The following is a 57,671-nucleotide window of genomic DNA, read 5'->3' on the forward strand; positions in this document are numbered from 1 at the left end:
GGCGGCACGGATGTCCGTCATGGACGGTCTGGACCCGCGGACCCTGACCACGCGGCTCACCGCCCGCATGGGCGGACGGGCCTGGGGCGCCCCGGGAACCCCCGACGACGTACGAAGGATCCTCGACCTTCTGGAGGCCGAGCTGGAACTCGGCGCGCTCGGCATCGGAGTTCTCATCGGATACGCCCCGGACGCCTCCCACCGCGAGTACCTGGAGGTGGCACGGCTGGCGGCCCGGTACGGCGTCCCGACGTACACCCACGCCCGGCACAAGAACAACGCGGAGCCCGGCACGGCCCTCCAGGGCATCCAGGAGGTCGTCGCCGTCGGGCTCGGCACCGGCGCGCACATGCATCTGTGCCACATCAACAGCACGTCGCTCCAGCAGATCGACGTGGTGACCGAACTCGTCGGCAACGCCCGCGCGCACGGCGTCCAGGTGACCACCGAGGCGTATCCGTACGGCGCGTCGATGACCGCGATCGGCGCGCCCTTCCTGCATCCGGACAACCTTCCCCGGCTCGGCATCACGCCCTCCCACATCGTCCACACGCCGACGGGGGAGCGGCCGGGCACCGCGAGCCGGCTGATGCAGCTGCGCGCCCAGGACCCCGGCGCGCCGGCCATCATCCGGTACCTGGACGAGTCGCGCGCCGACGAACGGGACCTGCTGCACCGTGCCCTTCTCTTCGACGACACGATGATCGCCTCCGACGCCATGCCGCTCCAGGGCAGCGACGGGAAGCCGCTGACGGGAACGGAGTGGCCGCCGCCCGCTGACGCGGTCACCCATCCCCGCAGCACGGGCACCTTCGCCCGGACGCTGCGCGTCTATGTCCGCGAGACCGGCCTGCTCACCCTCCCGGAGGCCATCCGCCGCGCCACGCTGCTGCCCGCGCGGGTACTGGAGCGCGCGTGCCCCGACGCCCGCCGCAAGGGGAGGCTGCAGCCCGGCGCCGACGCGGACCTCGTCGTCTTCGATCCGCTCACCGTCCGCGACCGGTCCACGTACGAACACCCGACCCGCCCTTCTCAGGGGTTCCGGCACGTGCTGGTGGGCGGGGAGTTCGTGGTCCGCGACGGGGAGATCGACCTCGACGCGATGCCCGGCCGTCCGCTGCGCGGGGCCCGCGGATGACTCCCGCACGGAAAGTGGGCATCCTCGGGGGCATGGGCCCCGCCGCCACCGCCGACTTCTACACCAAGCTCATCCGCTCGACTCCGGCGGCCAGGGACCAGGACCATCTGCCCGTGGTCATCTGGGCCGATCCTACGATCCCGGACCGCACCGCCGCGCTGCTCGGCCAGGGCGCGGATCCCTCACCGTGGCTCAAACGGGGAGCACACTATGTGGCGTTGGCGGGCGCGAACCTCATCGCTGTTCCGTGCAACACCGCGCACGCCTTCCTGGAGGTGGTGCGGTCGGCCGCCGCCCCCGTGCCCGTACTCGACATGGTGGCCGAGACCGCCGACGAGGTCGCTCGCTCGCAGCCCGGCGCCACCGTCGGGATTCTGGCCACCACCGGTACCCTCACGGCCGAGCTGTACCAGAACGCCCTGACCCGCCGCGGTCTGAAACCCCTGATTCCCGGCTCCACGGCCCAACAGGCGGTGATGTCGGCCATCCGCCTGGTCAAGGCAGGGGGAGACCTGGCCCATGCCCGCCGGCTGATATCACCGGCCTTGCGGACGCTCGAACAGCTCGGCGCCACGGCCGTCGTGGCGGCGTGCACCGAGATCCCCTTGCTTCTCGAAGGCCGGAACTCAGGGCGCATGCGAGTCGTGGACGCCACCGCCGTCCTCGCCCGTGCCGTCGTCCGCCACGCCCTGCCCGCCCTTCCGCGCGACAGCTGAGAGGAACGCCATGTCACTGACCGGCCGGAGTGCCGCCGTTTTCGCCCTCGGCGGCACCATCGCCACCACCACGGATCCCCTGACCGGCGAGTTGTCCCCGGTCCTGGCCGCGGAGCAGCTCCTGCGATCCGTGAGTGGCTTGGACGCCTTGGGAGTCGAGCTGCGCGTCCATGACTTCCGCCGTCTGCCCAGCGCCTCGCTGTCGCTGGCCGATCTCGACGCGCTCCACGCGGCCATCAGGGCGGAGCTGGACTCCGGGCAGGTGGACGGCGTCGTGGTCGTCCAGGGAACGGACACCCTGGAGGAGACGGCCTTCTACCTCGACTTGTCGCACCAGGGCGAGGAGCCGATCGTCTTCACCGGCGCGATGCGCGACGCGACCAAGGCAGGCCCCGACGGACCGGCCAACCTCCACGCCGCCGTGGTCGCGGCAGCCGGACCGTGGCTGCGGGGGGCGGGCTGCGTCGTGGTCCTCGGCGACGAGGTGCACGCCGCACGTACGGTCCAGAAGGGCCACACCACCAGTCCCGCCGCCTTCACCTCCCCCGGCTCCGGCCCCCTCGGCCTGGTGGCCGAGTCACGGGTGAGGCTCCACCAGCGACTGCCCCAGCGGACCACCATCCCGGCCGAGGCTCAGGGCGCATCGGGCCCGCGCCCGGTGCGGGTCGCGCTGCACACCGTGGCCCTCGGGGACGACGGCACCCAACTGGACCTGCTGGACGGTCAGTGCGACGGGCTCGTCCTCGCGGCCCTCGGCGCCGGGCACGTTCCCGAATGGCTCGTCCCCCGGCTCCGCCGACTCGCGGACCAGATCCCCGTCATCCTCACCTCCCGCATCGGCAACGGCCCCGTACTCACCCGCACTTACGGCTACCCCGGCTCCGAGCAGGACCTCCTCGCCGCCGGACTGATCCCCGGCGGCGACCTCAGCCCCTACAAGGCCCGCCTGCTCCTCCACCGCCTCCTCGCCACCGGCTCCCACGACCGAACCCGCATCGCCCGAGCCTTCGCCGCCATCGCCGAGCGCGACGGGTAGGCGGACGGCCCGCCGGCGCGGGTCCGCCCGGGCCCGGAAACCGAACAATCGGTCTACGCCGGGCTATCCTCGCGGGTGAGGGATTGGTGAATCCCTCCACATAACTTTAATAAGGGGGGACATGAGGCGAAATGGGGGAAGATCCCGCGTTGCGCGGGCCATCGTATGTCTGGTGCCCGTCGGCTTCTTCGTAGCCTCGGTGGTGGCGACCGCCACCAACCGTGACGGGGCCCGTCACCTGGCCGTGGCGTCCGTTGTGCTGGCGGTGACCCTGGGCCTTCATCTGCTGCACTCCACCCGGGCCGCGGTGCGCCGCCGCAAGCCGTGGTGGCCCTGGTCGCTCGTCGCCCACGGGGTCATGACCTACGTGCCGTACTGCTTCTTCCAGGACACATGGGTCGGCATCCCGGGGTCCTTCGCCGCCGCGGTGCTGCTGACCACGCCCGTGCCGCACTCCTGGGCGGCGTTCGTCGCACTGTCCGCGCTCCAGGTCCCCCTCGTCGCAGCTCTGGGCGAGACGACGTGGCAGGGCCTCAACTCGGCGGTGTCGCATGTGGTGGGCGGCCTGGCGCTGTTCGGTGTGGTGCGCCTGGCGGACCTGGCCGAGGAACTGCACGCGGCCCGTACGGAACTGGCGCAGCAGGCCGTCGACCGTGAACGGTTGCGCTTCGCGCGGGACCTGCACGATCTGTGCGGATACTCGCTGACGGCGGTCGCGTTGCAGAGCGAGCAGATCCAGTGGCTCGTCCGCAGCGATCCCCAGCGGGCCGAGAAGGAGCTGGCGCGCACCCAGGCTCTGGCACGGCACGCGCTGTCGGAGGTACGGGCGGTGTCCGCCGGGTACCGCATGCTGACCCTGGAACGGGAGGCGCGGGCGGCAGCCGGTCTGCTGGAGTCCCTCGGGGTCGACGTCGACGTCGAACTGGCCGGGCGCCGGCTGCCGGGACCGGCCGACGAAATGCTGGCCATCGTGGTCCGGGAAGGTGTCACCAACGCGCTGCGGCACAGCAAGGCCCGGCGCTGCGCCATCCGCTTCACCGTGGACAGCGGGCAGGCGGGCGGCGGATGGGCGCGCCTGGAGGTGACCAACGACGGGGTCGCTCCGGGGAAGGCCGGAGAGGCCGGCAGGCGTCTGCCGGAGGGGGCTGGCGGCAGCGGTTTGCGCAACCTCCGGGAGAGGGTCGCGGAACGGGGTGGCCTGCTGACCGCCGAGGCGGACGGCGAGGACGGGTTCCGGCTTGAGGCGAACCTGCCCTGCGCCAGCCGCGACACGGCAGTGGACGAGGCCTTCGGCCGGGTATGAGACAGCGGGGCGCGGCGGGGGCGGTCAGGAGACGGCCTTCGCCAGGCCACCGGGCGTGGCCGCGGCGCTCCGCATGGCCAGGCGGCCGGCGACCGTGACCGTGGCGACGGCGACCAGGGGCGCGCCGACGGCCAGTGCGGTCAACGGCCCGCCGGCCAGGGCGGGGACCGCGGAACCGGTCACCGCGATGCTGAGCGGCACCAGCACCGACGCACAGACCAGAGCAGCCAGCAGCAGCGCGACCGCGCAGGTGAGCACGGCCTCCCAGGCCAGCATCCGCAGTATCTGCGCGGACTGTGCGCCGGCCAGGCGCAGCAGGGCGAACTCCCGTCGGCGGCCCGCCGTCGCCATGCTCAGGGTGTTGATGACGGCGATGGACGTGAACACGTTGATCATGGTCAGCAAGAGCAGGGTGAACAGGTTGGCCGCCGCGCCGGACTCCGATGCGCTCTCCGTCGCTCCGTCACCGAGCCGTGTGCCCGGGAAATCCGCCGCCAGGGTCTTCAGCTCTCGCTCGACAGCGTTCCGATCGGCCCCGGGGGCGGTCCGTACGAGAACGGTGTCGTCCAGCGGGGTCGCCGCGTGCCGGGCCGCCGAGGCGCGGGGCAGCAGCGCGTCGGCGAAGTCCTGGTCATCCGAGTAGACGGCCGCCACGCGGTAGGTGTCCCGGCCGCCGTCGTCCCAGTTCACTCGGACGCGGTCGCCCGCTGTGACACCCAGGCCGCGGGCCGTGCTGTCGCCGAGCGCCACGGCCGTGTCGTCGAGCCGGGCGAGTGAGCCCGCGCGGACCCCGAGGTCCAGCAGGGCGGGCACCGCGTCGGCCCGCATCGCGACCAGGCTGCCGCCGATGATGGACGCGTCGTCGTCCTGGTCGGCGTCCGCGCGGCTCAGTTCGCCGTCCACGGCCACCTGTCCGGAGGCCGCCGCCACGCCGGGGAGCCGAGCGGCCCGTTCCGTGTAGCCCGGCGCGATGCCCGGCCCGGCCGAGGAGATGACGTGATCGGCGAGCAGACGCTCCTGCTCCGCCCGTCGCGCGCCCTGCGACGTGACCAGCGGCGCGCAGAGCAGGGTGCCGGTGAGGGAGAGGGTGAGCACGAGCGGTGTCACGGTCGCGGCCAGCCGCGCGTTCTGCCGGAGGAGGTTGCGGACGGCCAGCGCACCTTCCCTGGGCAGGAACCACGTCACCGGAGCCAGGAACAGGGCACCGGCGACCCGGCAGATCAGCGGTGCCAGCAGCGCGATCCCGATCATGAGGACGAGCACCATGCTCTCGGTGGTCCCGCCGCCACCGTCCAGCCGACCGGTCGCCACCGCGCCCAGACAGCCGCCTGCCCCGGCGAGCACGCCCATGCCGAGCAGGACACGCCACAGGCCCAGCCTCGGCGTCGGAGCGGCCGACTCGCGGAGCACCTCCACCGGCCGTACCCGCGAAGCGCGCCGCGCGGCGGCGAACGCCGCGAGCTGCGCCACGACCGCGGCCAGCACGACCGTCAGCCAGGGCGCGACCGGCCCCACGGACAGGGCGAATGACGGGGGCAGCACCTCCCCGTCCACCAGCACCCGGTGCAGGAGCGTCGCCACGCCGATCCCGCCGGGGACGCCGAGGAGCGCCGCCACCACGGTCACCAGCAGGACTTCCGTCGCGATCATCCGGCGGATCTGCCCCTTCGTGGCCGCGACGGCGCGCAACAGGCCGATCTCGGTCATCCGCCCGGCGACCGCGAGTGTCAGCGTGCCGGAGACGACGAAACCCGCCACGAACAGCGACAGCACCCCGAACGTTCCGACGAGTGAGGAGAGCGTGGACGCCGGGGACGGCACGTCCCAGAACTCCGCTTCCGCCCGCCCGGCACCGGAGGCGACCACGAGTGACCCGGCATCGTCGCCGTACAGCGCCGTGACGGCCTTCTCCGCCTGCCGCCTGAGAGCCGCCGGGTCCGCCGTCCCCTTCGTCAGCACGCCCACGGCTCGCACCGGCTGGTCCAAGCCCGCGAGCCGCTCCGCCTCGCGGGGGGTATGGAACACCGCGTACTGGCGCGCCAGTCGCCGTGGCGGGTCGGCGACGCCGGAGACCTGGTACGGACGCAGCCCGTCCGGGCCGGTCAGCTGGACGGTGTCGCCCACCCCGGCGTCGAGACGCCCGGCCAGGGCACCGTCCAGCACGACCTCCGCGTCGCCGGCGGGGGCGCGGCCCTGCCGCAGCGCGAAGTGCCCGAGGACGGCGCTCGCCCAGGAGTGCCCCAGGGACGGCCCGTCCCAGGGTGCCTCGACCGGCTTGCCCGACGCGTCCACCGCCGTGGTGGGGAAGGACAGTTCGGGGACAGCCCGCTCGACGGACGGCAACCTCTCCAGCGCCGTACGGAGTTCCCCGGCCCGGGGCACGAACGGCTGCCCGGCGACGACCACGTCCGTACCCGCGTATCGCTCGGTGGGGGATTCGGCGCGGGTGCTCGATTCCAGCAGCACGGCACACGCGGTCGTCATGATCAGCGCCAGGACGAGGGCGACGAAGCTGGCTGCCCAGCTTGCCCTGCGGCCCGAAAGGGTCCGCCATGCGAGTCGTAACACGGGTGCGGGTGCCTTTCGGGGCGGGCGAGGATTTCCTCGCGGTCGGCTTGGAAAGCTTATCGAAAACATGGGCGGACGGACGCGAAATCCCGGATGAGCCAAGGGATTTGGCCGGTTCGAATACCTGGAACCATGCGTTTCTCACGGGTCGACTTGTGCGTTGTGGTACTGGTGCGAATCTTCCGGCGTGTGAAAGGTTTCCCATCAGTTCGAGGGAATCGAACGCGACAGTGTGAAAAAGCGGGGGGACGCAGAGATGCGGTACGACGCGTATTGCATGGTCGATCGAACGTTCTTCGACGCGCCGGGGGAAGCACAGGACGAGGAGTACGCCTTCGCCGCCACCGGCCGGGAGCTGCCCGAGGGATGGCGCAAGGTCCGCCAGGACGACTGGCTGGTGTGCACTCCCGAGGGCACCCGCCGGCCGGCCCAGGGCTGGAAGGTGCACGCCTCCGGGTGCCAGGACAACGCCGAGAAGATCCTGGACGCCGTCCACAACTTCTGCGTGCCCCGTGGAATCCCGTTCAAGTTCCTGCGCGGCCAGCACATCCTGCAGCTGCGCAACATGAAGTACGCGTCCCGGGGCGCCAGCGGCAAACTGGTCACGATCTACCCGGCGGACGAGACGGAGCTGCGCGAGGTCCTCGAAGGCGTCGAGGCCCTCGTCGGCGGCGAGCCCGGCCCGTACATCCTCAGCGATCTGCGGTGGCACCAGGGCCCGTTGTACGTGCGCTACGGCGGCTTCGTCGAGCGGCACGTCGTCTCGGAGAAGGGGGTACTGGAGCCCGCCGTCGAGCGGCCCGACGGCACGCTCGTCCCCGATCGCCGCCTGCCCGGCTTCCACGTCCCCGACTGGGTGACACTCCCGGAGTTCCTCCAGCCGCACGTCGAGGCGCGGCGTGCCGTGTCCCTGGCCGGTCTGCCGTACGCCGTGCGCCGCCCGGTGCACTTCTCCAACGGAGGAGGGGTGTACATCGCCGAGGACACCCGCACCGGCGAGGAGGTGATCCTCAAGGAGGCCCGCCCGTATGCGGGACTGACGGCCGACGGAAGAGACGCGGTGACCCGGCTCCAGTGGGAGCGGGACGTCCTGGAACGGCTCGCCGGACTCGACGCGGTTCCCGCGGTGGTCGACTACTTCACCGTGGGGGACCACCACTTCCTCGCCCAGGAACTCGTCGAGGGGCAGCCGCTCAGCAAGTTCTTCGGTCTGAAGTACCCGGAGACCGGCCCGCGGGCCGACCCCGGGGAGATCGCCGGCTACACGGAGTGGGCGATGGGCGTCTGCCGTGCCGTGGAGCGCGCGGTCGCCTCGGTGCATGAGCGCGGGATCGTCTTCGGCGACCTGCACCCCTACAACATCATGGTCGGGGACGACGGCCGCGTCGGGCTGATCGACTTCGAGGTCGCGGCACCGGTCGAGTCCGGGGCGGTACGGATGCTGGGCCATCCCGCGTACGCGGCGCCGGGCGACCGCAAGGGGTTCGCCGCGGACACGTACGCCCTGGCGTGCGTCAAGCTCGCGGTGTTCCTGCCGCTGACCGCCCTGCTGAGGCTGGACCTGTACAAGGCGGCGGAACTGGCCGACGAGATCGCCGCACGGTTCCCCGTACCGCGGGAGTTCCTGGACTCCGCGGTGCGGGAGATTCTCGGCGAGAGCGCCGGGGTGAGTGGCGACGGTGCCGTCCGCGACAGACTCCGGGGGCGGGTCGGCCGGCCGGCCCGCCCCCGGCCCGATCGCCACAGCTGGCCCGCCGTGCGCGGGTCGCTGGCCGGCGCGATCCTGGCGAGTGCCACTCCCGGCCGTGACGATCGGCTGTTTCCCGGTGACATCGCCCAGTTCAGCACCGGCGCGCTCAACCTGGCCCACGGCGCCGCGGGCGTCCTGTACGCCTTGGACGTCACGGGCGCGGGCCGCCACCCCGAGCACGAACAGTGGCTGGTGGAGCGGTCGTCGCGCCGCGAGCAGCGGGCCAGGATCGGCTTCTACGACGGGCTGCACGGGGTGGCGTACGCCCTCGACCACCTGGGGCACCACGACGCTTCCCGGCAGGTCCTCGACCGCTGCATGGGCGAGAAGTGGCAGCGCCTCGGAATGGACCTGTACAGCGGCCTGCCGGGAGTCGGCCTCAATCTGCTCCACTTCGCGGGGAGGACGGGCGACAGCGTCCTGCGGGGCGCGGCCCTGGACGTGGCCGGCACCGTGGCGGAGCGGCTCGGCTCCGAGACCGATGTACCCGAACTGAGCGGCGGCCAGCACCCCACAGCGGGCCTCATGCACGGTTCGTCGGGCCCGGCCCTGTTCTTCCTGCGCTGCTACGAGGCCACCGGCGACCACGTCTTCCTGGACCTCGCGGCGACCGCTCTGCGCCAGGACCTGCGCCGCTGCCTCACCCGGGACGACGGTGCCCTGCACGTCAACGAGGGCTGGCGCTCGCTGCCGTACCTCGCAGAGGGCAGCGCGGGGGTGGCCATGGTGCTGGACCTGTACCTCGCCCATCGCGACGACGACCGTTTCCGGGCGGCGGCGGCAGGCTCCCTGATCTCATCGAGTTCCCAGTTCTACGTCCAGTCCGGACTCTTCAACGGCCGGGCGGGCATCATCAGCCACCTCGCGGCCGTGTCGCCGGAGGGTGCGCCGGCAGCCGATCCGCTCCTCGCCGCACAGATCGAGGCCCTGTCCTGGCACGCACTGGAGTACCAGGGAGAACTGGCCTTCCCGGGCGAACAGCTGCTCAGACTCTCGATGGACCTGGCGACCGGGTCCGCCGGTGTGCTGCTGGCCCTCGGCGCCGCTCTGCACACCGAACCGGTCCACCTGCCCTTCCTCGGCCGGCACCGGCCCGCCTGACCCCACAGATCTGCCCGCCGATCACGGCGGGAGCCCGCACCGCGGGCACGCGCATCCGCGCCCGAAGGAGGTGATTCCCATGTCTCTGCTCGAACTTCAGGAGATGGAGCTGCCCACCGAGTCCTCGGAGGAGACGGTTCTCGGCAGTGGCAAGAGCCAGCACTGTTCGGACGCCAGCTGGGTCTTCTGCTGAGTCCAGAACCCCGGGCCTGCGCACAGCGGCAGGCTGAAGGCACCTGACACGGCTTCCACGCCGTGAGCGGACCCGGTCGGCGGGTGGGGCAATCACCCGCCGACCGGTCCGTGTTCTCTTCCCGGCCGCCCGTCGGACCTCGTGCAGGGAGCAGTCGCAGTGACCGTGCGTCAGCCGTTGGAGAGCGCGGCCCGGCTCCCGGGCCGCGCGGCGGACCGGATACTTCTGTCTACCACGCGCGAGGGCGGCGTCTGGACGGCCGTACTGGTCATGACGGCCGTTTTCTCGACCACGGCCCAGGTTCTCTTCCCGGCCTTCCTCGGCAAGGCCCTTGACTCCGCGCTCGACGGCGGCGGGATGAGCGGGTGGGTGATCGGCTGCCTCGTGGCCGTCGCCGCCATGGCCGCGGCCGACGCGCTGTTCGAGCTGGCCGCCGGAGTGGGCGCCGCCCGTGGAACCGCTCTGCTGCGACGCTCGACGCTCGCGACGCTGCTCTCGTGGTCCGGGCCCGGAGCGCCCCGCACCACCGCCGGCGACATGGTGAGCCGGCTGGTCGGTGCCGCGGCCGAGGCGGGCGGTGTCGCCGCGGTACTCGTCCGTGCGGCCCTGTCGATCGTGCCCGCCGTCGGCAGCGTCGTCGCCCTCTGGGTCATCGATCCCTGGCTCGCCGGCACCTTCCTGCTGGGCCTGCCGGCGGTCGTCCTCCTGCTGCGCGCGTTCACCCGCCGTATCTCCGACGTGTCCGTCCGGTATCAGGAGACGCAAGCACGCCTCGCGACCGCCCTGCTCGAGGCCCTCACCGGACGCCGCACCATCGCCGCCGCGGGCACGGCCGACGCCGAGGTCGAGCGGGTGCTGCGCGCGCTGCCCGAACTCAACCGGCTGGGGCACGGCATGTGGCAGGCCCAGACCCAGGCGGCCGGCCGGTCCGCGCTGCTCACACCGCTGCTGGAGATCGCGGTCCTGGCCGTGGCCGGTTTCGCTCTTTCCTCCGGCCGTATCACCGTGGGGGAGATGCTGGCCGCCGCGCAGTACGTCGCCATCGGCAGCGGCCTCGGTATGACGACGATGCTGCTCGGCAGGCTGGCCAGGGCGCGGGCGGCCGCTGAGCGGGTGCACGGGGTGCTGACCCAGCCCGTCATGGAGTACGGGGACCGGCGGCTGCCCCACGGTCCGGGCCGCCTGGAGCTGCGGGGCGTGCGGGTGACCGCCGGGGGCGAACGGGTCCTGGACGGCGTCGATCTGACGGTTCCCGGAGGTACGTGCGCGGCGCTGGTGGGCGCTTCGGGTTCCGGGAAGTCCCTGCTGGCCGCCGTGGCCGGGCGGCTGACGGACCCGGACGCCGGGGCGGTCGTCCTCGACGGCATGCCCCTGGGCCAGCTGACCCACCGCGACCTGCGGTCCGCCGTGGGCTACGCCTTCGAACGGCCGGTGCTCTTCGGAGAGACACTGGGCGACGCCGTCGCGCGCGGTACCGGCCGGGCGGCCGGGGACGTACCGGCGGAGCGAATCGTGGCGGCCGCGCGGGCCGCGGATGTCGACGGATTCGTCCGACGGCTCCCGGACGAGTACCGGACCCCGCTGGGGGACGCGTCCCTGTCCGGGGGAGAGGTACAACGCATCGGGCTGGCCCGGGCGTTCGTGCACTCCGGCCGGATGCTCATCCTCGACGACGCCACGTCGAGCCTGGACACGGTCACCGAGCACCGCATCAGCCAGGTCCTCACCGGAGCCCTGCGCGACCGGACGCGCGTCATCGTCGCCCACCGTGCGGCCACGGCCGCCCGCGCGGACAGCGTCGTATGGCTCGACGGCGGGCGCGTGCGGCGCGTCGGTCCCCACCACGAACTGTGGCGCACGGAACCGGAGTACCGGCGGGTGTTCCGCGGGGCCGGGGCTGTCGAGGAGGAACGGTCGTGAGGTCCCGGACACCAGGGGAGCCCATGCTCCCCGTGCTCCTCGCGCCGCTCAGGGCGCGGCCCGACCGTCTGCTCGCACTGATCCTCTGGTCCTTGGTCGAGGCGGTTCCCGCACTGCTCGGCGGCCATCTCGTGGCCCGGGCGGTCGACCAGGGGTTCGCGGCCGGAAGGCCGCTCATCGGGCTGGCCTGGCTCGCGTCGCTGGGCCTCGGCATCTTCGCCGGAGCGTGGGGAACACGGCAGGCGTATCCGCTGCTGGCCGAGGTGGTCGAGCCCTTCCGGGACGACCTCGTGCGCAAGGTGGCCGAGGGCTCCCTGCGGCAGGCAGTGGCGGGCCGGGCGGTCGACGCGTCGGGCGTCTCCCGGCTGACCCTCCAGGTCGAGATGGTGCGCGAGGCTTACGCGGGCGTGCTGATGGTCGTTCGCGGGTTCCTCCTGACGGTCGGCGGGGCGCTGCTCGGCATGGTGTTCCTCGCGCCGCTGATCCTGCTGCTCGTCGTACCGCCGTTGCTGACGGGGCTCGGTCTCTTCCTGGTACTGCTGCGCCGGATGGCCACCGCGCAGCGCGACGTCATCGTCGCGGACGAACGGGTCGCGGAGGCGGTCGGCGCCGCGTGCGCGGCGGACAGGGACATCGTGGCCTGCGGTGCGAAGGACGGCGTACGGGCGGACCTGGTCGAGCACATCGACGCCCAGGCCGCCGCCGCCCGGCGGCTCGCCGTCCTGATGCCGGCCCGCGTCCTGTGCCTGGCCGTCGCCGGCTGGCTCCCCCTGCTCCTGCTGCTGACGGCGGCCGGCCGGCTGCGCGACGGCGGACTGTCCGCCGGCGCCGTGCTGGGCGCGGCGACGTACGTGACGGGCGGACTGCAACCGGCGGTCCGTTCCCTCATCCAGGGCTTGGGCGGCAGCGGACTGCGTCTCGTGGTGGCACTGCGCCGCATCCACGAGGTACATGGCCCGACGGCTTCGCCGCCGAGGACGGCGCGGGGCGCTGATCCGGTGCCGGGCGAGGCCTCCCGGCCGCCCCTGACGACGGCCCCCACCGCCTACGACGTCGAACTCGCCGCCGTCACCTTCGCCTACGGCCCGCACGCGGCCCCGGTGTTCCGGGACCTGGATCTCACGCTGCCCGAGGGCGGACATCTCGCGGTCGTCGGGCCGAGCGGCATCGGCAAGTCCACGCTGGCCGGCCTGATCGGCGGGACCCTGGAGCCGGACAGCGGTCTGATCCGGCTCGGCGGCCGGCCGCCCGGTGCCCTGCCCGGGGCCGCTCTGTCCGCCCTGCGGGTCGTCGTTCCCCAGGAGGCGTACGTGTTCTCGGGCGACCTCCGCGAGAACCTGAGCTACCTGCGCCCCGACGCATCCGGGCACGAGGTGGCGGCAGCCGTGGAGGCCGTGGGCGCCGGACCGCTCGTGGCGCGGCTCGGCGGGATCGGCGCGGTGATAGATCCCGCCGCGCTCTCGTCCGGCGAGCGCCAGCAGATCGCACTGGTCCGCGCCTACCTGTCCCCGGCTCCCCTCGTTGTGCTGGACGAGGCAACCTGCCATCTCGACCCCGCCGCCGAGGCACGGGCGGAGGAGGCGTTCGCCCGGCGGCCCGGCTCCCTGGTCGTGATCGCTCACCGCATCAGCTCCGCACTGCGCGCCCGGCACGTTCTCGTCCTGGACGGCGACCGGGTGGTGAGCGGCGCACACGGCGAGGTCCTGGAACGCTCGCCGCTCTACCGAGCGCTGGTGGGGTTGTGGAGCGAGGGCGGGCAGCAGCCGCCCGCGGGGAACGACGAGGCGTCCCCGACCGTCGGCGGGACCGTCAGATCCACCCCGCCTCGGTCGCGATCCTGATCGCGTCCACACGGCTGCGGGCCTGTGTCTTCGCCACGGCGGAGGCCAGGTGGTTGCGTACGGTTCCGACCGAGATGTAGAGCTGCGCGGCCACGTCCCGCGTCGACGCCCCCTGCGAGATGAGCCGCAGGACCGACACCTCACGCGGGGTCAGCGGATTCCCGGTCGCCGTGGCGGCCGCGAGCGCCAGCTCGGGATCGACGACCCGACGGCCCTGCGCCACCTGGCGGATGTCCTCCGCGAGCCGGGCCGTCGGGGCGTCCTTGCGGACGAAGCCGGCGACTTGGGCCGACAGCGCGCGACGTACGTGCTCCGGCCGCGCCACGCTCGTCAGGACGAGCGTGCGGCACGAGGGCAACCGGGCATGAAGTTCCACGGCGGCCGTGATCCCGTCTGTACCGGGCAGGCCGATGTCGAGGACTGCCACGTCCGGCGGTGTGCGCAGGGCGGTCGGGACGATGAGGTCTCCGCGGTCGACCGCCGCGACGACCTCAAGATCCGGTTCCTGGGACAACAACGCGGTCAACGCCTGGCGGATCAGGGGGGCGTCCTCGGCCAGGAGCACGCGTATGCGATCGCCGCTCCCGGGTCTGCCCCCGCATGTTCTCTCCGCGCCTTCTTCCATCACGCTTGGCTCCCCCTTGGCCGATTGCTCGATGTTCGAACCAATGTCATGTGACATCGATTATGTGAGCAAGAAGCAAACCGGCCAGGAAATTCGCCCTCCGCATTTACCCGCACGAGTCGTGGGCGTTGTGCTGATTCCGGTTCGCCCGGAAACCTTTCCGGAGTCCAGCCTTTCATCGCTGCGGCTTGTTCTTCTTGTACAGCCAGGTGTCGAAGAGATCGCTCAGGTCCTTGCCGGAGAGGCGTTCGGACAGGGCGATGAACTGGCGGGTGTCGGCGTTGCCGTGGCGGTGGTCGCGCAGCCAGGTGCGGAGGATGCGGAAGAAGACGCGGTCGCCGACCGCGCGGCGGAGTTGGTGGAGGGCCATCGCGCCCCGGCCGTAGACGGGTGGGTCGGAGATGTGGGCGGAGGAGGGCGGGGTGGCGGGTGGGAAGGCCCAGATGCCCTTGCTCTCCTCGTCCGTGCCGTCGTAGAAGGCGTCGAAGGTCTGCTGGGCGGTGCGGCCGTGGTGCTGTTCGGTCCAGAGCCACTCGGCGTACGTGGCGAAGCCCTCGTTGAGCCACATGTCCGTCCAGGCGCGCGGGGTGACCGAGTCGCCGAACCACTGGTGGGCGAGTTCGTGGACGATGAGGCGTTCATCGGGGGCGGCGGCGAAGTAGGGCTTGGTCTGGGTTTCCAGGGCGTAGCCGAGGTCGGGGAGGTGGCCGACGATGGCGCCGGTGGAGGCGAAGGGGTAGGGGCCGAAGGTGCGGCGTTCCCAGGCGGTGATCTTGGTGATCTGGGCGGGGACCTTGCGGGAGGCCTTGGCCTCGGCGGGGTCGATGGCGACGTACTGGGGGAGGCCGTTCGCGGTGGTGGTGTGGATGTCGAAGCGGCCGATGGCGACGGTGGCCAGGTAGGTGGCCATGGGGTCGCGGGTGCGCCAGTGGTGGGTGGTGCGGCCGCGGTGGGTGGTGCGGCGGGTGAGTTCGCCGTTGGAGACGGCCGTGTAGCCCCGGGGGACGGTGACGGCGATGTCGTACGCGGCCTTGTCGGAGGGGTGGTTGTTGCCGGGGAACCAGGTCATGGAGCCGGTCGGTTCGCCGAGTGCGACGGCGCCGTCGGCGGTGCGGAGCCAGCCTTCGCGGGAGCCGTCCGGGTCGGTGAGGGTCTTCGGCTCGCCGTCGTAGACGACGGTCGTCGTGAAGGTGCGGCCCTTGGGGAGATCGGTGGCGGGGGTGAGGGTCAGCTCGGAGCCGTCGCGGGAGGCGCGGGCGGGGCGGCCGTTCACGGTGGTCTCGCGGACGCGCAGTCCGGCGAGGTCGAGGTGGAACGAGCTGAGGGCGCGGGTGGCGCGGGCGGTGATCCGGGCGGTGCCGCGCAGCCGGTGGGTGGTGGGCGCGTAGTCGAGGGTGAGGCGGTAGCGGGTGACGTCGTAGCCGCCGTTGCCGAGGTCCGGGAAGAGGGCGTCGCCGACCCCGGCCGCGCCGGGGCGGGCCGGGGAGTCGGCCCCGCCGCAGGACGTGGTCAGGAGGAGGGCGAGGAGCAGGGCCCCGGGGAGGCGGTGTCTGGCGGGGCGCTGGGGCACGGGTCTCCTCGGGAAGGTGCGCGGGCTGATGATCGTCATGAAACCGGCTGAACCGGATCCCTGTCGATATAAACGTCCCCGAACTGCAGTTCACCACTTCTAGTGAAGCTTTGGCCGTCAGTTGCTATCAGCAACCGTCGGTTGTCAAGCTGTTGCTGACTGTCAACCACTGGGAGTGCACGTGGCCTTTGGTGACCAGCCCGCATACCTCCGTGTCGCCGACGACCTCCGGAAGAAGATCGTCGCGGGCGATCTGCCACCGCATGCCCGCCTCCCCTCCCAGGCGCGGATCCGCGAGGAGTACGGGGTCTCCGACACCGTCGCGCTCGAAGCCCGCAAGGTGCTGATGGCGGAGGGCCTGGTCGAGGGCCGCTCCGGGTCGGGTACGTACGTGCGTCCGCAGCTCGTCCCGCGCCGTCTGATGCGCACCGGCTACCACGCCCGGAAGGATTCCAGCCCGTTCCGGCAGGAGCAGGGGGACGAGCGGGTCAGCGGCACCTGGGAGTCGGGGAGCGAGCAGGAGGAGGCGAGTCCGGAGATCGCCGAGCGGCTGCGGGTCGAGCCGGGCGAGCGCGTCATGCGCACCCGGTATCTCTTCCGGGCGGCGGGCGAGCCGACGATGCTCTCCACGTCCTGGGAGCCGCTCGCCGTCACCGGCCGCACCCCCGTGATGCTGCCCGAGGAGGGGCCGCTGGCCGGGCGCGGGGTGGTCGAGCGGATGGCGGCCGTCGACGTGGTGGTGGACAACGTGGCGGAGGAGGTCGGGGCGCGTCCCGGCCTCGCCGAGGAGGTGCTGGCGCTCGGCGGGGTGCCGGGCCATGTGGTGCTGGTGATCTCCCGTACGTACTTCGCGGGCGGCCGACCCGTCGAGACGGCGGACGTGGTGACGCTGGCCGAGCGCTATCGGGTCGCGTACCACCTGCCGGTGAAGTGACGTCGGTCCGGGGCGGGTTTGACCGCGAGTTAACGTCCGCCTCTCCGCCGTAACGGACCGGCAACGCCGCGCCGCGGCCCGCCGACATCTGCCCGGCCTAGCTTCCTCAGGCGTACCCGCTCCCGCGCCGAACGACAGGGGAAGCCGCCATGACGGACACGGTCACACCCAAGCAGACGCAGGCCAGCGCGCCGCGGCGCAGCTACGCCCGGCTCGCCGCCGACGAGAGCCGCGAGGACTACTCGCTGCGCTACGCGCCGCATTCCTACCGCCGTTGGTCGCCGACCATGGTCGCGTCGACGGCGCTCGGTGGCATCGCGTACCTCGCCGACTTCGCGATCGGCGCGTCCATCGTCTTCACGTACGGCTTCACCAGCGGGCTCGCCTCGATCCTCACCGCGGCGACGATCATCTTCCTGACCGGTATCCCGATCGCACGTGCCTGTGCGACGTACGGACTGGACATGGATCTGATCACCCGCGGCGCCGGGTTCGGCTACTTCGGATCGACTCTGACCTCGCTCATCTACGCCAGCTTCACCTTCATCTTCTTCGCGCTGGAGGGCTCGATCATGGCGCAGGCCATGCATCAGGCGCTCCATATCCCGCTCCCCATCGGCTATCTGATCACCACTCTGATCGTGATCCCGATCGTCTTCCGGGGGATGGGCGCGCTCGCCAAGGTGCAGGCGTGGACGCAGCCGCTGTGGCTGATCGGGCTGGTGCTGCCGTTCGTGGTGCTCGCCTTCGAACGGCCGGACGCCTGGGCCTCGTTCGCCTCCTTCGGCGGTACGGAGGGGGCGGGCTCCGGCTTCGACTGGATCGGGTACGGGCTCGGCACCGGGGTGGCGCTCTCGCTGATCGCCCAGATCGGCGAGCAGGCCGACTATCTGCGCTTCATGCCCGCCAAGACCGAGCAGAACCGGCGGCGCTGGAACCTCGCGGTGCTGGCCGCCGGGCCCGGCTGGGTGGTGATCGGCGCGGCCAAGCAGCTCGGCGGCGCGTTCCTGGCCTTCGTGGCGCTCGGCGCGGTCGGCACGACCCACGCCCTGGAGCCCATCGCCCCGCAGATCGAGGCGTTGAAGCCCTGGCTCGGCTCGGTCGCGCTCCCGGCCGCCGCGCTGTTCGTCGTGGTCTCCCAGATCAAGATCAACGTGACCAACGCCTACAGCGGCTCGCTCTCCTGGTCCAACTTCTTCTCCCGGGTGACCCATCGCCACCCCGGCCGGGTCTGGTACATCTTCCTCAACCTCGCCATCGCGCTGGCGCTGATGGAGATGAACATGTTCGCGGCGCTCAACAAGCTGCTGGGCTTCTACTCCAACGTCGGCATCGCCTGGATCGCGGCGGTCACCGCCGATCTGGTGATCAACAAGCCGCTGGGGCTGAGCCCGAAGTACATCGAGTTCAAGCGCGCGTATCTGTACCCGGTGAACCCGGCGGGGTTCGGCGCGATGGTGATCGCCTCGACCGTCTCGATCATCGCCTTCTTCGGGGCGTTCGGGCGGGTGCCCGAGGCGTTCTCCACCTTCATCGCGTGCGGTCTGGCGCTGGTGCTGAGCCCGCTGCTGGCCTGGCTCACCCGGGGGCGCTACTACCTGGCCCGGCCGAACCCGGTGAACGGCCCGGGGGTGGACGTGCCGGACATCACGGCCGCCCACACCTGCGCGGTGTGCGAGACGGCGTACGAACTGCCGGACATCGTCGACTGCCCGGTGCGGGCCGGGGCGGTCTGCTCGCTGTGCTGCTCGCTGGACGCGGAGTGCGGCGACGCCTGCCGTAAGGGCCTCAAGCGGAGTGGACCCGTGCTGCTGCCGGTGCCGACGGTGCGCGCGAGCGATGGGTAAAGGACCGGTAATTTATTCGGCTGGTCTTTCTCCGGCTCGCGGGCAACTTGAGCTTCGTTTGAGCTTGTTGGTTCTCGGGTGGCGCCTTGTTCCCCGTGCTTCGCTATTCAAAACCCATGCGTCGCAAACGGGGAGTGTGACGTGTCGAATGGGGCGCATTCGCTGATATTCGAGCGGAATGGTAGTGCTGGTGTCCACGCCGTCTGGCCAGCACCTTCACATGGTGCCAATAACTGTGTTGCATAGATCACACGCATCCGCCGACAGCTCAGCTCGGCCTCAAACGCGTAAAGCGCCCCCCTATTTCGCTTGTACGATGGCGCGCGTTTGCATCAGGTCTGGGGGGCGAAAGGAGCGTGAGGGGCGTTGAGCACGGAGCAGGGTTCCCACTCGCATTACAAACGGTCACTCGGCACGGTGGCCCTCACCGCGGTGGGTCTCGGTTCGATCATCGGCTCCGGCTGGCTGTTCGGCGCCGCGCGGGCCGCGGCGCTGGCGGGTCCGGCCGCCATCTTCGCCTGGGTGATCGGCGCGGCGGTCGCCCTGACCATCGCCCTGACGTACTCCGAACTCGGTTCGATGTTCCCCAAGGCCGGCGGCATGGTGCGGTACGGCCAGTACTCGCACGGCTCGCTGGCCGGATATCTGGCCGCCTGGGCCAACTGGATCGCGATCGTCTCCGTCATTCCCGGTGAGGCGACCGCGTCCGTCCAGTACATGAGCTCCTGGGACTTCGGCTGGGCCAAGGAGCTGTACGACGGGAAGGAGCTGACCGGCAGCGGTGTCGCGCTCGCGTCCGTGCTGCTCGTCTTCTACTTCTTCCTCAACTGGTTCGCGATCACTCTCTTCGCGAAGACCAACACCGCGATCACCGTCTTCAAGCTCGTCGTCCCGGCCCTGACCGCCGGCGCCCTGCTGATGGCGCACTTCGACACCGGCAACGTCACCGGCAACGGCGGCTTCACGCCGAACGGCTGGAACTCGGTGTTCACCGCCGTCGCCGTCTCCGGCATCGTCTGGGCGTACAACGGCTTCCAGTCGCCGCTCAACATGGCGGGCGAGGCCCGCAACCCGGGCAAGTCGCTCCCCAAGGCCGTCATCAGCTCCATCCTCATCGCGCTGGTGATCTACGTAGCCCTGCAGATCGCGTTCCTGACGGCCGTCCCGGCGGCCGACCTCGCGGAGGGCGGCTGGGCCAAGCTCTCGTACGACTCCCCGCTCGCCGACCTCTCCCTCGCCTGGGGCCTGAACTGGCTGGCGCTGCTGCTGTACGCGGACGCCTTCGTCTCCCCGTCCGGCACCGGCATGATCTACGCGGCCACCACCTCCCGCATGGTCCAGGGCGTCCAGGAGAACGGCCACCTGCCCGGCGTCTTCGGCAAGGTCGACCCGAAGACCGGCATTCCGCGCCCGGCGCTGGTGCTCAACCTGGTGATCGCGTTCGCGTTCCTCGCGGTGTTCCGCGGCTGGGGCTCGCTGGCCGAGATCGTCTCCGTGGCCACTGTCATCTCGTACATCACCGGGCCGGTCGCCGTGATGTCGCTGCGGCGGCTCTCCCCGGACCTGCCGCGCCCGGTGAAGCTGCGCGCGATGCCGGTCATCGCGCCGATCGCGATGGTCTTCGGCTCGCTCGTCCTCTACTGGGCCCGCTGGCCGCTCACCGGCAAGGTCATCTTCATCATGGCGATCGGCCTGCCGATCTGGGCCTGGTACGAGCTGCGCAAGCCGTGGGCCGAGCTGAAGCCGCATCTGCTGTCCGGCGCCTGGATGGTGGCGTACCTGCTGGTCATGGCCGCGTTCTCGTGGGCCGGTGGCAAGGAGTTCGGCGGCCGTGGCTATGTGCCCGAGGGCTGGGACATCCTGCTCGTCGCCCTGATCGCCCTCGGCTTCTACTTCTGGGGCGTGCGCAGCGCCTGGCGCAATCCGACCCTGCTGCAGGCGGAGCGCGAGCTGGCCGAGACCACGGCCGAGGACCTGACCGGCGAGGCGGACCGGGAGACGGTCTCCACGCGCTCCTGAGCGCGTGGCCGGATGCGTGCCGCGTTGTAAGAACACGTATCCGCTGCGTGAAGGTAGGGCGTAGGCTCGGGCATATGCGGAACGGGATTTCCTTAACGGTGTCGCCCAGACGCGTGCCCGGGCGCGCCACAACGGAGGGGGCGGAGCGATGAGTGACGGCAACACTGTGCTGCCATGGCTCGTCATCCGCCAGGACGGCAACGGCAACCGCTATCGCGTCGGCCGCTACGCCACGCGGACGGAGGCCCAGGAGGTCGCCGACCGGCTCGACGGGCAGGGGCAGGAGCAGCTCTACGTCGTCGAGCGGACCGCCGCGACCGGCCAGGCGGGCTGACGCCGCCGGTACGTCCCCCACACCTCGCACAAGGTCTCGCTACCGGCGGGCCGGAGTCTCCCGTTCGTCCGGGCGGGAGAATCCGGCCCGCCGGGCTCTGCGCACCAGGGCTCTGCGCGTCGGGGCTCTGCGCGTCGGGGCTCTGCGCCAAGCGCCTACAGTGCGGGCATGACGGTGCGCGTGGTGGTGGGCGGAGCGGTGTTCGACCAGGGGCGGCTGCTGGCCGCGCGGCGCAGCGCGCCGCCCGAGCTGGCCGGGCGCTGGGAGCTGCCCGGCGGCAAGGCCGAGCCCGGTGAGACCCCGCCGCAGGCCCTGGTGCGGGAGCTGCGCGAGGAGCTGGGCGTCGAGGTCGAGCCGCTGGAGCCGCTGCCCGGCGAATGGCCGCTGAAGCCCGGTTACGTCCTGCGGGTGTGGACCGCCGCGCTGCGCTCCGGCGAGCCGCGTCCGCTGGAGGACCACGACGAGCTGCGCTGGCTCACCCCCGACCGGGTGGACGAGGTCGACTGGCTCGATGAGGACCGGCCCGCGGTGGCGGAGGCGGTCCGGCGGCTGCGCGCCGCGGAACACCTCCATCCGCGCGCCCACTGAACCCGTGTGACCTCTTTCGGCCCTGCCGGGGCGGCCTGGGGCGGTAATCGGGGCAGGGATTCGGGTATGTGCTGATTAACCCATCTGAATCCCTACATTCCGGCGGAGCCGCGCGGCGGCTGGGAAGTGATCGGCGTGAGTGAGAGCGCAGGGACGGCCGCCGGGCCCACACCCGGTTTCGCCGAGTGGGTCTTCCCCGCCGAGCCGGGCGCCGTGCGCGACGCCCGCTGGCTGGTCCGGCAGGTGCTGGACGAGTGGGGTCTTTCGGCGCTGGGCGATGTGACGGCGCTGCTGGTGAGCGAACTGGTCACCAACGCCCTGCGGTACGCGAGCGGCCCGATCGGGCTGCGCGTGTACGCCCGTCGCGAAACCGGTGTGCCGCGTTCCGTGCTGCGGGTCGAGGTGTCCGACCCGCTGGCCGATCCGCCGCACGCGCGCAGGGCCTCTCCGGAGGACGAGAGCGGCCGGGGGCTGGAGTTGATCGCCCGGGCCGCGCTGCGCTGGGGCACCCGGCTGGACCGCGCCGGAAAAACGGTGTGGTTCGAGCTGCCTCTCCCCGGTTAGGAGTGAGGGTGAGCGGCGCTGATCTTGAGCGCTTCATCAAAAGCCGGGACGGAAACGGATTGCGGGCTGAGATAGTGCTGTGATCGTGAAGACCGTACTCCGGATGGCCGTGGTGCTGGATACTCGGCTATCTGTAGCCGGTCGGAGCACCTGAGCCGGAGGGGACGGGCGCATGAGCGAGAAGCCAGCGGGGGCGGATATCCCCGAGGGGACGGTTGGTTCGCAGGTGTCGCCGGTGTCGCAAATGTCATCGATGTCCGATGTGTGGCAGAGCAGTCCGCCCGGATCGATCTATGACTACATCCGTGTCGCCTCCTTCTCGCTGGGCTCCGACGGCCGTATCGCACAGTGGAGCGAACGCGCCACCGAGCTGCTGGGGCTGACGGCGGACCAGGCCCTCGGCAGGGACCCGGTGGACGCCTTCGTACCGGCTGAGCTGCGGGAGACCGGCCGCCGCAAGGTCGCCGACATCCTGGACGGCCGCGAGTGGACCGGTCTGGTCCCCTACCGCAACCCCCAGGCGCCCGGTGGAGTCGGCATCGCCGAGGTGTATGTGATGCCGGGCCAGGACGAGGACGGGGAGCGTACCGCGCTCTGTATCGCCGTCGATGTGGGCGCCCTGCGCGGACTGGAAACCGACCTCGCCGCCTCACAGGCCGTTTTCGGTCAATCTCCGCTTGGTTTCTTTCTCTTCGGCACAGATTTGCGCATGCTCCGGGTCAACGACCGCTTTGCGAAGGTTTTCGGCCGCCCGGTCGAGGAGTACCGCGGCGCCACCGCGCACGATCTGCTGCCCCGGGGCGAGGCCGACCGGCTCGCCGCCGCCCTGCGCCAAGTCCTGGACAGCGGACAGCCCTTGACGGACATGCCGCTCATGGGCCCCGTCCCCGGCAGCCACGACCGCCGCCGCTGGTCGGTGTCGCTGTACCGGCTGCACAGCGGATCGGGCCGCCCCATCGGCATCGCCGGGCTCGCCACCGATGTCACCGGCCGCCGCCGCGCCGAGCAGGAGGCCGCGGGCGTACGCCGCAACCTGGCGCTGCTGAACGAGGCCGGGGCCCGAATAGGCACCTCGCTGGACCTGGAGACCACCGCCCGCGAACTGCTGGACGTGGCCGTCCCGCAGTTCTGCGACCTGGCCTCCGTCGACCTCTACCAGGGGCTGCTGTCCGGCGACGAGACCCCGCCCGGGCTCGCCGACGGCAGCGCCGAACTGCGCCGCGTCGCCTTCGCCAGCGCCGTCTCGGACGGCCCCGTCGCCTTCGGCGACGTCTACCGCACCGACGACAGCGGCCAGGGCGAGCTGCCCAAGCCCATCGACGTCGGCGAGGTGCACCGCTATCCGTTCCACTCGCTGTGCGCCCACGCCCTGCGCACCGCCCAGGTCCGGGTCGTCACCGGACGCGACAGCGGCGAGGGCATGGAACTCGGCGCCATGCTGCAGTCCACCCTCCTGGTGCCGATGGTCGCCCGCGACACCGTCGTCGGGCTCGCCCAGTTCTCCCGTACGAAGGGCAGCGAACCCTTCGGCGAGCGGGACCGGGCACTCGCCGTCGAACTGGCCGCCCGCGCCGCCGTCTCCATCGACAACGCCCGGCTCTACCGCAGAGAACACGAGCGCGCGCTGATACTGCAGCGCAGCCTGCTCCCGCCCGGCGACCCGGAGGCCGCCGGGCTCGACATCGCCTGCCGCTATCTGCCCGGCAACGCGGCCACCGAGGTGGGCGGCGACTGGTTCGACGTCATCGAACTGCCCGGACACCGCACCGCGCTGGTGGTCGGCGATGTGATGGGGCGCGGCCTGCGGGCCGCCGTCGCGATGGGCGAGCTGCGCACCGCCGTCCGCACGCTGGCGCTGCTGGACCTGGAGCCCGCCGAGGTGCTGTCCGCGCTGGACGAGATCGCCCGCGGGCTCGGCGCGCCCGGCGGCTCGCCCAGCAGCGCGCGGGCCGCCGGGCGGTCCGCCGACGGCTCCTCCGACCTGTCCGAGGTCTACCTCGCCACCTGCGTCTACGCCGTCTACGACCCGGTCACCCGGCGCTGCACCTTCGCCAACGCGGGCCATCTGCCGCCCGCCCTGGTCGAACCCGGGGACGGCGCGCTGCTGATGGAGGTGCCGCCGGGGATGCCGCTCGGGGTCGGCGGCGAGCCGTTCGAGGAGATCGAGGTGGAGCTGCCGGACGGTGCGCTGCTCGCCCTCTACACCGACGGCCTGGTCGAATCCCGCGACCAGGCGCTGGACGAGGGGCTCCAGGAGCTGCGTACCGCACTCTCCACCCACGAGGGCGCGGACAGCCCGGACAGCTCGCTGGAGGACATCTGCGACCACGTCCTCAGCAGCCTCGACACCCACCACGGCGAGGACGACATCGCCCTGCTCATGGCCCGGGTGCAGGGCCTGCCGAGCGGTTCGGTCGGCGACTGGAAGCTGCCGAGCGACCCGCAGTCGGTCGGCAAGGCCCGGGAACTCGCCCGTGAACAGCTGGAGTCCTGGGGGATGGACGGTCTGGTCGACACCACCGAGCTGCTGGTCAGCGAGCTGGTGACCAACGCGCTGCGGTACGGCGAGGGCGAGATACGGCTGCGGCTGCTGCTGGACCGGACGCTGGTGTGCGAGGTCTGGGACGGCAACCTGGTCCAGCCCCGGCGGCGGCGCGCCCGCGACACCGACGAGGGCGGCCGCGGGCTGCAGCTGGTCGGCCTGCTCAGCGCGGGCTGGGGCAGCCGCCGCACCCCGCACGGCAAGACGGTCTGGTTCGAACTGGCCCTCCCGGACGGCGAGTCCTCGGGCCCGGACTCGGTGGAAGCGCTGCTCAGCCTGTGGTGACCGGGTGGGCCCGCCACCGGGCGGGCCCACGGCCGTAAAACTAGCTCTCCCGGCGGCGGATCTTGTTGCCCAGCCAGACCAGCGGGTCGTACTTGCGGTCCACGGCCCGCTCCTTGAGCGGGATCAGGGCGTTGTCGGTGATCTTGATCCCCTCGGGGCAGACCTCCGTGCAGCACTTGGTGATGTTGCAGTAGCCGAGCCCGTGTTCCTCCTGGGCCGCCCGCTTGCGGTCGATCCCGGTCTCGCCCGCCGCGTCCAGCGGATGCATGTCCAGCTCCGAGACCCGCATCAGGAAGCGCGGCCCCGCGAACGCCTCCTTGTTCTGCTCGAAGTCGCGCAGCACATGGCAGGTGTCCTGGCACAGGAAGCACTCGATGCACTTACGGAACTCCTGCGAGCGCTCCACGTCCGCCTGCTGCATCCGGTACTCGCCCGGCCCCAGCCCCTCCGGCGGGACGAAGGACGGCACCTCGCGGGCCTTGGCGTAGTTGTACGAGACGTCCGTCACCAGGTCGCGGACGACCGGGAAGGCCCGCAGCGGGGTCAGGGTGATCGTCTCGTCGCGGCTGAAAACCGACATCCGTGTCATGCACAGCAGCCTCGGCCGCCCGTTGATCTCGGCGCTGCACGATCCGCACTTGCCCGCCTTGCAGTTCCAGCGGACCGCCAGGTCCGGTGCCTGGGTCGCCTGGAGGCGGTGGACGATGTCCAAAACGACTTCGCCCTCATTGACCTCGACGCGGAAGTCCCGCAGACCGCCGCCGTCCACATCGCCCCGCCACACCCGGAAGTGGGCCTCGTACGCGCTCACTGGGTCAGCTCCTCGTCCGTCAGGTACTTCACCAGCTCGTCCTTTTCGAACAGGTTCAGCAGATCGGGCCGGATGGGCGGCGTCTCGCGCTTCTCCAGCCGGACCTGGCCGCGCCCGGGGTCGGGCGGTGCGGCGAGACCGGCCGACGGGTCGGTCAGGCGGCAGACCAGGTTGACCCGGCGCCATTCGCGGTCCATCTCGGGACAGTCGTCGCGGGTGTGCCCGCCACGGCTCTCGGTGCGCTCCAGGGCGGCGCGCGCCACGCACTCGCTGACGAGCAGCATGTTGCGCAGGTCGATGGCCAGGTGCCAGCCGGGGTTGAACTGCCGGTGGCCCTCGACTCCGGCCCGCCGCGCCCGGACCCGCAGCGCCGCCAGCCGGTGCAGCGCGTCCTCCATCTCACCGGCCCGCCGGATGATGCCCACCAGGTCGTTCATGGTCTGCTGCAGCTCCTGGTGGAGCGTGTACGGATTCTCGGCGGGGCTGGCGGGCGGCTGCTCTCCGGCGGCTCCCTCGGCCGGTACGCCGCCGTCCTCGGCGCTGAACGGCCGCAGCGCCTCGGCCGCCGCCAGGTCCAGCTGGGCGTCGTCCGGCACCGGGCGGGCGCCCGACGCGGCGGTCTCCCGCGCGTACTGGGCCGCGTACAGCCCGGCGCGGCGGCCGAAGACCAGCAGGTCGGAGAGGGAGTTGCCGCCGAGCCGGTTGGAGCCGTGCATCCCGCCCGCGACCTCGCCCGCGGCGAAGAGGCCGGGGACGCCGGTCGCGGCGGCGGTGTCCGGGTCGACGTCCACCCCGCCCATCACGTAGTGGCAGGTCGGGCCGACCTCCATGGGCTCGGCCGTGATGTCGACGTCGGCCAGCTCCTTGAACTGGTGGTGCATCGACGGCAGCCGCCGCTTGATCACCTCGGCGGGCATCCGGGTGGAGACATCGAGGAAGACGCCGCCGTGCGGGGAGCCCCGGCCCGCCTTGACCTCGGAGTTGATGGCGCGGGCCACCTCGTCGCGGGGGAGCAGCTCGGGCGGGCGGCGGTTGTGGTCCGGGTCCTCGTACCAGCGGTCGCCCTCGTCCTCGGACTGGGCGTACTTCTCCTTGAAGACGTCCGGGATGTAGTCGAACATGAACCGCTTGCCCTCGCTGTTGCGCAGCACCCCGCCGTCGCCGCGCACCGACTCGGTGACGAGGATCCCCTTGACCGAGGGCGGCCAGACCATGCCGGTCGGGTGGAACTGCACGAACTCCATGTTGATCAGCGGGGCCCCGGCGAGGAGGGCCAGCGCGTGGCCGTCGCCGGTGTACTCCCAGGAGTTGGAGGTCACCTTGAAGGACTTGCCGATGCCGCCGGTGGCCAGCACCACGGCCGGGGCCTCGATGGCGAAGAAGCGGCCGGACTCGCGTTCGTAGCCGAAGACCCCGGCGACCCGCTCGCCCGCCGCGTCCTTGACGACGCGGGTGACGGTGCACTCCTGGAAGACCTTGAGCCGCGCCTCGTAGTCGCCGGTCTCGGCCTTGTCCTCCTGCTGGAGGGAGACGATCTTCTGCTGGAGGGTGCGGATCAGCTCAAGACCGGTGCGGTCGCCGACGTGGGCGAGGCGCGGGTACTCATGGCCGCCGAAGTTCCGCTGGGAGATCTTGCCGTCCGGGGTGCGGTCGAAGAGCGCGCCCCAGGTCTCCAGCTCCCAGACCCGGTCCGGGGCCTCCTGGGCGTGCAGCTCGGCCATCCGCCAGTGGTTGAGGAACTTGCCGCCGCGCATGGTGTCGCGGAAGTGCACCTGCCAGTTGTCGCCCGCGTTGACATTGCCCATGCTGGCGGCGATGCCGCCCTCGGCCATCACCGTATGGGCCTTGCCGAACAGCGACTTGCAGATGACGGCGCACCGCATGCCCGCCTCACGTGCCTCGATCGCGGCCCGCAGCCCGGCGCCCCCCGCGCCGATCACGACCACGTCCCAGGCCTGACGTTCGACTTGCGTCATCGTTGAAGGCACCTCTCCTAGAAGAACCGGGGGTCGTCGAAGGCGCCGCTCGCCAGCAGGAACACATAGAAGTCGGCGACGGCGACACTGATCAGCGACGCCCAGGCCAGCTGCATATGGCGTGCGTTGAGCGAGCTGACCCAGCCCCAGAGCCGGTAGCGCACCGGATGCCGGGAGAAGTGCTTGAGCCGCCCGCCGACGATGTGCCGACAGGAGTGGCAGGAGAGGGTGTACGCCCAGATCAGCGCGATGTTGGCGAGCAGCACCAGGGTGCCGAGGCCCATATGGCCCCACCGGCCGTGCTCGTCCCGGAAACCGAGCACGGTGTCATAGGTGAGGATTCCCGCGACGATCACCGCGAAGTAGAAGAAGTAGCGGTGGATGTTCTGCAGAACGAGCGGGAAGCGGGTCTCGCCGGTGTAGTTGGCGCGCGGCTCGGCGACCGCGCAGGCCGGTGGCGAGGCCCAGAAGCCCCGGTAATACGCCTTGCGGTAGTAGTAGCAGGTCAGCCGGAAGCCGAGCGGGAAGATCAGGATCAGCAGGGCGGGGGACAGGCCCCACCAGCCGCCGAAGATCTCCCAGTTCGCGCCGCCCTTCATGGGCACGCAGTTCTGCGCGACGCAGGGCGAGTAGAACGGGGAGACGTACGGCTCGGCGTAGTAGTTGTCCCCGGCGAAGGCCCGCCAGGTCGAGTAGACGATGAACGCGAACAGCCCGGCGGCGGTGACCGCGGGCTGCAGCCACCAGCGGTCGGTCCGCAGATGGCGGGCGGGGATGGCGGCGCGCGACGGGCTGCGCACGCCGCTCGTGGCCGCTTCCCGCTCGGAGGGCGTGGCGGCTTGGGGGTCGGTGCCAGTGGCCAAGGAAGACTCCGCGGTGGAGTGGTGTGGGGGACGGTCGGGCGCGGACCCGTTCGGCCGGGTGCGTCGCGCCGGGCGACCCCGGTTAAGGAGCGTGGCGGTCGCGCGCGCCGAGACCCTCGTCGTCGACGTCCGACCACAGCGCGCTGTTGTACGGCGCGTCGGGGACCGGAACCATCTCGGGGCGCGGCCGCTCCGTGGCGGGGGCCGTATCGCACAGCAGGGCGAGACTCTCGCGCAGATGGTCCGCGTCGGTGCGGACCCGTCGTATCTCCAGTCCGCCGGTGCCGACCCGGCCTTCCAGCCGGGTGACGGAACGGACCAGATCGTCGAGACAGCGTTGGACGGCCGTCAAGTCGTCATTCAAGGACATGACTTGCCCTCACTTCCGCGGTTGCGGTTGGCGGCGCTCATGCGACAGCGAGTGTTACGCGTCACAGTCCTGGTTGGGAAGGGATCTGCCGCGATTGGCGGAGTCACCGGCGTGATCACGCCGCCGTGCGCCGGGGTGCGCGCCGGTCACATTGATCCGGTCGGGTGATCCTGTCCCCTCCATGGCCGTCCCGAGGTGCTGTCCCATGATCCGTCGCTTTGAGTAAGGAGTATATGCGACAGGCGTCAAAATGTGCGAAATGCGCTTAATATCGGCACACCCCGGAGGTCACGAGCCATGCCCATCGACAAGCGACGCTGCGCCATGCTGCTCGCGGCGGGGGTGCTGCTGCCGCTTCCCGTCCTCACCGGGTGCAGTTCCAACGACGACGACGGCCCGCCGTCGCGCTCGGCCCGGGACATCGCCCCGGCCTCCCGCGCGCAGACCGCCCCCGGCGGCACGCTGCGCTGGGCGCTCGACGCCCGGCCCGCGACGTTCAACGCCTTCCAGAGCTCCGCCGACACCGGCACCGAGCGGATCGCCGGAGCGGTGCTGCCCGCCCTCCACACCCTCGACGCCCGAGGCCGCCCGCAGCGCAACGGCGACTACCTGGAGTCCGCCGAGGTCGTCTCGCGCGAGCCCAAGCAGGTCGTGGTCTACAAGCTCAACCCCAAGGCGGTGTGGAGCGACGGCCGCGCGCTCGGCGCGGAGGACTTCGCCGCCCAGTGGAAGGCCCTGCGCGGCACCGAGAACGCCTACTGGACCGCGCGCAACGCCGGATACGACCGCATCGCCAGGATCCAGCCGGGCGACAAGGAACACGAGGTCAAGGTCACCTTCGCCAAGCCGTACACGGACTGGCGGTCGCTGTTCACGCCGCTGTACCCGAAGAGCGTGATGAGCAACCCGGCCGTCTTCAACGCCGGGGCCCGCAAGGGGCTCGCCGTCAGCTCCGGCCCGTTCGCGGTCCGCGAGGTGAAGGACGACTCCGTCACCCTCGTACGGAACCCCCGCTGGTGGGGCGACCGGGCCCGGCTGAACCGGCTGGTCTTCGAGGCCGTCCCGGCCGGGAAGCGGGCCGGGGCGCTGATCGACGGGACCGTCGACATGGCCGAGGTCGACCGGTCGACGGCGCGCCGCATCCAGGCCGCCGCGCCCGCCGGGAAGCGGGCCGCCGGGGCGAAGTCGCACCCCTCGGGCAAGGCGGGCGCGCCGAAGCTGGAGACCCACGCCCAGGACGCCGCGGACGCCACGCGCGACCGGGCGGAGGCCGAGATCGCCCCGGGCTCCGAGCGCTCCGAGACCGTGGCCCTGCGCCGGTACAGCCTGCGCACGGCGCTGGACCCCGCGTACACCCAGCTCGCCATCAACGGCGCCAAGGGCCCGCTCGCCGATGAGCGGGTGCGCCGCGCGGTGGCCCGCGCGATCGACCGCGAGGCGCTCGCCAAGCTGGTGCTGAAGCCCTTCGGGCTGCCCGTCGAGCCGCTGGGCAACCATCTGCTCATGGCCGAGCAGAAGGGGTACAAGGACCACAGCGGCGCCCTCGGCGGCCGGGACGCCCAGGCCGCGCAGTCCCTGCTCGCCGACGCGGGCTGGCACCCCGGCGGCTCGGCCGCCCGCCAGAAGTCGGTCGACGGCAAGACGGACGACAAGACGGGTGCCAGGACGGACGGCAGGCAGCAGCCGACCCCCGCCGCCGACAGGCCCTCCGGCGCCGCCCCCGCCGCAGGCGACGCGGGCCGCTCCGGGCGCTCCCGCCCGGCCGCCGTGCAGAAGAAGGGGCGGCCGCTGGTGCTGCGTTTCGTCCTCCCGTCCGACTCCGGCGGCGCCTCGCTGCGCGCGGTCGGGACACGCATCGGCCGGATGCTGGACGAGATCGGCGTCCGCACCGAGATCACCCGGGTGAAGAGCGACGACTTCTTCAAGAACCACATCGCCACCGGCAAGTACGACCTGGCCCTCTACTCCTGGCCCGCCTCCGCCTACCCGGCGACCGACAGCCGCCCGATCTACGCCAAGCCGCAGCCGGCCGCGGACGGCTCGCTGGTCGTCGAGCAGAACTACACCCGGGTCGGTACGGACCAGATCGACCAGCTCTTCGACCAGGCCCTCTCCGAGCTGGACGGCGGCGCCTCGCGCGCCCTGGTCGGCCGCGCCGACGCCCGGATCTGGGCGGCCGCCGGATCGATTCCGCTCTACCAGCCGCCGCAGCTGGTCGCGGTCCGCAAGACGGTGGGCAACGCCGGAGCGTTCGGCTTCGCCACCCCCCGCTACCAGGACATCGGCTTCCGGAAGTAGCCACGGAGGCTGCGGGACGGCGCGGGGACGGGTGGCGGCATCCGTCCCCGCGCCGTCCCCTTACCATGGGGTGAGCCGTGGCGTAAGCAGCCCGGCGGAAAGGCGCGCCGGATCAAGGAGCGCGCAGCCACCCACGAAACCGGGAGAAGCGCGCTCGTATGCCCACGCGCCACGACATTCGTAACGTCGCCATCGTCGCTCACGTCGACCATGGCAAGACGACCCTCGTCGACGCCATGCTGAAGCAGGCAGGTGCGTTCGCCGCGCATCAGCAGGTGGACGACCGGGTCATGGACTCCAACGACCTGGAGCGCGAGAAGGGCATCACCATTCTCGCGAAGAACACCGCCGTGAAGTACCACCCGGCGGACGGCAGTGACCCTGTCACCATCAACATCATCGACACCCCCGGCCACGCCGACTTCGGTGGCGAGGTCGAGCGCGGCCTGTCCATGGTCGACGCCGTGGTGCTGCTGGTGGACGCCTCCGAGGGCCCGCTGCCGCAGACCCGCTTCGTACTGCGCAAGGCGCTGCAGGCCAAGCTGCCGGTCATCCTGTGTATCAACAAGACGGACCGCCCGGACTCCCGGATCGACGACGTCGTCAACGAGGCGTACGACCTCTTCCTGGACCTGGACGCGACCGAGGAGCAGATCGAGTTCCCGATCGTCTACGCCTGCGCCCGTGACGGCATCGCCTCGCTGACCAAGCCGGAGGACGGCACCGTCCCGGCCGACAGCGACAGCCTGTGGCCGTTCTTCGTCACCCTGCTGGAGACCGTCCCGGCGCCCGAGTACGACGCGGCCGCCCCGCTCCAGGCCCACGTCACCAACCTGGACGCGGACAACTTCCTCGGCCGGATCGCGCTGCTCCGCGTCGAGCAGGGCGAGCTGAAGAAGGGGCAGACCGTCGCCTGGATCAAGCGCGACGGCACGATCTCCAACGTCCGCATCACCGAGCTGATGATGACCGAGGCGCTCACCCGCAAGCCCGCCGAGGTGGCCGGTCCCGGCGACATCTGCGCGGTCGCCGGTATCCCGGACATCATGATCGGCGAGACCCTGGCCGACCCCGAGAACCCGATCGCGCTCCCGCTGATCACCGTCGACGAGCCCGCCATCTCGATGACCATCGGCACCAACACCTCGCCGCTGGTCGGCAAGGGCGGCAAGGGCCACAAGGTCACCGCCCGGCTGGTCAAGGACCGGCTGGAGAAGGAGCTGATCGGTAACGTCTCGCTGCGCGTGCTGCCGACTGAGCGTCCCGACGCCTGGGAGGTGCAGGGCCGCGGTGAGCTGGCGCTGGCGATCCTGGTCGAGACGATGCGCCGGGAGGGCTTCGAGCTGACCGTCGGCAAGCCGGAGGTCGTCACCAAGGAGGTCGACGGCAAGCTCCACGAGCCGATCGAGCGCCTGACCATCGACTCCCCCGAGGAGCACCTCGGCGCCATCACCCAGCTGATGGCGAGCCGCAAGGGCCGCATGGAGACCATGACCAACCACGGGTCCGGCTGGATCCGCATGGAGTGGATCGTCCCGGCCCGCGGCCTGATCGGGTTCCGCACCGAGTTCCTGACCCAGACCCGAGGCACCGGTATCGCGCACTCCCTCTTCGAGGGCCACGAGCCGTGGTTCGGCGAGCTGCGCACCCGTAACAGCGGCTCCCTGGTGGCCGACCGCTCGGGCGCGGTGACCGCGTTCGCGATGACCAACCTCCAGGAGCGCGGCGTGCTCTTCACCTCGGCGGGCACCGAGGTGTACGAGGGCATGATCGTCGGCGAGAACTCGCGCGCCGACGACATGGACGTGAACATCACCAAGGAGAAGAAGCTCACCAACATGCGGTCCTCGACCGCGGACGTGACCGAGTCCCTGGTGCCACCGCGGCTGCTCTCGCTGGAGCAGTCCCTGGAGTTCTGCCGCGACGACGAGTGCGTCGAGGTGACCCCGGAGACCGTCCGCATCCGCAAGGTCGTCCTCGACCAGAAGGAGCGCGGCCGCGCCGCCTCGCGCGCCAAGCGCTAGTTCTTCGCCTCCGTACGCCTCCGTACGCCTCCGTACGTCCCGACAGCCCGGGCCTTCCGCTTCTTTCGCGGGGCCCGGGCTGTCGGGGTTTCAGAAGGGCGCCCGTCAAGGGGATATCCGGCGAGCGGCGTCCGGTTATCGGAGCTGAGGCTCCGCATGATGTGTTAACAGTCCGTTTCGCGCGTGTCTGTCTGTGACAGATTTGTCCGGATTCCGAAGCTCCGCGCGTAGATGATGTGACCAAAGCGAGACCCATAAGGTGTGGTTTACGGGGCTGGCGTGCTCAATCATGGGGTCCATTGAGCTCGGGTCAACGGGTCGCGCGCTGTGGGGAGTGCGGGCCTTCGAGCACATCTGGGGGGTCCGGTCCCTTTCGCTGTCAGGGGTGTCAGCGTGTCTCCGGGCGCCCCCTCTCGTAGCAGCAGAGGACTCCTGAGGAGGCAAACCCATGCGTGGTGCCAAGAGCGCCAAGTGGGTCGCGATGGCCGCGGTCGTGGCACTGGGCGCGACCGCTTGTGGCGGCGGCGGTGACAGCGGTGACAACGCTAACAAGAAGGTCGATCCCAAGGGGATCGTCAGCTACGCCAACGGTGAGCCGCAGAACTCGCTGATGCCGGCCAACACCATGGAGGCGTACGGCAGCGTCGTCATCGACTCCCTCTTCACGGGTCTCGTCGGCTACGACAAGTCCGGCAACATCACGTACGAGAACGCCGAGTCGGTCACGCCGAACGGCGACAACAGCGTGTGGACCGTCAAGCTCAAGCCGGGGTGGACCTTCCACAACGGCGAGAAGGTCACCGCCAAGTCCTATGTCGACACATGGAACTGGGACGCCAACCCGGCCAACGGCCAGCAGAACAGCGCCTGGTACCGGGACATCGAGGGTTACGACAAGGTCCACCCGGAGAAGGGCAAGGCCAAGGCCGAGACCATGTCCGGCCTGAAGGTCGTCGACGACAACACCTTCACCATCAAGCTGGCGAACCCGATCCCGTACTTCGCGTACAAGCTCGCCTACTCCTCCTTCTACCCGCTGCCCTCGGGCGCGCTGAAGGACCCGAAGAAGTTCGGGGAGAGCCCGGTCGGCAACGGACCGTACAAGTTCAAGAGCTGGCAGCACAAGAAGTCGATCCAGGTCACCGCCTGGAACGGCTACAAGGGCCCCAGCAAGCCGAAGAACGGCGGCATCGACTTCAAGGCGTACACGACGCCGCAGTCCGCGTACAACGATCTGCGCTCGGACAACGTCGACACCATGCCGCTGGTGCCGGACAGTGAACTCGCCAACTTCAAGTCGGACTTCGGCAAGCGCGCGATCAATACCGACTTCTCCGCGATCGACACGATCAACCCCGCCTTCTACACGAAGCAGTGGAAGGACATCGACGTCAAGGTCATCCAGGGCCTGTCGATGGCGATCGACCGCGAGACCATCGCCAAGACCACCTTCTTCGGCAACCGTGAGCCGGCCACCGGCTGGGTCGCCAAGGGTGTGAAGGGCTACCAGACCGACGCGTGCGGTGATATCTGCAAGTTCAACCCGGCCAAGGCGAAGCAGCTGATCAAGCAGGGCGGCGGCGTCCCGGGTAACAAGATCTCGATCCAGTACAACGCCGACCAGCCGCACAAGGGCTGGGTCACCGCGACCTGCAACAGCATCACCAAGGCGACCGGCGTGAACTGCGTGGGCGACCCGGTCACCGACTTCCAGGCCGACACCGAGATCCGTGACCAGAAGAAGGTCAAGTCGATCTACCGCTCCGGCTGGGTGCTCGACTACCCGTTCAACGGCAACTTCCTGGCCGACCTCTACGGCACCGGCGTCGACGGCAACCGGGGCGACTTCTCCGACCCGAAGTTCGACGCGCTGGTGAAGAAGGCCGACGAGGCCAAGAGCGTTGACGAGTCGGCGAAGCTGTACCAGGCCGCCGAGAAGGAACTGCGGAACTCGATGCCCGGCATCCCCACGTTCTACAAGAAGGTCAACTCGGCCTACTCGAACAACGTGAAGAAGATCGAGTTCGACCAGGCCGGGGACCCGATCCTCTGGAACGTCGAGGTCTTCAAGAAGTAGTCGCTACGGAGTATTCCGTCCCGCAGCGGCGTCCGGCGATACCGGGCGCCGCTGCGGGCGGCTCCGGAATGGACGGAGGCACCAATGGGGCGCTACGTCGCGAGGCGACTGCTCCAGATGATCCCGGTGTTCATCGGGACAACCCTGTTGATCTTCCTCATGGTCAACGTGCTCCCCGGCGATCCCATCCGGGCGCTGTGGGGTGACAAGCCGCCGGACCCCGCGCAGGTCGCGCAGATCCGGCACGACAGAGGGCTGGACCTTCCTCTGTGGCAGCAGTACCTGCACTACATGGGGGGTCTGTTCCAGGGAGATTTCGGCAGGACCATCGCCGGTAACCGGCCGGTCCTCGACGAGATCACGCAGGCGTTCCCGGTGTCGATGCGGCTCGCCGCCATGGCCTGGACCTTCGAGCTGGTCGTCGGCATCACCCTCGGCGTCATCGCGGGCATCCGGCGCGGCAAGGTCATCGACACCGCTGTCACGCTGTTCACCTTGGTCGTCATCTCCGTCCCGATCTTCGTCATCGGTCTGGCGTTCCAGCTGTACTTCGGAAACCAGCTCGGGTGGATCACACCGACCGTCCAGGACTCCACCAACGTCGGTCAGTTGATGGTCCCGGCGCTGGTGCTCGGCATGGTCGGTCTCGCGTACGTCGCCCGGCTGACCCGCACCTCGATCGCGGAGAACCGGTCCGCCGACTACATCCGCACCGCCACTGCCAAGGGTCTGCCGCGCAAGCGGATCATCACGGTGCACCTGCTGCGCAACTCGCTCATCCCCGTGGTCACTTACCTTGGCACGGACATCGGCAGCCTCATGGCCGGCGCCGTCGTGACGGAGGGCATTTTCAACGTGACCGGCGTCGGCAACCTGCTCTTCGAGGCGCTCGCACGCCGCGAGGGCGCGGTCATCGTCGGTATCGTCACCGTTCTGGTGCTCGTCTATCTCCTCGCCAGCCTGCTCGTCGACCTGCTTTACGCGGTCCTGGACCCGAGGATCCGTTATGCCTGAACTGACCAAGGCCTCGTCCGCGAGCGAGGAAGCCGCCGCGGTCGTCGTGGGCACGTCCGTCACCACGGACGCCGGTCCGGGGCCCGAGAAGCCGCGCAGCCTCGGCGCCGACGCCTGGCGGGATCTGCGCCGCAACCCGCTGTTCGTGGTCTCAGGGTTGCTGATCATGGTGATCCTGCTCGTCGCCGCGTTCCCCGGCCTGTTCACCAGCGCCAGCCCGACCACCGGCGACCAGGCCAACCACTTCCTGGGCAAGCCGAACCTCGGCCATGTCTTCCAGGAGGACTGGTTCGGCTACGACGGCACGGGCCGCAGCCTGTACGCGCGGGTGCTCTACGGTGCCCGCAACTCGATCATCGTCGGCCTCGGCGTGACGCTCCTCGTCACCCTCTTCGGCGGTCTGATGGGCATGCTCGCCGGCTATTTCGGCGGGTTCTGGGACAGCCTCATCTCGCGTCTGACCGACGTGTTCTTCGGCATCCCGTTCCTGCTCGGCTCGATGGTCGTGCTCAACTCGTTCACCCAGCGCACCGTCTGGGTGGTCACGGGTGCGCTGGCCTTCCTGGGCTGGACGCAGATCGCCCGGGTCATGCGCGGCGCGGTCATCACGACCAAGCACGCGGACTACGTCGTGGCGGCCAAGGCCCTGGGCGCCGGCACCAAGCGGATCCTGTTCCGGCACATCCTGCCGAACGCGATCGCTCCGGTGATCGTCGTCGCGACCATCTCGCTCGGCACGTACATCGTCGCCGAGTCGACGCTGTCCTATCTGGGCCTCGGGCTCGGTGACAGCTCCATCTCCTGGGGCGGCGACATCTCGGACGGTACCCAGTTCATCCGTAACTTCCCGCACGTACTACTCTTCCCGGCTGGCGCCCTGAGCATCACCGTGCTGGCGTTCATCATGATGGGCGACGCCGTGCGCGAAGCCCTCGACCCCAAGCTGCGCTGAGGGAGGCGTACGTGACCATCATCGACATGCCTGCGGACGTCCCCGCTCCGCGCCCGGACGAGGACAGCGGCCACAAGCTGCTCGAGGTGCGTGATCTGCACGTCGAGTTCCATACTCGTGAGGGCATCGCCAAGGCCGTCAACGGAGTCAACTACAGCGTGGACGCGGGCGAGACGCTCGCCGTGCTCGGTGAGTCCGGCTCCGGCAAGTCCGTGACCGCGCAGGCGATCATGGGCATCCTGGACATGCCGCCCGGCAAGATCCCGCAGGGTGAGATCCTCTTCCAGGGCCAGGACATGCTGAAGTTGTCCGCCGAGGAGCGCCGGAAGGTCCGCGGCAACAAGATCGCGATGATCTTCCAGGACGCGCTGTCCGCGCTGAACCCGGTGCTCTCCGTCGGCTACCAGCTCGGCGAGATGTTCCGGGTCCACCAGGGGCTCTCCAAGAAGGACGCCAAGGCCAAGGCCATCGAGCTGATGGAGCGGGTCCGCATCCCCGCCGCCAAGGAGCGGGTGGGCGACTATCCGCACCAGTTCTCCGGCGGTATGCGCCAGCGCATCATGATCGCCATGGCGCTGGCCCTGGAGCCGGACCTGATCATCGCCGACGAGCCGACCACCGCGCTCGACGTCACCGTCCAGGCCCAGGTCATGGAACTGCTCGCGGAGCTTCAGCGCGAGTACAACATGGGACTGATCCTGATCACCCATGACCTGGGCGTGGTCGCGGATGTCGCCGACAAGATCGCGGTGATGTACGCGGGCCGGATCGTGGAGACCGCCCCGGTGCACGAGCTGTACAAGCGCCCGGCCCACCCGTACACCAAGGGACTGCTCGACTCGATCCCGCGGCTGGACCACAAGGGCCAGGAGCTGTACGCGATCAAGGGGCTGCCGCCCAACCTGCTCAAGATCCCGGCCGGTTGCGCCTTCAACCCGCGCTGCCCGAAGGTCCAGGACATCTGCACCACCGACGTCCCGCCGCTGGCCGCGGTGGCGGAGCAGGACGGCACCGCGCTGCCGGGCCGCGGCAGCGCGTGCCACTTCTGGAAGGAGACGATCCATGGCTGAGACGGAGAAGAACGACAAGGCCGTGGACGTCGCCAAGGACGCCGCCAAGGGCACGGACGCCACGCCCAGTGTCACCGAGGTGACGACGGTCGAGGTGGCCACCGAGGACGAGGCGGTCGCGGCGCTCGACGCGCAGGTCGACCGGGGCGAGCCGATCCTCCAGGTGCGCAACCTGGTCAAGCACTTCCCGCTGACCCAGGGCATCCTGTTCAAGAAGCAGGTCGGCGCGGTCAAGGCGGTCGACGGGATCTCCTTCGACCTCTACCAGGGCGAAACGCTCGGCATCGTCGGCGAGTCCGGCTGCGGCAAGTCCACCGTCGCCAAGCTGCTGATGACCCTGGAGACCGTCACCGCGGGCGAGGTGTTCTACAAGGGCCAGGACATCACCCGGCTCTCCGGCCGCGCCCTGCGCGCCGTCCGCCGCAACATCCAGATGGTCTTCCAGGACCCGTACACCTCGCTCAACCCCCGGATGACGGTGGGAGACATCATCGGCGAGCCGTACGAGATCCACCCCGAGGTCGCGCCCAAGGGCGACCGGCGGCGCAAGGTCCAGGAGCTGCTGGACGTCGTCGGCCTCAACCCCGAGTACATCAACCGCTATCCGCACCAGTTCTCCGGCGGCCAGCGCCAGCGCATCGGCATCGCCCGCGGCCTCGCGCTCAACCCGGAGATCATCATCTGCGACGAGCCGGTCTCGGCGCTGGACGTGTCGGTGCAGGCGCAGGTCATCAACCTGATGGAGAAGCTGCAGGACGAGTTCAACCTGTCCTACATCTTCATCGCCCACGACCTGTCCATCGTCCGGCACATCTCCGACCGGGTCGGCGTGATGTACCTGGGCAAGATGGCCGAGATCGGCACCGACGCCGAGATCTACGACCACCCGACGCATCCGTACACCCAGGCCCTGCTGTCCGCCGTCCCGGTGCCCGACCCGGAGGCGCGGGAGGGCCGGGAGCGGATCATCCTCACCGGCGACGTCCCCTCTCCGGCCAACCCGCCCTCCGGTTGCCGCTTCCGCACCCGCTGCTGGAAGGCCGAGGACAAGTGCGCGAAGGAGGTGCCGCTGCTCGCCATCCCCGAGCGTTTCGCCGGTACGGACTCGCTCGCGGCGCACGAGTCGGCGTGCCACTTCGCGGAGGAGAAGGACGTGGTGCACGCGTAAGCCGCGCGTAGCGCTTGTTGGAGGGCGTCCGGCCACCGGCCGGGCGCCCTCCGGCGTCTCACGGCCCGGCCCGCCGCCCCGCTGTTGAATCGATTAAAGATGTGGAACAGGCTCTTGAATCGCGGGGAACGATAGGCCACAGTGGCATAGAAAGCGCTTGCCGAGCGCGGGACGTACCGCTCGGCTCGCGCTTTACCAATGCCACCGGGCCGCTGCCACGGACAGCGGTCACCGGCGTGCGGGTCTCCCGGCCCTGGGGTGTGATGAGGGCCTGAGACGGATCTTGGAACGGGTCCTCGGGAGGCGCCATGCGCGGAGCCCAGCACGTCCTGCGTGCCCGGTGTGTGCTGTGCGCCCTGTGCGTGGCCGCCGTCCCGGCCGCCGCGGGCTGCGGCGGTGATTCCGGTTCGTCCGAGGGCATCGTCCGCTCCTCCTGGGGCGACCCGCCGAACCCGCTGGAGCCCGCCAACACCAACGATGTCCAGGGCGGCAAGGTCCTCGACATGATCTTCCGGGGGCTCAAGCGGTACGACCCGGCGACCGGCGAGGCCAAGGACGCGCTCGCGGAGCGGATCACCACCGACGACCAGCGCACCTACACCGTCACCATCAAGAAGGACCGGCGGTTCGGCAACGGCGAGAAGGTCACCGCCAAGTCCTTCACGGACGCCTGGAATTACGGCGCCCTGCTCGACAACAAGCAGCGCAACGCCTACTTCTTCGAGTACATCGAGGGGTACGACAAGGTCCACCCCGTAACCGGCCGCCCCACCGCCCGCACCCTCTCCGGGCTGCGGGTGACGGGGGAGCGGACCTTCACCGTCCGGCTCACCCAGAAGTTCTCGTCCTGGCCCAAGACGCTCGGCTACAACGCCTACGCGCCGCTGCCCCGGGCCTTCTTCGAGGACCACGAGGCCTGGCTGAAGAAGCCCGTGGGCAACGGCCCGTACCAGGTGGCGTCGTACGACAAGGGCGCGGTCATGAAGCTGCGCGCCTGGGGCGGCTACCGGGGTCCCGACAAGGCCCGTAACAAAGGGGTCGACCTCCGCGTCTACACCGACAGCAACACCGCCTACACCGATCTCCAGGCGGGCAATCTCGATCTGGTGGACGATGTCCCGGCCCAGCAGCTGAAGTTCGTCCGCTCCGACCTCGGCAACCGCTACATCAACCAGCCCGCCGGGATCATCCAGACCCTCACCTTCCCGATGTACGACAAGGCGTGGAGCGGGCCCGCCCGGGCGAAGCTGCGGCGCGGCATCTCCATGGCGATCAACCGCGCCCAGATCACCGACCGGATCTTCCGGGGCACCCGCACCCCCGCCACCGACTGGACCTCCCCGGTGCTGCGCCGCCAGGGCGGCTACCAGCCGGGGCTGTGCGGGGACGCCTGCGGTTACGACCCCGAGCGGGCGCGGAAGCTGATCGCGGCGGGCGGCGGGCTGCCCGGCGGCCGGATGACGATCACGTACAACGCCGATACCGGCTCCCACAAGGACTGGGTCGACGCCGTCTGCAACAGCGTCAACACCGTGCTGCGCAGCGACCGGGCGTGCGTCGGCAAGCCGGTCGGCACCTTCGCCGACTACCGCAACAAGATGGCCGGGAAGCGGATGACCGGACCCTTCCGGGCGGGCTGGCAGATGGACTATCCGCTGATCCAGAACTTCCTGCAGCCGCTGTACTACACCGACGCCTCCTCCAACGACGGCCACTGGAGCGACACCGGCTTCGACCGGCTGGTGAACCAGGCCAACGCGGCGTCCGCCGACGGGGCGTCCATCACCGCCTTCCAGGACGCCGAGAAGATCCTCGCCCGGCAGATGCCCGCCATCCCGCTCTGGTACCAGAACGGCAGCGCGGGCTACGCGCCCCGGCTGCGCGAGGTGACCCTGAACCAGTTCAGCGTGCCCGTCTACTCCCAGATCAGGGTCGGCTGAGCCATGGGCCGCTATGTGCTGCGGCGGCTGCTGCAGATGATCCCGGTCTTCCTCGGCGCCACGTTCCTGATCTTCTTCATGGTCTACGCGCTCGGCGACCCGGTCGCCGCCCTGTTCGGCGACAAGGCCCCCGACCCGGCCACCGCGGCCCGTATCCGCAAGGACCTCTACCTCGACGAACCGTTGTGGAGCCAGTACGTCCACTACATGGGGCAGGTCTTCGGCGGCCAGTTCGGCACCGCCTTCAACGGCCAGCCGGTCACCGAGCTGATGGCCGAGGCCTTCCCCGTCACCCTGCGGCTCACCATCGTCGCCATCGTCTTCGAGATGGCGCTCGGCGTCACCCTCGGCGTGCTCAGCGGACTGCGCCGGGGCCGGGGGCTGGACACCTCGGTGCTGCTGCTCACCCTGGTCGTGGTCTCCATCCCGACGTTCGTCAGCGGCACCGTGCTGCAGTACGTGTTCGGCGTGGAGTGGGGCTGGGCCCGGCCGTCCGTCGCCCCCGAGGCGCCGTTCACCGAACTGCTGCTGCCCGGGGTGGTGCTGGGCCTGGTGTCCCTCGCGTACACCACCCGCCTCACCCGCACCTCGCTCGTCGAGAACGCCCGCGCCGATTACGTCCGTACCGCCGTCGCCAAGGGGCTGCCGCGCCGCCGGATCGTCGTCCGGCATCTGCTGCGCACCTCGCTGATCCCGGTGGTGACCTTCATCGGCACCGATATCGGCGCGCTCATGGGCGGGGCCATCGTCACCGAGCGGATCTTCAACATCCATGGCGTGGGCTACCAGCTCTACCAGGGCATCCTGCGCCAGAACTCGCCGACCGTGGTCGGCTTCGTCACCATCCTGGTGATCGTCTTCCTGCTCGCCAATCTGCTCGTCGACCTCCTCTACGCCGTGCTCGACCCGAGGATCCGGTATGCCTGAGCCCTTTGAGCCCCTTGAGTCTTGTAAGACACGACCTGAAACGACAACTGACATCGCCGCCACCGGCACCGCGACCCTGGAGGGCGGGCCACGGGGCCGACCGTGGCTGCGCCGCCCCCTGCCGGGCCTGCGGTGGCGCCCGGGCTCCGGCGGCGGCCCGGCGCCCGGGGCGCGCGGGCTGTGGTCCGACGCCTGGCACGATCTGCGCCGCAACCCCGTCTTCGTCGTCTCCGCGCTGGTCATCCTCTTCCTCGTGACCATCGCGGTGTGGCCGCAGCTGATCGCGGACGGCAATCCGTACCAGGGCGACCTGGCCAAGGCGCAGGACGGCCCGGCCCCCGGCCACCCCTTCGGCTTCGACCTCCAGGGCCGCGACGTCTACACCCGCACCGTCTACGGCGCCCGCGCCTCCATCACCGTCGGCATCTGCGCCACCGCCGGAGCGGCCCTGCTCGGCAGCGTGCTGGGCGGCCTCGCCGGGTTCTTCGGCGGCTGGTGGGACGGGCTGCTCTCGCGGATCGCCGATGTCTTCTTCGGCATCCCGATCCTGCTCGGCGGGCTGGTCTTCCTGTCGGTGGTCACCAGCGGTTCGGTGTGGCCGGTGGTCGGCTTCATCGTGCTGCTGGGCTGGCCGCAGATCTCCCGTATCGCCCGGGGCGCGGTCGTCACCGTCAAACAGCAGGACTACGTGCTCGCGGCGCGCACCCTCGGCGCGGGCAACGGCCGGATGCTGCTGCGGCACATCGCCCCCAACGCCGTCGCCCCCGTGATCGTCGTCGCGACCATCGCGCTCGGCACGTACATCGCGCTGGAGGCGACCCTGTCGTTCCTCGGCGTCGGGCTGAAACCTCCCACCGTCTCCTGGGGCATCGACATCTCGTCCGCGTCCACCCAGATCCGCAACGCCCCGCACATGCTGCTGTGGCCCGCGGCGGCGCTCAGCATCACCGTGCTCGCGTTCATCATGCTCGGCGACGCGGTGCGCGACGCCCTCGACCCGAAGCTGCGCTAGCCGTGACCCGGCTGCTGGACGTACGGGACCTGCGCGTCGCCTTCCGCACCCGGGACGGCGTCGCCGAGGCGGTGGGCGGGGTGAGCTACGCCGTCGACGCGGGGCGGACGCTGGCCGTGCTGGGCGAGTCGGGCTCGGGGAAGTCCGTGACCGCGCAGGCGATCATGGGCATCCTCGACACCCCGCCCGCCTTCGTCACCGGCGGCAAGGTCTTCTTCCAGGGCCGCGATCTGCTGACCCTGGGCCGCGAGGAGCGCCGCCGGATCCGTGGCGCCAAGATGTCGATGATCTTCCAGGACGCGCTGTCCGCCCTCAACCCGGTGATCCCGGTGGGCGCCCAGCTCGCCGAGATGTACCAGGTGCACCGGGGCATGTCGCGCGGGGACGCCCGGGCGCGGGCCGTCGAGCTGATGGACCGGGTCCGTATCCCGGCCGCGAAGGCGCGGGCCGGGGACTATCCGCACCAGTTCTCCGGCGGGATGCGCCAGCGCGTCATGATCGGCATGGCGATCGCGCTGGAGCCGGAGCTGATCATCGCCGACGAGCCGACCACCGCGCTCGACGTCACCGTCCAGGCCCAGGTCATGGATCTGCTGGCGGAGCTGCGCCGCGAGTACGCCATGGGGCTCATCCTGATCACCCACGACCTGGGCGTGGTCGCGGACGTCGCCGACACCATCGCCGTGATGTACGCGGGCCGGATCGTGGAGACCGCGCCGGTACGCGACCTGTACCGGCGCCCCGCCCATCCGTACACCCGTGGCCTGCTCGACTCCATCCCGCGCGTGGACCAGCGGGGCGGGCAGCGCGGCGGCGAGCTGTACGCGATCAAGGGGATGCCGCCCAGCCCGCTCGCGATCCCCCCTGGCTGCCCGTTCAACCCCCGCTGCCCGCGCGCCCGCGACCTCTGCCGCACCGACCGGCCGCCGCTGTACGAGGTGGCCGGTGATGGGGCCCAAGGGCGGGCCAGCGCCTGCCACTTCTGGAAGGAGGAGCTGCATGGCCTCGACCCCCTCGACCCCCTCGGCGCCGCCGGTACCGTCGGCCCCCTCGGCGGCTGACCCCGCCCCTCCCGTCCTGGAGGTACGCGGCCTCGCCAAGCTCTATCCGCTGACCCGGGGCGTGGTGGTGAAGCGGCGTACCGGCGCGGTCCGGGCGGTCGACACCGTCTCCTTCGACCTGCGGCGCGGCGAAACCCTCGGCATCGTCGGCGAGTCCGGCTGCGGCAAATCCACCCTCGCCCGGCTGCTGGTCGGCCTGGAGCGGCCGACCGCCGGTTCGATCCACTACCGGGGCGAGGACATCACACGGCTGTCCGGGCGCGCCCTGCGGGCCGTCCACCGCAACATCCAGATGGTCTTCCAGGACCCGTACACCTCGCTCAACCCCCGGATGACGGTGGGCGACATCGTGGGGGAGCCGTACGAGATCCACCCCGAGGTCGCGCCCCGGGGCGACCGCCGCCGCGCGGTCCAGGAGCTGCTGGACGTCGTCGGCCTCAACCCCGAGCACATCAACCGCTATCCGCACCAGTTCTCCGGCGGCCAGCGCCAGCGCATCGGCATCGCGCGCGGCCTCGCCCTGCGCCCCGAGGTCATCGTCGCGGACGAGCCGGTGTCGGCGCTGGACGTCTCGGTGCAGGCCCAGGTGGTCAACCTGCTGGAACGGCTCCAGGACGAATTCGGGCTCTCCTACGTCTTCATCGCCCACGATCTGTCGGTGGTACGGCACATCAGCGACCGGGTCGCCGTGATGTACCTGGGCCGCTTCGCGGAGACCGGCACCGGCACCGAGATCTACGACCACCCGACGCATCCGTACACCCAGGCCCTGCTGTCCGCCGTCCCGGTCCCCGACCCCGAGGCCCCTGCCCGCCGGGCCCGCATCCTGCTGACCGGCGACGTCCCCTCCCCGGCCGACCCGCCCTCCGGCTGCCGCTTCCGCACCCGCTGCTGGAAGGCGGCCGCCCGCTGCGCGGCGGAGGTGCCGGTGCTGGCGGTGCCCCCGGACCTGCCGGGCGAGGCCGCGCACCCGTCCGCGTGCCACTTCGCGGAGGAGCGCGCTCCGAGTGGCTAGCGCGGGGGCGCCCGCCTAGCATCCGCACCATGCCGACTGATCTTCAGCGCGCCATCGACTTCCGGTCCCTCTTCGCCCGGCGCCAGTCGGCTGAGGTCAGGCCGGTGCCCGGCGGGTTCCTGGTGCTGGACGAGCGGTACGCGCTCTCGCACGAGCACAACCAGATCCACGTCGACGGGCCCCTCGACCCCGCCGCGCTCCCCGAGGCCGCCGACGCGGCCATGGCGGGGCTGGCGCATCGGCGGGTCACCGTCCACGACGACCGGCTCGGGCTCGCGTGCGCGCCCTCGATGGCCCTGGCGGGGTACGAGCACGACGTCGAGCTGGTCATGACCCACACCGGACCGGTGCCGGAACCGGCGCCCGGGCGCGGGAAGGTCGAGGAGCTGGACCTCGGGCCCGATCCGTACGGGCCGCTGTGGCGGGCGCTGGCGAACCAGCAGCGGCTGTGGATGCCGGACGCCGACGAGGAGACGGTACGTCAGATGGTGGGGCGGCGGGCCGCCCGGCGGGACGGGGCCGAGGACGTACGGTTCGTGGCCGTGCACGACGAGGGCGGCGAGGTCGCCTCCTGGGCGGACCTCTACCTGGAGCCCGACGAGGGCGTCGCCCAGATCGAGGAGGTGGCCACCGCCGAGCACGCACGGCGCCACGGATACGCCGACGCCGTGCTGTCCGGCGCCCTCCAGCGCGCGGCGGACGTGGGGTGCGCCCTGCGGTTCCTGGTGGCCGACGCCGAGGACTGGCCGCGCCACTGGTACGCCCGCCGCGGCTTCACCACGGTGGGCCGCACCCACGTCTTCTCGCGCTTCAGCTGACGGCTGTCGCCGCTGGTCAGCGGGTGGCGAGGGCCGATCCCGGCAAGGTACGGTGACGAACGGTCACACATCAGCAACTACGCCTATTTTTGCCCCATTTCCCTGCCAAGCTGTCTCCACTTGAGAACAACAGCAATACACGGAGCACGAGATATGTCTGACGGCCAGCACAACTACCAGCACCAGCAGGGTCCGGGGAGTGGCCTCACCGGCCTGGCCATGAAGCGCCGCGGGACCCTCATGACGTGGCTCGTCCTGCCGTTCATCACCCTCGGCATCTATGGCCTGGTCTGGTATTACAAGATCCACAAGGAGGCGCAGGAGTTCGACCGGCGCCAGGACCTCAGCCCGGCAGGCAGTCTGCTGGTCATGATCCTCCTGGGCTGGACCCTGATCGCTCCGCTGATCTCCTTCTACAACACCGGGAAGTCCGTCGCGAACGCTCAGCGGGCGGCCGGGCTGCCCGCGACGTGCAGCCCCCTCCTGAGCAGCTTGTTGATGTTCGTGTTCGGCGTGAACGTTTGGTACATCCAGCGTCAGCTCAACCTGGTCGTCGACGCCTACCCGGGCGTTGAGCCGGGTACCGAGGTGACCTTGGCGGCCTGACCCCCGAGGATCTTCTCGCGCTCAGCTGACGGCGAGGAGTTCGAGCGTGTCGATCACGCGGTTCGAGAAGCCCCACTCGTTGTCGTACCAGGCCACGACCTTGATGTGGCGGCCGTCGACGCGGGTGAGGGCCGAGTCGAAGATCGCCGAGGCCGGATTACCCGTGATGTCGGATGATACGAGCGGGTCGTCCGAGTACTCCAGGACGCCCGCGAGCCGCCCCTCCGCCGCCGTGCGGTACGCCGCCAGCACGTCGTCGCGCGTCACGTCGCGGGCGACGGTCGTGTTGAGTTCGACGATCGAGCCCACCGGGACCGGCACGCGGATCGAGTCGCCCGACAGCTTGCCGTCGAGGTTCGGCAGCACGTGGCCGATCGCCTTGGCCGCGCCCGTCGTGGTCGGCACGATGTTGACACCGGCGGCGCGGGCGCGGCGGGCGTCGCGGTGCGGGCCGTCCTGGAGGTTCTGCTCCTGCGTGTAGGCGTGCACCGTCGTCATGAAGCCGTGCTCGATGCCCGCCAGTTCGTCGAGCACCGAGGCCAGCGGCGCGAGCGCGTTGGTGGTGCACGAGGCGTTCGAGACGATCGTGTGCAGCTCCGGGTCGTACGCGTCGGTGTTCACCCCGTAGGCGAGCGTGACGTCGGCGCCGTCCGACGGCGCGCTGACGAGCACCTTCTTCGCGCCCGCGTCGAGGTGGGCGCGGGCGGCCTTGGCCGAGGTGAAGCGGCCGGTGGCCTCCAGCACGATGTCGACGCCGAGTTCGGCCCACGGCAGCCGCGCCGGTTCGCGCTCGGCCAGCACCGTGATGCGACGGCCGTCCACGACGAGGGCGTCCCCGTCGGCGGTCACCGGGCGGCCGAGCCGACCGGACGTGGAGTCGTAGGCGAGCAGCCGGGCGAGGGTGGCGGGCTCGGTGAGGTCGTTGACGGCGACGACCTCGATGGCGCTCTCGCGTTCGAGCAGTGCGCGCAGCACGTTGCGTCCGATGCGGCCGAATCCGTTGATGGCGATGCGAGTCATGCCACCAGGATTCGTGCACGGCATCCGTCGTGGCAGCGGCGTGAGCGCCACTCTTCACAAGGATCGCGCCACCCGGCGGCGGGCTATTCGCCCAGCGTGAAGGTGCGGCGGTACTCGCTCGGCGTGGTGCCGAGGATGCGCTGGAAGTGGAGCCGCAGATTCGCCCCGGTGCCGAGGCCGGTGTCGGCGGCGATCTGCTCGACGCTCCGCTCCGAACGCTCCAGCAGCTCACGGGCCATATCGATGCGGGCGCGCATGACCCACTGCATCGGCGTGTACCCGGTGTCCTCGGCGAAGCGCCGCGAAAAGGTGCGCGCAGAGACGGCCGCGTGCTGGGCGAGGGTTTCGAGGCTGAGGGGCTCGCCGAGCCGGTGCAGCGCCCACTCGCGGGTGGCGGCGAACCGCTCGCCGAGCGGCTCGGGCACGCTGCGCGGCACGTACTGCGCCTGGCCGCCGCTGCGGTAGGGGGCCGCGACCAGGCGCCGGGCCGCGTGGTTCGACGCGGCCACCCCGAGGTCGCCGCGCAGGATGTGCAGGCACAGGTCGATGCCCGAGGCGGCACCGGCCGACGTCAGGACGCTGCCCTCGTCGACGAACAGGACGTTCTCGTCCACCTGAACGCGGGGGCGCTTGGCCGCGAGCGCCCGCGTGTAATGCCAGTGCGTCGTGGCGCGCTTGCCGTCGAGCAGGCCCGTGGCGGCGAGCGCGAAGGCCCCCGTCGAGATCGCGGCGAGCCGCGCGCCCCGACCGTGGGCGGCGATCAGCGCGTCGATGACGGGCGGCGGCGGGTCGTCGCGGTCCGGGAACCGGTAGCCGGGGATGAAGACGGTGTCGGCCCACGGGAGCGCGTCGAGCCCCTGGGCGACGTGGTACGACAGCCCGTCCCCGCCGGTCACGAGGCCGGGCGCCGAGCCGCACACCCGCACCTCGTACGGCATGCTCGCGCGGGTCGTGAACACCTGAGCGGGAATGCCGACATCGAGCGGCTTCGCGCCTTCGAGCACCAGGACGGCGACGCGACGCAGGCGGGAGGCTGACACGCGGACCAGGCTACGTGGGGGCGACCGCGTCGCCGATCGCGCCTCCCGTGGCCGTGCGGACGGCGTGTGCCATGCGTTCCGGGGCGTCGTCCCACTGCGCGCGGTCGGCGCCGTCGAGAAGAGCCGCGCCGATCTCCTCGTTGAAGACCCGGATGGCGGCGGAGGCCGCCGCGGCGTGCACGCGCACCTGGAGGTCGGTGGCCGGGTGTCCCAGCCGCTTCGCGATGATCTCGGCCATCTCGCGCTCCACCTGGTCGCAGGCCATCAGCCAGGCGGTACGCAGGGCCGGTTCCGTGTCGGCCAGCCGGATCATCCGGATCGCGAGCGCGTTGTCGTCCACCTCGACGGCGCTGGCCTCGCGATGGAACCGGCCCGCCTCCGCGCGGAAGCGCTCTTCGAGCGAGAGGTGCGCGGGCCAGTCGCGCAGCGTGCGCATCTCCCATTCCACCCCTTGGATGACGATGGGTTCGGCGCAGCTTTCCTTGCTGCGGAAGTGGCGCCAGATGGTGCGGGTGGACAGTCCCACCGCCTCGGCGATCTGGTCGCCGCTGGTGGCGTCCACGCCCTGTTCCCAGAACAGGCGGGACGCCTCCCGGGAGATCTCCAGGCGCAGCCGGTGACGCCGCTGCTCGCTCATCCCGCCGCCACGCTTGGCCGTCGCCATGCCGGTCACCTTCGCTCGTATCCCTGCCAGCACATCAGTGTCATAGTGACACTAAGTGACGTCCGGTGTCAGGCTGGGGAGGTCAGGCGCTCTTGGCGGGCAGCAGGCCGAGGGCCGCCAGCCGCTTGTTCGAGCGCCGCGCGGCCCAGGCGACGACCAGGAAGCCCAGGGCGAGCAGCGGGAAGCCCAGGGCGATCTTGGCGATGCCCAGCGAACCGACCTGGTCGGTCTCGTAGAAGTACTGCTTGACGGCGAACCGGGCGCCGAAGAGGGCGGCCAGCACGAGCGTGGCGATGTCGTAGTAGAGCCGCGAGCGCTTGTCCGCGCGCCAGACGTGGCCCTTGCCGGTGGCCCCGTTCCAGATCACACCGGCCAGCGGCCACCGCACGAGGACGGAGGCGAGGAAGAGGACGGCGCCCGCCAGGCTCGCCCAGATGCCGATGAGGAAGTAGTCCTTGGCGGAGCCGGTGAGCCAGACGACGCCGCCAGCGAGCGCGACGCCGAACACGCCGCTGATCGCGGGCTGCACCGACTCCTTGCGCACCAGTCGCACCACGCCGATGGCGATCGCGACGGCGAAGGCGGCGATGACCGCCGGCTTGAGCCCGCTGACGTTGTGGGCGATGACGAAGGTCAGCGCGGGCAGCGCCGAGTAGGCGATCCCCTTGACGCCTCCGGCGTGGTCGAGGGCGGACGGCCGCTGCGTCGTGTGCTCCGCAGGCGTGTCGGGCTCTGTCTCCAGGACGCTCTTGGTCTTCATGATGGCTGGTTCTCCCGAGATCGCTTGTGTCACTGAATGCTATGTTGGCATTAAGTGACAAGCAAGCAAGGGGAGAATCGACATGGCATCGCGGGGGACCATCTCCGTCGAGGAGTTCTTCAGGCCACCGGCTCGGGCGAGGGTCACCCTCTCGCCGGACGGCAAGACGCTGGCGTACCTGGCGCTGTGGAAGAACCGCATGAACGTCTGGATCGAGAGCGTCGACGCGCCGGGCGACGCGCGGTGCGTGACCACCGAGGACCGCGGAGTGGTGAGCTATCACTGGACCCGTGACCCGAGGTGGCTGCTCTACTCCCGGGACCAGGGCGGCGACGAGAACCTGCACCTCTACCGCGTCGACCTGGCGGACCCGGACGCCGCCGCGGTGGACCTCACGCCCTATCCGGGGGTACGGACCGTGGGCCTCGACCTGCCCGCCGGGCGGCCCGGCAAGGTGATCACCCAGCTGAACCTGCGCGACCGGGCCCGGTTCGACCTGGTCGAACTCGACATCGCCACCGGCGACCTCACGACCCTCGCCCGGAGCCCCGGGGGCCAGGTCGACGGGTGGCTGTTCAGCGAGCGCGAGCTGTTCGCGGTGGCGACGACGGCCGAGGGCGATGTCGAGCTGTCCCGGTGGGACGGGGCGACGGGCGCGCTGGACCCCGTGGCGCGGTTCGAGGGCGGCCATGCTCCGCTGGGGACCTTCCCCATGGAGGTCACGCCGGACGGCACCGGGGTGTGGCTGGGCTCGAACCGGGGGAGCGACCGTCTCCGCCTGGCCCGGCTCGATCTGGCCACCGGCGAGGAGGCAGAGGTCGACTCCCACCCGCGATACGACCTGGACACCCGTGCCCAGGTCTTTCCCGCCCTGCCCTCCCCGCTGATCCGCGATCGGCGCACAGGTGAGCTGCTCGGAGTCCGCTACCTCGGGGAACGGCAGGTGATCCACGCGCTGGACCCGCACTTCGCCGCCGTACTGGAGAATCTGGAGAAGCTGTCCGACGGCGATCTCGCCGGGCTGTCCTCCGACGAGAGCGGACAGCGATGGGTGGCCGCCTTCACCCACGACCGCGACCCCGGCGCCACCTTCCTCTACGACCACGCCACCGGCGAGAGCCGCCTGCTCCACCGGGCGAAGCCGCACCTCGACCCCGGGTCACTGGCGCCGATGCGCCCGGTGTCGATCACCTCCCGCGACGGCCTGACCCTGCCCCTGCACCTGACACTGCCGGTCGGCATCGAACCGTCCCGGCTGCCGCTGGTCCTGTTCGTCCACGGCGGCCCCTGGACCCGGGACAGCTGGGGGTACCACCCCGCCGCACAGCTCTTCGCCAACCGTGGCTGCGCGGTGCTGCAGGTCGATTTCCGGGGCTCCACCGGCTACGGCAAGGCGTTCACCCGGGCCGGTATCGGAGAGTTCGCGGGCACGATGCACGACGACCTCATCGACGGCGTGCGGTGGGCGGTCGACCAGGGGTACGCCGACCCGGACCGCGTCGCGATCATGGGCGGCTCGTACGGCGGCTACGCGGCACTGGTCGGCATCACCTTCACCCCCGACGTCTTCGCCGCCGCCGTCGATGTCGTCGGCGTCTCGGACCTGGCCAACTTCCTGCGCAGCCAGCCCGACTTCGTCAAACCGATGCTCGCCTACAACTGGTTCACGTACGTCGGTGACCCGGCCGACCCGGAGCAGGAGGCCGACATGCTGGCCCGCTCCCCGATCAGCCGCGTCGACCGGATCCGCACCCCGCTGATGGTGGTGCACGGCGCCAACGACGCCCGCGTCGTCCTCGCCGAGTCCGACCAGCTCGTCGAAGCCCTCCGCGCCCGAGGCGTCCCCGTCGAGTACACCGTCATGGAGGACGAAGGCCACGCCATCGAGAACCCGGAGAACGTGATCGCCCTCTACACCGCGGCGGAACGCTTCCTGGCCGAACACCTGGGCTTCGAGGCCCACAAGGCGGTCGGTGGCGGCTGGAGCGCCTGAGCCGTAAGCCGTTCAGCCCTTCCGTAGCGCGTCGTTCGCGGACAGCGCCGGGTCGAGGACGATGTCCTCGGCGCGGGCCTCGGTGGTGGGGGCCTCGGGGAAGTGGCAGGCGGAGAGGTGGCCCTCGCGGTTGCCCTCGATGCGCAGCAGGGGCGGCTCTTCCGCCGCGCACTTGTCCTGGGCCTTCCAGCAGCGGGTGCGGAAGCGGCAGCCGGAGGGCGGGGCGATGGGGGAGGGGACGTCACCGGCGAGGCGGATGCGTTCGCGGTGGGACACCTCCGTGTCGTCCTCGGCCATCACCACGGCCGCGTCCGGGACGGCGGACAGCAGGGCGTGGGTGTACGGGTGGCGGGGGCGGCGGTAGATGGAGTCGCGGTCGCCGACCTCGACGATTTTCCCGAGGTACATCACCGCGACGCGCTGCGAGAAGTGCCGTACGACGGCGAGGTCATGGGCGATGAAGAGGAAGGCGATGCCCAGCTCGCGCTGGAGCCGCTGGAGGAGGTTGACGACCTGGGCCTGGATGGAGACGTCGAGGGCGGACACCGGTTCGTCGGCGACGATCAGCCGGGGTTCCAGGGCGAGCGCGCGGGCGACGCCGATGCGCTGGCGCTGGCCGCCGGAGAACTCGTGCGGGAAGCGGTTGTAGTGCTCGGGGTTGAGGCCGACGGTCTCCAGCAGCTCGCGCACCCGGGCCTCGCGGCCGCCGGGCGGGCGGATGCCGTTGATCTCCATCGGGCCGGAGATGATGGTGCCGACGGTCTGCCGGGGGTTCAGCGACGAGTACGGGTCCTGGAAGATCATCTGGATCTCGGAGCGGACCGGGGCGAGCTGTCCGCGGTCCGCGTGGGTGATGTCCCGGCCCCGGTAGGCGATCCGCCCGGCGGTCGGCTCCAACAGCCGGGTGAGCAGTCGCCCGGTGGTGGACTTGCCGCAGCCGGACTCGCCGACCAGGCCGAAGCTTGTCCCCGCGTGCACGGTCAGGTCGATGCCGTCGACGGCCTGGACGGCGCCCACCTTCCGCCGGAAGGGGAAGCCGCCCATGATCGGGAAGTGCTTGGTCAGCTTCTCTGCGACCAGGAGGGGTTCGGGGGCGCCCGACTCGATGCTCATCTCAAAGCTCCTTAGCCCAGCCGGGGCTTGATCTGCTCGGTGAAGAGGCTCTGCTTCCGCTCGGCGCCCAGGTGGCACGCCGCGCCCCGGCCGTCCGGGAGCGCGGGCCGGTCGCCGCGGCAGCGCTCGCCGGACACCTCCGTCGTATAGCCGCAACGGGGGTGGAAGGGGCAGCCGGGCGGCGGGGCGAGGAGGCTCGGCGGGGAGCCGGGGATGGGGGTGAGCGGTTCGTCGACGGAGGAGGAGAGCCGGGGCATGGAGCCCAGCAGCCCCCAGGTGTACGGGTGTTGGGGCGCCCGCAGCACCTCGCGGACCGTACCGCGCTCGACGGCCCGGCCCGCGTACATCACCAGCAGATCGTCGGCGGTGTTGGCGACCACGCCCAGATCGTGGGTGATCAGAATGATCGCGGAGCCGAACTCCTGCTGGAGGTCTTTCAACAGGTCCAGGATCTGGGCCTGCACGGTGACGTCGAGCGCGGTGGTCGGCTCGTCGGCGATCAGCAGATCGGGGTCGCAGACCAGCGCCATGGCGATCATGGCGCGCTGCCGCATCCCGCCGGAGAACTGGTGCGGATAGTCGTCCACCCGCAGCCGCGCGTTGGGGATGCCGACCTTCTCCAGCATCTCGATGGCGCGCAGCCGGGCGTCCCGCTTGGAGGCGCCGGTGTGCTTGCGGTACGGCTCGGAGATCTGGCGGCCGACCGTGTAGTACGGCGAGAGGGCGGTCAGCGGATCCTGGAAGATCATCGCCATGGTGTTGCCGCGCAGCCGCTCCAGGGTGCGCTCAGGAGCGCCGGTCAGCTGCTTCCCGTCGAGGTGGATCTCGCCCGTGACGGTGGTGGTGCGCGGGTCGTGGAGGCCGAGGACGGTCAGGTTGGTGACGGACTTGCCGGAGCCGGACTCGCCGACGATGCCGAGTGTCCGGCCGCGTTCGAGGTCGAAGGAGAGCCCGTCCACGGCCTTGACGGTGCCGTCCTCGGTGGCGAAGCGGACGTGCAGGTCGCGTACGGACAGGAAGGGTTCGGTGGTCACGTCGGGCGCCCTTCTAGGCGAGGCGTACGCGCGGATCGATGACGGCGTAGGCGGCGTCGACCAGGATGGTGAACACCACGATGGCCGCGGCGCTGACCAGCATCACGCCCATCAGCATCGGCAGATCGGTCAGCTGGACGGATTCCACGGCGAGCCGCCCGATGCCGTGCAGGGTGAAGGTGTACTCGGTGACCATCGCCCCGCCGAAGAGGGAGCCGAGGTCGATGCCGAAGATGGTGACGATGGGGGCGATGGCACCGCGCCAGGCGTAGCGGAAGAAGACCGTCCGGCCGGAAAGGCCCTTGGCCCGGGCCGTACGGACATGGTCCTCCTGGAGCTGCTCGACCATCTGGGAGCGGGTCATCCGGCTGTAGTTGGCCATGAAGATCAGCGAGAGCACCAGCCAGGGCAGCAGCATCCCGCTGAACCACTTCGCCGGATTGTCGGTGAAGGGGTGGTAGGCGGGCTGCTCCATGATCCCCAGGCCGCTGACGAACCAGGCCAGGCACAGCACGCCGACGAAGTAGATCTGCAGGGACGCGCCCAGCAGCGACAGCGAGCTGACGAACTTGTCGATCCAGGTGCCGCGCCGCCAGGCCGCGACCATCCCGATGCCGATCCCGCAGACCAGGAACACCGCGGCGCCGCCCAGCGCGAGCGAGAGGGTGGTCGGGAAGCGGTCGACGATGGTGCCCCACACCGGCTCCTGGCTGACGAAGGAGTAGCCGAAGCAGGGGGCGTCGCAGTGCCCGACCGCGAAGTCCCGCCCGGCGACGATCCCGGCCATGAACTTCGCGTACTGCACCGGGACCGGCTCGTCCAGGCCGAGGTTCTTGTTGATGATCGCGAGCGAGGTGGGATCGCAGCTCTTGCCGCAGGCGAGCCGGGCGGGCTCGGCGGGCAGGGCGAAGAAGAGGAAGAAGGTGATCGCGCTGATCAGCAGCAGGATCACGATCGCGCCGAGGGACCGGCGGGCGAGGAATCTCAGCATGGCGTCGGAGATCTTCCGGTAGGTGCGGGCCCGGCCGCGCCGCGGCGGTACGCGCGCGGCGCGGCCGGGTGCCGGTGGCTACTTGACGAAGACGGCCGTGGGGTCCACGGCCCCGTAGACCGCGTTCCACTTCACTCCGCCGATGCCGGAGCCCCAGAGGGTGAACAGCCGGTTGTAGAAGGTCGGGACCGCGGGCACCTCGTCGGTGAGGACCTTCTCGCTGAGCTTCATCCACTCCGTGGTGGCCCGGCCCAGGTCGCCGACCTTGGCGACCCGGTCGATCTCCTTGTCGACCGCCGGGTCCTTCAGATGGCTGTAGTTCGCCGAGTCGTTGTAGACGTTCTTTCCGCCGTACACCGGAGGGACGACGGTCGAGGCGGAGGGCCAGTCGGCGGACCAGGAGGACCGGTAGAGGTCGTACGTGTTGTCCACCTTCCCGATCTGGCTGTAGTAGGTGGTCTGGTCGATCTCCTTCTTCTGGACCGTGAACCCGGCCCGCTCCAGGGCCTGCTGGACGACGACCGAGGCGTCCTGGTGGGTGTCGCCGTTGCCGTACGCGTAGACCAGCTCGTACCCCTCCTCGCCCGCCTCCTTCAGCAGCTCCTTGGCCTTCTTGGCGTTGCCGCCGGGGTACTTCTTCTTCTGGAACGGGTCGAACGACGGGTTGTAGCCCTTGAGCGTCGGGCCGACCAGGCCGCCCGCGACCTCACCGCCCTTGGGGCCGCCGAACTGCTGGAGGTACTGACCGCTGGGGAAGGCCCAGGCGATCGCCTCGCGCACCTTCTTGTTCTTGACCCGGTCCGTATTGATCGAGACGACGTCCACATACGGCTGGGTCTCGGTCATCGACCGGGCCATCGCGTCCTTGTTCTTGAGGACCGCCGATATCTGTGAGGGGTCGACCGCGTTGGTCCAGGTCATGCCGTTCTTGTCGGCGCCCTTGTCGGCCACCAGACGGCGAGTGGAATCCACCCACTGATGACCGAAGGAGACATCGAAGGCGTTCACATACTGATGGCGGATCGGATCGGTCTTGGGGTCCCAGTGCTCGTTCTTGACGAACTGGATGCCCTTGCCCGCCTTGAAGTTCTTGACCTTGTACGGACCGCTGGCCACCGGCGCCTTGTCGTACTTCTCCTTGGTGTCCTTGCCCGGCGGCACCGCCCCGATGTTGGGCATGGCCACGGCGAACGGCACCTCGGCGCGCGGCTGGTCGAAGTGGAAGACGACGGTCTTCTCGTCCGGTGTGTCCAGCACCGACTTCGGCAGGTGCTTGCCCTTGTACGGGCCGTCCGGCAGCGCCTTGCGGTACTTCTGGCCCTCGCCCGACAGCCACTGCTGCAGATACGTCGGCCCGTTGGTCTGATACGGCGCGTACAGCCGCTCGACGGCGTGCCGGACGTCCTTGGAGGTGATCGGCGAGCCGTCCTCGAACTTCAGCCCGTCCTTGAGCGTGTACGTCCACGTCCGGCCGCCGTCGGAGGACTTGCCGGTGTCGGTGGCCAGATCGCCGACCAGCGTGACCTTCCCGGTCTTGTCGTCGATCCGGTAGTTGGTCAGCGTCCTGTTGTAGAGGGTCTGCATGATCAGCTCATCGCTGACATAGATCTGGCCCGGGTCCAGATGCTCGAAGGCGTCGCGCTGGAGGACCGACACCGTGCCGCCCTTCTTGGCGCCCGGCAGCTCCTTGGCGGGCCCGGCGGAGTCGGCGGCGCTGCCCAGGGTGATCCCCTGGGCCTTCATCTCCGGCTCCTTGGACTCCTTGGGGGCCGAGCCGCCGCCGCTGCTGCACGCCGAGAGCGCCAGCGCGCCCACGGCGAGGGCGACGACGTAGCCGCGCGCTCTGGGCCTGCTGTTCAACGTCATGTTCAACGTCATGGTGGTAGATGCACCTGCCTCGCTGGACCTGGTCGGACGGAAGGGTGGTGCTGGTCAACGCGTGGTCTTCGGGTCCATGGCGTCCCGGACCGAGTCCCCGAGCAGGTTGAAGGCGACGACGAAGATCACCATGGCGATGCCGGGGAAGAACATGTAGGTGATGTCGCCCTCGTAGAAGTTGGCGCCCTTGGCGAACATCCGGCCCCAGTCGGGCGTCGGCTCGACCACCCCGACGCCGAGGAACGACAGGGCCGCCTCCGTCGTCACGAAGGCGGGCAGCATCAGGGTGGACTGCACCAGGA

The 57,671-nt window shown here is 70.5% G+C and carries 46 protein-coding genes (2 of these 46 only partly in view); 30 read left to right on the forward strand and 16 right to left on the reverse strand.

What is annotated here, in order from left to right:
- The 4 genes from ACWC5C_RS24335 to ACWC5C_RS24350 all read left to right on the forward strand — a co-directional run.
- On the forward strand, positions 1 to 1,138 hold the 3' portion of the coding sequence (locus ACWC5C_RS24335; RefSeq protein ID WP_450878478.1) for an amidohydrolase family protein. It extends 386 nt beyond the left edge of the window; the window shows 1,138 of its 1,524 coding nt (coding positions 387-1,524); its start codon lies beyond the left edge, outside the window; it ends in the stop codon at positions 1,136 to 1,138.
- Positions 1,135 to 1,854, forward strand: coding sequence for an aspartate/glutamate racemase family protein (locus tag ACWC5C_RS24340; protein ID WP_450878480.1), 720 nt, complete (start codon positions 1,135 to 1,137; stop codon positions 1,852 to 1,854). The genes ACWC5C_RS24335 and ACWC5C_RS24340 overlap by 4 nt, the downstream gene beginning before the upstream one ends.
- A gap of 10 nt (positions 1,855 to 1,864) precedes the next feature.
- The gene (locus tag ACWC5C_RS24345) at positions 1,865 to 2,890 is read left to right on the forward strand and encodes an asparaginase (RefSeq protein WP_450878482.1); all 1,026 of its coding nucleotides are present in this window, start codon (positions 1,865 to 1,867) and stop codon (positions 2,888 to 2,890) included.
- Between the two features lie 172 nt (positions 2,891 to 3,062).
- The gene (locus tag ACWC5C_RS24350; RefSeq protein WP_450878484.1) at positions 3,063 to 4,193 is read left to right on the forward strand and encodes a sensor histidine kinase; all 1,131 of its coding nucleotides are present in this window, start codon (positions 3,063 to 3,065) and stop codon (positions 4,191 to 4,193) included.
- Positions 4,194 to 4,217: 24 nt separating this feature from the next.
- On the opposite strand, the gene ACWC5C_RS24355 is transcribed toward ACWC5C_RS24350, so the two are convergent.
- The gene (locus ACWC5C_RS24355) at positions 4,218 to 6,761 is read right to left on the reverse strand and encodes an ABC transporter permease (protein ID WP_450878486.1); all 2,544 of its coding nucleotides are present in this window, start codon (positions 6,759 to 6,761) and stop codon (positions 4,218 to 4,220) included.
- 277 nt (positions 6,762 to 7,038) lie between these two features.
- On the opposite strand from ACWC5C_RS24355, the gene lanKC reads away from it, so the two are divergent.
- From lanKC to ACWC5C_RS24375, 4 genes are all read left to right on the forward strand, one after another.
- Positions 7,039 to 9,612, forward strand: a complete 2,574-nt coding sequence (gene lanKC / locus ACWC5C_RS24360) for a class III lanthionine synthetase LanKC (protein WP_450878488.1) — start codon at positions 7,039 to 7,041, stop codon at positions 9,610 to 9,612.
- A 79-nt stretch (positions 9,613 to 9,691) separates the two neighbouring features.
- Complete coding sequence (locus ACWC5C_RS24365; RefSeq protein ID WP_450878490.1) at positions 9,692 to 9,805, forward strand: SapB/AmfS family lanthipeptide; 114 nt, start codon at positions 9,692 to 9,694, stop codon at positions 9,803 to 9,805.
- Positions 9,806 to 9,964: 159 nt separating this feature from the next.
- A complete protein-coding gene (locus ACWC5C_RS24370) occupies positions 9,965 to 11,725 on the forward strand; it encodes an ABC transporter ATP-binding protein (protein WP_450878492.1) in 1,761 nt (586 codons plus the stop codon).
- A 23-nt stretch (positions 11,726 to 11,748) separates the two neighbouring features.
- Positions 11,749 to 13,566 carry an ATP-binding cassette domain-containing protein gene (locus tag ACWC5C_RS24375; RefSeq protein WP_450878494.1) on the forward strand — a complete coding sequence of 606 codons (1,818 nt, stop codon included), beginning with the start codon at positions 11,749 to 11,751 and terminating at the stop codon, positions 13,564 to 13,566.
- Here ACWC5C_RS24375 and ACWC5C_RS24380 read toward each other — a convergent pair.
- Positions 13,535 to 14,191: a response regulator transcription factor gene (locus ACWC5C_RS24380; RefSeq protein WP_450878708.1), complete on the reverse strand. Its 657-nt coding sequence runs from the start codon at positions 14,189 to 14,191 to the stop codon at positions 13,535 to 13,537. The two genes, ACWC5C_RS24375 and ACWC5C_RS24380, sit on opposite strands and share 32 nt — an antisense overlap.
- Positions 14,192 to 14,366: 175 nt before the next feature.
- Positions 14,367 to 15,761: a M1 family metallopeptidase gene (locus ACWC5C_RS24385; protein WP_450878496.1), complete on the reverse strand. Its 1,395-nt coding sequence runs from the start codon at positions 15,759 to 15,761 to the stop codon at positions 14,367 to 14,369.
- A gap of 181 nt (positions 15,762 to 15,942) precedes the next feature.
- Here ACWC5C_RS24385 and ACWC5C_RS24390 point away from each other — a divergent pair, with 181 nt between their 5' ends.
- The 7 genes from ACWC5C_RS24390 (at position 15,943) to ACWC5C_RS24420 (ending at position 24,874) form a co-directional block, all read left to right on the forward strand.
- Entirely contained in the window at positions 15,943 to 16,695 is a 753-nt protein-coding gene (locus ACWC5C_RS24390) for a GntR family transcriptional regulator (RefSeq protein ID WP_450878498.1), read from the forward strand.
- Between the two features lie 149 nt (positions 16,696 to 16,844).
- Positions 16,845 to 18,542, forward strand: coding sequence for a purine-cytosine permease family protein (locus ACWC5C_RS24395; protein WP_450878500.1), 1,698 nt, complete (start codon positions 16,845 to 16,847; stop codon positions 18,540 to 18,542).
- A gap of 366 nt (positions 18,543 to 18,908) precedes the next feature.
- On the forward strand, positions 18,909 to 20,561 hold the full coding sequence (locus tag ACWC5C_RS24400; RefSeq protein WP_450878502.1) for an APC family permease: 1,653 nt from the start codon (positions 18,909 to 18,911) through the stop codon (positions 20,559 to 20,561).
- Between the two features lie 148 nt (positions 20,562 to 20,709).
- A complete protein-coding gene (locus ACWC5C_RS24405) occupies positions 20,710 to 20,895 on the forward strand; it encodes an SPOR domain-containing protein (protein WP_385446654.1) in 186 nt (61 codons plus the stop codon).
- A 168-nt stretch (positions 20,896 to 21,063) separates the two neighbouring features.
- On the forward strand, positions 21,064 to 21,483 hold the full coding sequence (locus tag ACWC5C_RS24410; RefSeq protein WP_385446655.1) for a (deoxy)nucleoside triphosphate pyrophosphohydrolase: 420 nt from the start codon (positions 21,064 to 21,066) through the stop codon (positions 21,481 to 21,483).
- Positions 21,484 to 21,609: 126 nt separating this feature from the next.
- Positions 21,610 to 22,047 carry an ATP-binding protein gene (locus tag ACWC5C_RS24415; RefSeq protein ID WP_385446656.1) on the forward strand — a complete coding sequence of 146 codons (438 nt, stop codon included), beginning with the start codon at positions 21,610 to 21,612 and terminating at the stop codon, positions 22,045 to 22,047.
- Positions 22,048 to 22,219: 172 nt separating this feature from the next.
- A complete protein-coding gene (locus ACWC5C_RS24420) occupies positions 22,220 to 24,874 on the forward strand; it encodes a SpoIIE family protein phosphatase (protein WP_450878505.1) in 2,655 nt (884 codons plus the stop codon).
- Positions 24,875 to 24,914: 40 nt separating this feature from the next.
- On the opposite strand, the gene ACWC5C_RS24425 is transcribed toward ACWC5C_RS24420, so the two are convergent.
- From ACWC5C_RS24425 to ACWC5C_RS24440, 4 genes are all read right to left on the reverse strand, one after another.
- A complete protein-coding gene (locus tag ACWC5C_RS24425) occupies positions 24,915 to 25,685 on the reverse strand; it encodes a succinate dehydrogenase/fumarate reductase iron-sulfur subunit (protein WP_450878507.1) in 771 nt (256 codons plus the stop codon).
- Entirely contained in the window at positions 25,682 to 27,661 is a 1,980-nt protein-coding gene (locus tag ACWC5C_RS24430) for a fumarate reductase/succinate dehydrogenase flavoprotein subunit (protein WP_450878509.1), read from the reverse strand. The genes ACWC5C_RS24425 and ACWC5C_RS24430 overlap by 4 nt, the downstream gene beginning before the upstream one ends.
- 17 nt (positions 27,662 to 27,678) lie before the next feature.
- A complete protein-coding gene (locus ACWC5C_RS24435) occupies positions 27,679 to 28,524 on the reverse strand; it encodes a hypothetical protein (protein WP_450878511.1) in 846 nt (281 codons plus the stop codon).
- Positions 28,525 to 28,606: 82 nt separating this feature from the next.
- Positions 28,607 to 28,894 carry a hypothetical protein gene (locus ACWC5C_RS24440; protein ID WP_385446661.1) on the reverse strand — a complete coding sequence of 96 codons (288 nt, stop codon included), beginning with the start codon at positions 28,892 to 28,894 and terminating at the stop codon, positions 28,607 to 28,609.
- Between the two features lie 297 nt (positions 28,895 to 29,191).
- Here ACWC5C_RS24440 and ACWC5C_RS24445 point away from each other — a divergent pair, with 297 nt between their 5' ends.
- From ACWC5C_RS24445 to ACWC5C_RS24510, 14 genes are all read left to right on the forward strand, one after another.
- Positions 29,192 to 31,192 (forward strand): ABC transporter family substrate-binding protein, encoded by a 2,001-nt coding sequence (locus ACWC5C_RS24445; protein ID WP_450878513.1) that lies wholly within the window; start codon positions 29,192 to 29,194, stop codon positions 31,190 to 31,192.
- A 158-nt stretch (positions 31,193 to 31,350) separates the two neighbouring features.
- Positions 31,351 to 33,216, forward strand: a complete 1,866-nt coding sequence (typA, locus tag ACWC5C_RS24450; protein WP_450878515.1) for a translational GTPase TypA — start codon at positions 31,351 to 31,353, stop codon at positions 33,214 to 33,216.
- 448 nt (positions 33,217 to 33,664) lie between these two features.
- Positions 33,665 to 35,293 carry a peptide ABC transporter substrate-binding protein gene (locus ACWC5C_RS24455; RefSeq protein ID WP_450878517.1) on the forward strand — a complete coding sequence of 543 codons (1,629 nt, stop codon included), beginning with the start codon at positions 33,665 to 33,667 and terminating at the stop codon, positions 35,291 to 35,293.
- Positions 35,294 to 35,377: 84 nt separating this feature from the next.
- Entirely contained in the window at positions 35,378 to 36,307 is a 930-nt protein-coding gene (locus tag ACWC5C_RS24460; protein WP_450878519.1) for an ABC transporter permease, read from the forward strand.
- Complete coding sequence (locus ACWC5C_RS24465) at positions 36,300 to 37,259, forward strand: ABC transporter permease (RefSeq protein ID WP_450878521.1); 960 nt, start codon at positions 36,300 to 36,302, stop codon at positions 37,257 to 37,259. Before ACWC5C_RS24460 ends, ACWC5C_RS24465 begins: the two co-directional genes overlap by 8 nt.
- A gap of 26 nt (positions 37,260 to 37,285) precedes the next feature.
- The gene (locus ACWC5C_RS24470; protein ID WP_450878710.1) at positions 37,286 to 38,329 is read left to right on the forward strand and encodes an ABC transporter ATP-binding protein; all 1,044 of its coding nucleotides are present in this window, start codon (positions 37,286 to 37,288) and stop codon (positions 38,327 to 38,329) included.
- Complete coding sequence (locus tag ACWC5C_RS24475; protein WP_450878523.1) at positions 38,322 to 39,497, forward strand: ABC transporter ATP-binding protein; 1,176 nt, start codon at positions 38,322 to 38,324, stop codon at positions 39,495 to 39,497. Before ACWC5C_RS24470 ends, ACWC5C_RS24475 begins: the two co-directional genes overlap by 8 nt.
- 308 nt (positions 39,498 to 39,805) lie before the next feature.
- Positions 39,806 to 41,437 (forward strand): peptide ABC transporter substrate-binding protein, encoded by a 1,632-nt coding sequence (locus tag ACWC5C_RS24480; RefSeq protein WP_450878525.1) that lies wholly within the window; start codon positions 39,806 to 39,808, stop codon positions 41,435 to 41,437.
- A gap of 3 nt (positions 41,438 to 41,440) precedes the next feature.
- Positions 41,441 to 42,364, forward strand: coding sequence for an ABC transporter permease (locus ACWC5C_RS24485; protein ID WP_450878527.1), 924 nt, complete (start codon positions 41,441 to 41,443; stop codon positions 42,362 to 42,364).
- Positions 42,357 to 43,376 (forward strand): ABC transporter permease, encoded by a 1,020-nt coding sequence (locus tag ACWC5C_RS24490; protein ID WP_450878529.1) that lies wholly within the window; start codon positions 42,357 to 42,359, stop codon positions 43,374 to 43,376. Before ACWC5C_RS24485 ends, ACWC5C_RS24490 begins: the two co-directional genes overlap by 8 nt.
- Positions 43,377 to 43,378: 2 nt before the next feature.
- Positions 43,379 to 44,437 carry an ABC transporter ATP-binding protein gene (locus ACWC5C_RS24495; RefSeq protein ID WP_450878531.1) on the forward strand — a complete coding sequence of 353 codons (1,059 nt, stop codon included), beginning with the start codon at positions 43,379 to 43,381 and terminating at the stop codon, positions 44,435 to 44,437.
- A complete protein-coding gene (locus ACWC5C_RS24500; protein ID WP_450878533.1) occupies positions 44,376 to 45,452 on the forward strand; it encodes an ABC transporter ATP-binding protein in 1,077 nt (358 codons plus the stop codon). Before ACWC5C_RS24495 ends, ACWC5C_RS24500 begins: the two co-directional genes overlap by 62 nt.
- Positions 45,453 to 45,481: 29 nt before the next feature.
- A complete protein-coding gene (locus ACWC5C_RS24505; protein WP_450878535.1) occupies positions 45,482 to 46,270 on the forward strand; it encodes a GNAT family N-acetyltransferase in 789 nt (262 codons plus the stop codon).
- A 153-nt stretch (positions 46,271 to 46,423) separates the two neighbouring features.
- On the forward strand, positions 46,424 to 46,876 hold the full coding sequence (locus ACWC5C_RS24510) for a DUF4234 domain-containing protein (RefSeq protein ID WP_450878537.1): 453 nt from the start codon (positions 46,424 to 46,426) through the stop codon (positions 46,874 to 46,876).
- 21 nt (positions 46,877 to 46,897) lie between these two features.
- On the opposite strand, the gene gap is transcribed toward ACWC5C_RS24510, so the two are convergent.
- The 4 genes from gap to ACWC5C_RS24530 all read right to left on the reverse strand — a co-directional run bounded on the left by gap (position 46,898) and on the right by ACWC5C_RS24530 (position 50,360).
- On the reverse strand, positions 46,898 to 47,896 hold the full coding sequence (gap, locus tag ACWC5C_RS24515) for a type I glyceraldehyde-3-phosphate dehydrogenase (RefSeq protein WP_450878538.1): 999 nt from the start codon (positions 47,894 to 47,896) through the stop codon (positions 46,898 to 46,900).
- An 83-nt stretch (positions 47,897 to 47,979) separates the two neighbouring features.
- Positions 47,980 to 48,936, reverse strand: a complete 957-nt coding sequence (locus ACWC5C_RS24520; RefSeq protein WP_450878540.1) for a GlxA family transcriptional regulator — start codon at positions 48,934 to 48,936, stop codon at positions 47,980 to 47,982.
- A gap of 10 nt (positions 48,937 to 48,946) precedes the next feature.
- A complete protein-coding gene (locus ACWC5C_RS24525; RefSeq protein WP_450878542.1) occupies positions 48,947 to 49,600 on the reverse strand; it encodes a TetR/AcrR family transcriptional regulator in 654 nt (217 codons plus the stop codon).
- Positions 49,601 to 49,682: 82 nt separating this feature from the next.
- Positions 49,683 to 50,360, reverse strand: coding sequence for a DUF3159 domain-containing protein (locus ACWC5C_RS24530; protein ID WP_450878544.1), 678 nt, complete (start codon positions 50,358 to 50,360; stop codon positions 49,683 to 49,685).
- Positions 50,361 to 50,442: 82 nt separating this feature from the next.
- Between ACWC5C_RS24530 and ACWC5C_RS24535 the strand changes: the two genes are divergently transcribed.
- The gene (locus ACWC5C_RS24535) at positions 50,443 to 52,353 is read left to right on the forward strand and encodes a S9 family peptidase (RefSeq protein WP_450878546.1); all 1,911 of its coding nucleotides are present in this window, start codon (positions 50,443 to 50,445) and stop codon (positions 52,351 to 52,353) included.
- 12 nt (positions 52,354 to 52,365) lie between these two features.
- On the opposite strand, the gene ACWC5C_RS24540 is transcribed toward ACWC5C_RS24535, so the two are convergent.
- From ACWC5C_RS24540 to ACWC5C_RS24560, 5 genes are all read right to left on the reverse strand, one after another.
- Positions 52,366 to 53,466 (reverse strand): ABC transporter ATP-binding protein, encoded by a 1,101-nt coding sequence (locus ACWC5C_RS24540; RefSeq protein WP_450878548.1) that lies wholly within the window; start codon positions 53,464 to 53,466, stop codon positions 52,366 to 52,368.
- A gap of 11 nt (positions 53,467 to 53,477) precedes the next feature.
- On the reverse strand, positions 53,478 to 54,500 hold the full coding sequence (locus ACWC5C_RS24545; protein WP_450878550.1) for an ABC transporter ATP-binding protein: 1,023 nt from the start codon (positions 54,498 to 54,500) through the stop codon (positions 53,478 to 53,480).
- Positions 54,501 to 54,513: 13 nt separating this feature from the next.
- Positions 54,514 to 55,491: an ABC transporter permease gene (locus ACWC5C_RS24550; protein WP_450878552.1), complete on the reverse strand. Its 978-nt coding sequence runs from the start codon at positions 55,489 to 55,491 to the stop codon at positions 54,514 to 54,516.
- Between the two features lie 78 nt (positions 55,492 to 55,569).
- On the reverse strand, positions 55,570 to 57,369 hold the full coding sequence (locus ACWC5C_RS24555) for an ABC transporter substrate-binding protein (RefSeq protein WP_450878554.1): 1,800 nt from the start codon (positions 57,367 to 57,369) through the stop codon (positions 55,570 to 55,572).
- Positions 57,370 to 57,423: 54 nt separating this feature from the next.
- Positions 57,424 to 57,671 carry the 3' end of an ABC transporter permease gene (locus ACWC5C_RS24560; protein WP_450878556.1) on the reverse strand. Its footprint extends 754 nt past the window's final position, so only the last 248 of its 1,002 coding nucleotides appear in the window; the start codon falls outside the window, past its right edge; it ends in the stop codon at positions 57,424 to 57,426.

Source organism: Streptomyces sp. NPDC001700, assembly GCF_053596435.1.

Bases quoted from the DNA above. Each gene is read 5' to 3' on its own strand.
- ACWC5C_RS24480 (WP_450878525.1), top strand. From the start codon at position 39,806: ATGCGCGGAGCCCAGCACGTCCTGCGTGCCCGGTGTGTGCTGTGCGCC.
- ACWC5C_RS24430 (WP_450878509.1), bottom strand. From the start codon at position 27,661: ATGACGCAAGTCGAACGTCAGGCCTGGGACGTGGTCGTGATCGGCGCG.
- ACWC5C_RS24380 (WP_450878708.1), bottom strand. From the start codon at position 14,191: ATGGAAGAAGGCGCGGAGAGAACATGCGGGGGCAGACCCGGGAGCGGC.
- ACWC5C_RS24490 (WP_450878529.1), top strand. From the start codon at position 42,357: ATGCCTGAGCCCTTTGAGCCCCTTGAGTCTTGTAAGACACGACCTGAA.
- ACWC5C_RS24440 (WP_385446661.1), bottom strand. From the start codon at position 28,894: ATGTCCTTGAATGACGACTTGACGGCCGTCCAACGCTGTCTCGACGAT.
- ACWC5C_RS24445 (WP_450878513.1), top strand. From the start codon at position 29,192: ATGCCCATCGACAAGCGACGCTGCGCCATGCTGCTCGCGGCGGGGGTG.
- ACWC5C_RS24555 (WP_450878554.1), bottom strand. From the start codon at position 57,369: ATGACGTTGAACATGACGTTGAACAGCAGGCCCAGAGCGCGCGGCTAC.
- gap (WP_450878538.1), bottom strand. From the start codon at position 47,896: ATGACTCGCATCGCCATCAACGGATTCGGCCGCATCGGACGCAACGTG.
- ACWC5C_RS24465 (WP_450878521.1), top strand. From the start codon at position 36,300: ATGCCTGAACTGACCAAGGCCTCGTCCGCGAGCGAGGAAGCCGCCGCG.
- ACWC5C_RS24525 (WP_450878542.1), bottom strand. From the start codon at position 49,600: ATGGCGACGGCCAAGCGTGGCGGCGGGATGAGCGAGCAGCGGCGTCAC.
- ACWC5C_RS24395 (WP_450878500.1), top strand. From the start codon at position 16,845: ATGACGGACACGGTCACACCCAAGCAGACGCAGGCCAGCGCGCCGCGG.
- ACWC5C_RS24530 (WP_450878544.1), bottom strand. From the start codon at position 50,360: ATGAAGACCAAGAGCGTCCTGGAGACAGAGCCCGACACGCCTGCGGAG.
- ACWC5C_RS24500 (WP_450878533.1), top strand. From the start codon at position 44,376: ATGGCCTCGACCCCCTCGACCCCCTCGGCGCCGCCGGTACCGTCGGCC.
- ACWC5C_RS24470 (WP_450878710.1), top strand. From the start codon at position 37,286: ATGCCTGCGGACGTCCCCGCTCCGCGCCCGGACGAGGACAGCGGCCAC.
- ACWC5C_RS24485 (WP_450878527.1), top strand. From the start codon at position 41,441: ATGGGCCGCTATGTGCTGCGGCGGCTGCTGCAGATGATCCCGGTCTTC.
- ACWC5C_RS24405 (WP_385446654.1), top strand. From the start codon at position 20,710: ATGAGTGACGGCAACACTGTGCTGCCATGGCTCGTCATCCGCCAGGAC.
- ACWC5C_RS24505 (WP_450878535.1), top strand. From the start codon at position 45,482: ATGCCGACTGATCTTCAGCGCGCCATCGACTTCCGGTCCCTCTTCGCC.
- ACWC5C_RS24410 (WP_385446655.1), top strand. From the start codon at position 21,064: ATGACGGTGCGCGTGGTGGTGGGCGGAGCGGTGTTCGACCAGGGGCGG.
- ACWC5C_RS24455 (WP_450878517.1), top strand. From the start codon at position 33,665: ATGCGTGGTGCCAAGAGCGCCAAGTGGGTCGCGATGGCCGCGGTCGTG.
- ACWC5C_RS24420 (WP_450878505.1), top strand. From the start codon at position 22,220: ATGAGCGAGAAGCCAGCGGGGGCGGATATCCCCGAGGGGACGGTTGGT.
- ACWC5C_RS24365 (WP_450878490.1), top strand. From the start codon at position 9,692: ATGTCTCTGCTCGAACTTCAGGAGATGGAGCTGCCCACCGAGTCCTCG.
- ACWC5C_RS24345 (WP_450878482.1), top strand. From the start codon at position 1,865: ATGTCACTGACCGGCCGGAGTGCCGCCGTTTTCGCCCTCGGCGGCACC.
- ACWC5C_RS24535 (WP_450878546.1), top strand. From the start codon at position 50,443: ATGGCATCGCGGGGGACCATCTCCGTCGAGGAGTTCTTCAGGCCACCG.
- ACWC5C_RS24475 (WP_450878523.1), top strand. From the start codon at position 38,322: ATGGCTGAGACGGAGAAGAACGACAAGGCCGTGGACGTCGCCAAGGAC.
- lanKC (WP_450878488.1), top strand. From the start codon at position 7,039: ATGGTCGATCGAACGTTCTTCGACGCGCCGGGGGAAGCACAGGACGAG.
- ACWC5C_RS24510 (WP_450878537.1), top strand. From the start codon at position 46,424: ATGTCTGACGGCCAGCACAACTACCAGCACCAGCAGGGTCCGGGGAGT.
- ACWC5C_RS24340 (WP_450878480.1), top strand. From the start codon at position 1,135: ATGACTCCCGCACGGAAAGTGGGCATCCTCGGGGGCATGGGCCCCGCC.
- ACWC5C_RS24460 (WP_450878519.1), top strand. From the start codon at position 35,378: ATGGGGCGCTACGTCGCGAGGCGACTGCTCCAGATGATCCCGGTGTTC.
- ACWC5C_RS24375 (WP_450878494.1), top strand. From the start codon at position 11,749: ATGCTCCCCGTGCTCCTCGCGCCGCTCAGGGCGCGGCCCGACCGTCTG.
- ACWC5C_RS24540 (WP_450878548.1), bottom strand. From the start codon at position 53,466: ATGAGCATCGAGTCGGGCGCCCCCGAACCCCTCCTGGTCGCAGAGAAG.
- ACWC5C_RS24550 (WP_450878552.1), bottom strand. From the start codon at position 55,491: ATGCTGAGATTCCTCGCCCGCCGGTCCCTCGGCGCGATCGTGATCCTG.
- typA (WP_450878515.1), top strand. From the start codon at position 31,351: ATGCCCACGCGCCACGACATTCGTAACGTCGCCATCGTCGCTCACGTC.